The organism is Pseudoalteromonas sp. S327, from assembly GCF_005886415.1.
GTDB lineage: Bacteria > Pseudomonadota > Gammaproteobacteria > Enterobacterales > Alteromonadaceae > Pseudoalteromonas > Pseudoalteromonas atlantica.
This window is the reverse complement of the sequence record NZ_PNDP01000012.1, coordinates 1-57,671: the sequence shown is the minus strand read 5'-3', so window position 1 is coordinate 57,671 and position 57,671 is coordinate 1. Positions and strand designations below refer to the sequence as shown.

Sequence of the window (57,671 nt, the reverse complement as noted above, 5' to 3'; positions counted from 1 at the left end):
CGCCTAATATGCGAATGCAGCTAAAGCTAGCTACTTTTATTTATTTTATATCAGTTACTTAGTGTTGTTTTTGTTCCTAAAAAACAACTTTTGTTGGCGTGTAAATTGCTACTACACTTATACACAGCTGTAAAAAAATGTGCCAAAACAGTAAAAATAAAGGAGAAAATATGTGGGCTGCAACGAGTTATTTAATTTTAGCGTTAATTTTTATATTTATAGGGTGGGAGGTTAACTCGGTATATTTTGCAGTGGTATTTTACTGGAGTGCATTGTCGTTAATTCTTGTCAGTGGTGCTTACATTTTTAATTTGGCGAAAATTTTTAGAAAGCGTGAAAATGGTGTCATCCCATTTTATATTCGCTGGGCATTTGTGCCTTTTTTACTGGGTGTTCAAATTTACAATGCGTATTCTCGCAAGCACGATAAAGTCCCTCCCATTCAAAAAATTAACGACCATTTATTTTTAGCATGCCGATTGTTCCCCTCTGATATAGATACGTTAAAAGAAAACGGCATAACGGCAATATTAGATGTAACGTGTGAGTTTGATGGCTTAGAATGGAGCTCTACACAAGAAAATATTAGCTATTTAAATATTCCGGTGCTTGATCATAGTGTGCCTACCCATTCGCAATTAAACCAAGCCATTAACTGGATACATCATCATATTAAAGAAGACCGCCGCGTGGTAGTTCACTGTGCACTGGGTAGAGGGCGTTCGGTATTTGTTATGGCAGCGTATTTACTGAGCCAAGATAAAAACGCCGATGTTCACCAAGTGCTCGCGCAAATAAAAGAAACCCGCGAAACCGCAAATCTTAATAAGCATCAGCTTCGTCATTTAGCAAAGCGACATAAAAAGGGTGAGCTAGTTATTAAAAACAAAGCCGTTATTATTGCAAACCCTGTGTCGGGTACCAAAATGTGGCAAGACAAAGAGCATTTAATAGTGGCTAGGTTGTCGGCGTATTATGATTTAGAAGTATTAACCACCACCAAAGATATAGACGGTATTGAGCTTGCTAAACAAGCCATTAAAGATAAGCCAGATATAATAATTGCCTGTGGCGGCGATGGAACCGTGACAGAAGTAGCAAGTGTGTTGGTAAACACTCAGTGCAAGCTGGGTATTATCCCAATGGGCACAGCCAATGCATTAGCGCATGTGCTTATGGGGATTAGCTCTAAAATCATTCCTGTTGAGCAGGCCTGCGATCTTATTATTGATGGGCAAACCCAAACAATTGATACGGCCTATTGTAATGACGAGCTTATGCTGTTGTTAGCTGGGATTGGTTATGAGCAATCAATGGTAGAAAAAGCAGATAGAGACTCAAAAAACGAATCGGGTCAGCTTGCCTATTTAAGTGGGTTTTTTCAGGCATTTAGTGAGCAAAAAGCGCAAACCCTTTATGTCACCCTTGATGATAATCAAATGCAGGAGGTAAATACAAATAGCTTTATTGTGGCTAATGCTGCGCCATTTACTACGTTATTAGCCCAAGGAGGTGGTCAGCCCGATCACGAAGATGGCCTATTAGACATTAATTGGCTGCTACCTAGTGATGAAAACACCACTCGCGTGTTAAGCATTGCTGAACTTATGTTTAGTAGTATTACACAAACGCATTTAGCAATTAGCTCGCATCATACCAACGCTAAAAAAGTAACGATAACCGCAGACGAAGAAATTAAGTATGTACTGGATGGTGAAATTAAAACAGCGGATACGCTTACTATTACAGTTGACCCCGCCTCGTTAAAAGTAATTAGTAAGGAGCTATAAAATACAAAATGCACGTATTTAACGTGCATTTTTGTGTGTTACTTTTTAATGCTTGGCCAAACAAAACCACTGCTATCGCTTTGGCTGGCTGGCTTAGGGCGCTGAGCGCTTTTGGGTTTACGCAGCGGTTTGTTACTTAACGTATGTAAGTAGAGAGCTTCAACTTTATCGCGAGCCCAAGGGGTTTTACGTAAAAATTTTAAGCTTGATTTAATACTCGGTGAGTCGGTAAAACATTTAATGTTTACTTGCTCGCCCATGGCTTTAAACCCTAAGCGCTGCTCAAGCTCTACTAAAATTTGTTCTAACGTTACCCCATGAAGAGGATTTTTTGGTTGATTATCCATAGCCATACTACTTATTTAAACTGTGCGCATTGTAGCGTAAATCCTCTTTTAGCGCTAATTGACCGTAATGGTTTTAGGCTTTGTGGGATAAACAATATTGCCTTTTTTATCTAATTTTAGCCAAATTAGCTCACTGTTATTATGCTGCGGGTTTTTAGCAGCGCACACTAAGGTAAAAGAATGTACTTGCACCAGCGCGCCTTCACTATAACGTTTGTTGTCGTACCAACAAATATAACCATTATTAATAATCTCATTAGCGTCAATAATAGAATGGGTTTTGACTGTTTTTGCATAACTGCTAGGGGCTAAAGTGAACGCAATTAAAAAAATAAATAAAACCATAATATGGCGCATGAGCGACCTCGAATTTTGATAGTTTAAAAATAGTACACACGATTAAAAAACATGCTAGGGTAAGTAATAGCGTTAAACAACACTGACTTAAACACACAATTATAAAAAGGTGAACACATGCAATTTAATCAAACAATGATAGATGAATTTACGTTATTAGCTAAATTTCCACGTGAGAGCAAAATGCAAGGGATTAAGTTACATTCGGATGCTGAACCAAATTTATTAAGCGCGGCGCAAAGGTTGTTTGATAAAGGCGTGATAGACAGCCCAGATGGCGGCTATTTAACCGAACTGGGCCTTGATTTAATAGAGCACGTGAGTGTTATTCACTGCGCGTTAAAAAGTTAAATTGCATCGCGCTGATTTTGCGGCGCGGCGTCATTAAAAGCGGGCAATGCATTACAACGTGCATAAATGGCTGCAATTTTTGGATACGCAGCCATATCTACATTAAAACGCAATGCATTAAATACCTGTGGCACTAAGCATATATCAGCGAGAGTGGGTGTATTGCCTACGCAAAACTCATTGTTTTCACTTAGCATCAATTCAATTTTTTCAAATCCAAGCTCTACCCAATGCCTATACCAGGCGGATTTAGCTTGCTCGTCTACACCCAATTCGTTGCTTAAATACTTCAGCACTCGTAAATTATTTACTGGGTGAATATCACATGCCACTGCATAGCTAATATTACGAATTTGCGCTTTTTGCCATGCAGTGCCATAAATTAACGGCGTTTGCGGATAGCTTTCGTCTAACCACTCTAAAATAGCGAGTGATTGCGCTAATACACCTTCGTCCGTTTCAAGAGCAGGAAGTAAACCTTGCACATTTTTATCTAAGTAAGGCTGCGTTAGCTGTTCAGATTTAAGTAAATTAACGAATTGCATATCATGCTCAATGCCTTTTAAATTAAGTGCTATGCGTACACGGTATGCGGCAGATGAGCGAAAGTAGCTGTATAGTTTCATTGTTATTATTCCTCGCCTGTAAAATGTTTTGTGATACTACGCCAGCACTGAGTGTAATTAGTTTGGCGCTCTTTTCCTTCAAGGGCATATTTAGTGGGCGATATTATGTAACGAGACTCGAACATAAAGGCCAACGTGTTCTCGTATTTTTGCGGCGCAAGCTCAGCGTTAGATGCTTTTTCGAATACCTCGGCTTCAGGCCCATGTGGCGACATGCAATTATGCAAACTAGCGCCTCCTGGTACAAACCCGTGCTCTTTTGCATCGTAAACCCCTTCTATTAAGCCCATAAACTCACTCATAATATTGCGATGATAGTAAGGAGGTCTAAATGTATTCTCTGCCACCATCCAACGCGGTGGAAAAATTACAAAATCTACATTTGCCATGCCTTCAGTGGCTGAAGGGGAGGTAAGTACAGTAAATATTGAAGGATCTGGGTGGTCAAAACTCACGGTATTAATAACATTAAAACGTGCTAAGTCGTATTTGTACGGTGCGCTGTTACCGGTCCAAGCAACTACATCAAAAGGCGAGTGTGTAATAGGGCAACTAAATAAATGACCGTTAAATTTAGTGACTAATTCAAAGCTACCTTCTTTATCTTCAAATGCAGCGACAGGGTATTTAAAGTCTCTGTCGTTGGCATAGCCATTTGCCCCGACGGGGCCGCGCTCGGCAAGTTCAAATGCATGACCATAGTTTTCACAAATGTAGCCACGTGCGGTTTCATCAATTAAATCAACCGAGAATTTAATCCCGCGAGGAATGACGGCAATTTCCCCCGGCTTTACTGTGAGCTTTCCGCACTCAGTGTGTAATAACAGTTCGCCATGCTGAGGCACAAACAACAACTCACCATCGGCATTACAAAAATAACGCTCTTGCATAGAACTGTTAGCAACATAAAGATGAATACCAATACCGGTTTGCCCATTGGCACTGCCATTTGCAGCCATTGTAATTAAGCCATCAATAAAATCAGTGGGCTTTGAAGGAATATCAATAGGGCTCCAGCGCATCATTGTAGGGGGCGTAATTGCTTCAGTTATTGGCGCTGTTCTTATTAGTGCGTTATCTATAGCAGTGTATTCACCTTGTACCACCGATGGACGAAGGCGGTACAGCCACGTGCGACGATTAGCGGCTCGCGGTGCCGTAAAGGCCGTGCTGCTAAATTGCTCGGTGTATAAATTGTACTTCACCTTTTGTGGGGTAAATTGCCCAACAGGCAGTGCGCCGGGTAGCGCTTCGGTTTCAAACTCATTGCCAAAACCGCTCATGTAGTTTATTTCGCTGGCCATATTTAGATCCTGTGAGAGTGACATTGTTTTATCTTTCTAGGGCCTGTTTATCTTTCGAGGTTGAATTTGCAGCAGTCTGTTTGGGAATTAGGCAAGGCAGAGCCTATGCAGTATGGTTTCCCCATAAATAGGCGATAACGTAGCATAAATGCCAAACAGGCGCTGCCCGAAGGGTTCTGCCTAGGGGCCATTTACTCTTTGTTGCTCGGTTTTTACTTAGCCCACTAGGTTACAAACCTCGCGCCGCGATTATATGGCCCCTAGATTGAACAAATTTCAATCCTGAAAGGTCAACAGGCCCTAATTAGTTTAAAGTACTCTCAAGTGAGAGTAATTTCAAATGGGCGTATGTTTTAGCCTGTAAATAAAAATGCACAGTTTTCACAGTGTGTAAATGCGATGAGAAAGTAATAATGGAAATAGATCTAGAGCAGTTTTTGCCTTATCAGTTGAACCAAATGGCAAATCTCATAAGCGATGATTTTGCGCGTGTTTATCAGCAAAAATACAACTTAACCATCCCTCAATGGCGGGTGTTGGCAAACTTAGCACAATATGGCAAAAGCAATGCAAAAGATTTATGTACACAGGCCAATATGGACAAGTCAACGGTTTCACGAGTTATAAAATCATTGCTGCAAAGAGGGTATGTTGAAGCACAACTAAATCAGCAAGATAAGCGAGTAACGCAGGTTATGTTAAATGAGCAGGGCAATGCAATTTACAAGCTCATAGCACGTGATGCACAAAATTGGGAAGGGCAATTAGCAGAAAAATTTAGTAAGCAGCAACAAGTCCAATTGCTAAATTTACTAAAAGAGCTTAAAGGTGCCTTATAAAACCAATCCGCAATAATACTTAATCATTTTGAGGGGCTAAATGTGTCGCTATCTGCGTTATAAAATTTTCATTTAGAAAGCTAAATAGCAATTTTTTTACCTAGCTCATAACACATTTATCTATCATTAAAATAGATCATTTAATTAAGCTGGTTGGTAAAAAAAAGCCCATCAAAAGATGGGCTTTAATTAGTCGTTTTTTACGCTAATGCGATTAGAAAGTGTAACGTACACCTACACGCATTTGCCATAATGACGCATCAGATTGTACTGATGTATTTGCGTTGTTTTCATTAAAGCCAGAGTAAACGTAACGGCCTTGCTCATCAATTGATGTTGAAATCATGCTAGCGCCAACGAAAGGACCTTTTTTAAGTACGCCCCAATCATCGTTTAATAGGTTAGTTAAGTTATCAATTACGAAGAACGCTTCACCTTTATGGCCATCCATAAAGCCTGGTAATTCTTGAGTAACTTTAAAGTTAAATTTAACAAACCAATCTGAGTTTTCAGCATTACGGCCAGTGATTTCACCACGCTCTAAACCGTTAGACGCGATAAAATCGTTAAACGCGTTAATTTCATCAGCGCTCATGTCGTAAACAACGTTAGGATCGTTTTCAAGTGGTACGTAAAGTAACTGACGGTCACCATTCCAGTTAGCATCGCCCCATACATTTTCGTCGCTACCATCAAATGTGTAGCTGTATGGTAAGCCTTTGTATGCTTCACCGTATAGGTTAAAGCGAGTAGCAAAACCATCAACAAACTCATGCGTGTAGCCAAGCGTCATAGTAAAACGATGTGGGATTTCGTAATCTGATGATGCAACACCAGGGTTACCAGGATCCGTTAGCGCAATATTACCGTAGTTTGAGCCCGCAACAGAGCTTGTCATTGGGTTAACATCGTCTGAATCTGTGTATGCGTAACCAAAGTTAACGCTTACGCCATTGTCAAACATTTTGCTTACAGCTAATGAAATAACCGATGAATCACCGCTATCACCACTTACATTTGTAAGAAGGTATTCACCATCACGGCCTTCGATTGACTCGTAAATAGGACGACCATCAAATGTAGTTTCGCCCGAATCCTGAAGTGCGATGTCGCGCATTAAGGCAGCATCTTTCTTCTTAGAGTATAAGTAATCAAGTGAAATAACATACTCGTTTTCAGTTGTGTATGTTGCACCGATTGAGTATTTCCACTCTGAAGGAATTTCAAAGTCTGGGTCAACTGCATTTACTGTAGCATCACCTGAGCCAATTACAGTGTTAGCAACTTCATCAAACATCTCTTGCGGTACTTCAAAACCAGGCGCGCCGCCATTTACGTTTGGCGTGTTGAATAAATCAACCGAGCTGCGGAATGTACCGATGTTTGTAATACCATCGTTAGAGTAAGAGTTAGATAACCAAACATTTGGGTTACCACCAGAGAATAAGCCAACACCAGCACGAACTTCTAACTCGTCTGTTGCATACCACTGGAAGCCAACACGTGGTTGAAGTAAATCAATACCATCAAACGTGCTTTGGTTACTAAAACCATAGCGGTCAGTATAGTTTTGGTTAAAGTTTGGTACGTCATCACTTGTGTATTTATCGTAGCGTAAACCAAATGTGATGTTTGCATCTAAGTCTGTAAATGCATATTCGTCTTGAACATAAAACGTATGCTGAGCGTATGAGAAACTTGCAGCCGCATCGTTAGGATCATTAGTACCGGCAGCATTGTTGTAGTAAACAGCGTTTGCGATACCTTGCTCAAATAAATCAATACCCGTTACGTCTGAATCTCTTTCGTTATAAAAACGGTACTCGCCTTCAGTCTGCTGTACGAATAAGTTAAATACGTCTAACTCTTCAAACTCATAGCCAGCTGTAATGGTATGTTGGTCAAGGTAGTAAGTACCCGCTACTTTAAATGTAGTGGTATCGTAATCTAAATCATTTGATTGACGAGAATCATCTGGACCAATGTAAACTGTACCACCGTTACCTGTGCTTATTTGCATTTCACCAAAGCTGCTTGCAGCATCAAGCGATTGTACCGTTGCGTCTAATTCTGATTTACCAATACGAACTTCAGTTGAAAAATCATCTGACCAATCTGAATACACAGACGCGATAATTGAAGTAAATTCTGCACTTTGGTCGTAAAAGTGGTTTGATAGTGAAACACGGCTAGAACCAGTGTCTGACTGTGAAACCGTATTACCGTCGTTGTAGTTGTAGATTAAGTTTGCACGGTGATCTTCGTTGATGTTCCAATCTAATTTAACTAAGATTTTTTCATCTTCAACCGGCATACTTGAAGGAGTACCGCCTACGTCATAGCCATATACAGTTTGAGCAATGTTTGTAATACGAGCAATATCATCTGCAGTTACACTGCCGCTGCTTAAACCGTCGTAGTTAAACTGTTGCACACCTTCAAGCTTTTCGTATGAAGTGAATAAAAACAGTTTATCTTCGATTAACGGTAAGCCAACGTTAAAGCCGTAACGTTTTTCGGTGTAGTTACCGTTATCAACGTCTTCGCCTTCGATTTTATCGCCTTTTAATGAATCGCTTGTGTAATCATAGAAGATGCCACCGTGAACTTCATTTCCACCAGATTTTGTTACCGCATTAATGTTACATGAGGTAAAGCCACCGTACTGTACGTCAAATGGTGCTAGCTCAGCTGAAACTTGCTCAATTGAATCAAACGAGAAAGGGGCACGAATAGTAGGGTAACCGTTAGAGCTTAAACCAAAGTTATCGTTCATACGAACGCCATCTAGCGTTAAGCTGTTGTAACGAGGGTTACCACCACCACAGTTGATTGAACCGCGGCTATCATCAATTGTGATACGCGGGTCAATACGAATAATATCTTTTAAATCACGGTTAATAGCAGGCGTGTTTTCAAGATCAGTTAAAGTAAATGTAGACGCTGGGCCAGTACCACCAGACATAGAGCTGATAGGTGCACCTGTTACTACAATTTGCTCCATGCTTGATTGTGGCTCAAGTGCAGCATTTACTGGGTAATCGTTACCAATGTTTAGGATAATGTTATTAAATTCTTGATCAGCATAAACATCAGAATCAACGATTACCTTGTAAGGACCACCAACACGAAGGCCTTTAGCAGTAAAGTAACCTGCATCGTTTGCTTCCGTTGTTTTAACTGAGCCAGACGGTACGTGTAAAATTGTTATTTTGGTACCTGGAGCTGGGTTACCGTTTGGACCGGTAATTTGACCCTTAATCGCAGAGGTTGTTTCGTTGGCGAATGCAGCGCCACTTACACTTACACACGCAGCGATAGCAAGTGAGAGTGCTGTTTTTTGAAGTTTAGTCTTCATTTTCATTTCCCGTGAAAGTTATAATTAAATTGTTATTTTAAGTAGTATAAAGCCAGTAGTGTTGTTGGATTTATACTCTTGTAATATGCAAAATTAATTTGCACAATTTATACTTGTATACTTAACTAAATTTTGATTAATTACTTATTGTTATGTTACCGCCGTTATGTGACAGTATTATGAAATGCAAACTTTATAATTCCTTTTACAATTAATTATTTACATTTTGTAATTAATACATTTTTAGCTGTATTATTTTAGCTATACTCCAGAGAGTGTATAAACATAAATTAATTCCCGTGTGTAGGTTTTTTATTTATAGGTTGATTGTTATTTTGTCGTTATTTTTAATTTTTTATTCTCATCTGACGAATCAAATAAATAGTTCAATACACCCGCAAGCCTAACGCCTGCTTTTTGCAAACGCTGCTTAACAAGCGGATTGTATTTGAAAACATAACTATAGCTCACTTCATCACTGGTTGAGGTATAAATATCTTCGGCCAGTTTGTGAGATTCCATCAGCCAAGTAGTAGGGCTGCTTTTTAAGTATGTTTTAATTAATGCTGCATCGTCGGTATCTATAAACTTAGCGTATTCAGTGTAAGCTAGGTTTTCATTTTCTATTAATCCAGTGTCCCAAAGGCTATGCAAATTGGTTTCGTTGTCAAAAAAATCAACTTTAATTAAATTGCCGCCTCTATCTTCACTTCGCCCAGCATGAAATGGTTGATGGCTGTCGCCAACCAAGTGAACTAAAAACTTTAAAGCAAACTGTTTTTCATTAAGGGAAGAGGTAGATGACTGAAGTGTATTAATAGAGAAGTAAATACCTTCTAGAATATTTGTTACATCGTCTTTGCTGTGTGTATGTGCGTGATTTAGAGAAAGTGTTTTATTTTTAGGGAGGTTTATGTAGTGCCAGCGTGAAGATTTTTTACGCCAAAATAGTTCAGGACTAGATCGCATTTCATCTGCCCAAGTAGAAATTTGAGCTAGGGATTGTCCTTCTAATAGTGGCAACAGGTTATGCACTGTTTCATCACTCAAATGTTGCTCAGCAATATGCCCAACAATTCGATGACCATTTTGACCCCACGCATACGCTTTAGAAGTTGTAAAAACAGCACCAATTATTAACGTTGTTGCTACGAGAGTAGCAATTTTAATGCGCATCAATGTTTCCTGCATTTATTTTTATTCACCTATTAGCTGGTGTAAACATTGTGATTGTTTTTGCTAAATATAGAAAGGAGTCAAGAGTATTCATTATTTCTTATTCATAATTGCATTAAATCAATAGCTTACCTTTGATGGGTAAAATTACTTGTTGTAATAAGTAAATAATATTGTTCAAATAAAGCCTTAGTGTTGTTAGGTACATCTTATTGATGGGGTTTGGAAAGGTCATGTTACATAAACTGTCGTTTGTTACACTTTTGTTTCTGGTTATGGTTGCTGCATGGTCTGTTGGAAAGGTGAGCGTTAAAAGTGATGAAATAAATTTCCCAGAACTAATAAAAACGTCAACACAATGTTATACAACAGCCAGTGAAAACAAAAATCAGCTTATTGTATTTACGCCATCGCAAAGCGTGGCAGAGAAGCTTACAGAGTCTCTATGCCTTGATACCGTGGTAACGAAACAATACGGTTCAGTTAAAGGTTACTGGGGTGACAGTACAACGGAAAGCTTCGATTTTGTCGGCAAAGGGATTGCAGACCTCGTACTTGCAAAAAATAATATAATGGATGCCTTTAATGCAGAGCTAACTTATAACTATCAATCTGTGGTGGGCTTTTCTGATTACACCGCATTTTTTATCTCCTCAAAAGAAAAGCCACGCTTAACAAAACAATACTTTTTAGATAAGCGTATAGGCTTATTAGATTACCCTACAAGCCGCTCTGGCCATATACTTCCAAAGAAAATGTTTAAAGATTTAAATATCAACTTAGCCAATCTAGATATTACTTACGCCAGTTCGCACAGCGAGCTTCGTGACTTATTAGCTAATGGGCAGGTCGATATTATTGCGTCTTTTTGGAAAGAAAGTGATGCTGCTCGTTTTTCAAAAAATTATATAACCCCTTTAAGTAATAAAATTTCAGGTTCGCGCTGGTATCTAAAAATGCAGCAAAACAATACAGACCTTTTATGTGCTGTACAGCGTCATATTCTTGATATGTCAAAGGAGCAGACACTGAGTTATTACAAAGAGGCGCAATCGTATTGGGATTGCAGTTCAGAGCAGGTAACAGCTAAAGATGAGAGCGTTAAAAATGGATAAGTATAAATATGTTTTTTTTGGCTGCGCTGTTTTTATTATTAACTGTTTAGTGTTTTATGTGTCTGTAATTAATGAGCAGAGTGACGCTATTAAACGCCAGGTTATTGAAACCGAAAAACAAGTTGCGCTGGATTTACCGTTAATTGCGCTCTCTAATGAGCTTTTAAAGCACTCGGGTAACCAACATGCAGTGCAAGACTACTTATTAAAGCTCAACGGCTATTTAGACAATAACCTTCGCTTAGTTAAAATTGTGCCAAAATCTGCTAAACCTTTAACTTTAAAGCCAAACCAGTTTATAAGAACACTCAAGTCGAGCACTACCCATGTCTCTTTAGTGTTTGAGAAAAACGCACAGTTTTGGTCAGAAAACAGGTTTTTGATTTGCTTGTTATTTTTGGTTTTGAGTATTTTATTTAGCAAATGGCTGAAGTCTATTATAGGTATGCCTGTAGATGCTAAAGGCCCATCATTAAACGCTGATACTGACTTAGGGAAACCAAAAGAGCTGGCATTGATCATTGATTTAAACACTAAAACACTCAGTAATAGTTATATGCCTGACGCTACAGTGTGTTTAGCTAACAAACCGTTATGCTTTTATTTAGCATTAATAGAGTTTTGTCGTGATAATAAAGATGTTGTGCTAAATCAAAATAAATACGTGCCAGATGAGCTTATAGAGCTTGCTAATAAGTACTTTTATAGGTTGATTGAGCTTGGGCATACTATACGCAAGCGGCCAAATTTTAATAGCAGCTTAGAAAAAACACTCAGTGAAATTCGTGCAGCCCTAGACGAGGTCTTAAACGAACACCCTGATATGAAAGACATTTATTATCCGCCTAAAGCATATGGCGAGGGCTCTCGCTCACGTTTACACAGTTATGGTTTAATAAATATTGCAAAGGGAAACATAGAAATAAAAGGAAAGTAGTCAGCTACTTTCCTTAAACATTATCTTTTAATAACGTTTTGTTATTTAGGTGCAAACTGCGCAGCTTTAAGAGGACTATTTTGCGATACAAAGGTTTTAAGTGCCTGGGCATCGGTTTCATCTGTGCTAACAAACCCTTTGAGTTTATTAATAGCAGGGTAACCGTCACCACCTGATGCGTTATAGCTATTTAAACTCATACGGTAAGTTTTATTTTCATCAAGTGGCTTACCATCAATGAGTACACTGACTAATTTGCCATTTTTACGGGTAAACGCTAATTTGTGATATTGCAAATAGGCACCTGCATCAACAGGGAAGCTGGTCACTGTTTCTAAGTAGTTCCATAAATCACGCCCTTGCCAGTCCATGTAAGTAATGCGATTTTTAAACGGGTGTACTTTTAAAATATCTTTATAGCTAATATCGCCAGCTTCAATAGAGCTTCTTATTCCGCCACCACTAATAAGGCCAAAGTCGGCGCCAACCACATTCATTTGTGCCTGTATAATCACACGCGCTAAATTAGTTTGTTGGTAACGCACCTTGTTTCTATCGCCCTCTAAACGCGCATCAACACTGCCAATTTTACCTGCAATTTGTTTTGCGCCTTTTGCTTGGTAACTTGCTAAAAAAGCTTCTAGGGTCGGATCGGGTTTAATGTATTCGTTGGCTAATACTTGTTTACTAGACCCATCGGCTTGAATTTCATCAACATATAAATTAACTGGCAACAATTTATAATCAAGTAGGGTGAGCTTTTCGTTTTCTAACTTAAACTCTGCCTTACCCACATACTTGCCCCACTCATGTGCTTGCATAATCCATGTGCCGTTTTGCTGATCGGGCTTACACGCAAGACCGGGTTTAAAGTTATCGTCATTTTTATTTTTAGCTGCCATACAAACCGGCTCTTGCGAGTGACCACCAATAATCATATCTAAGGTATTAGCGGGTAAAGAGCGGGCAAGTGTGACATCGCCCGGGGCATTAATCCCAAAGTTTGCATCTACATAATGGCCCATGTGAGTAAGTGCAATAGTGATATCGGGGTTGTATTGCTCATTAATTTTTTTAGCGAGAGCTGCCGTCACATCAACGGGGTCTTTAAATTCTAAATGGCCAATATATTGTGGGTTAGCTATTTTAGCGGTGTCTGTAGTGGTAAGTCCTATAACCGCAATTTTTAAGCCTCCCTTTTCAAAAATTTTATAGCCTTGAAATGCGCTTTCCCCAGTTGCTTTATCAAAAATATTTGCAGACAGTAAAGGAAAGGTAGCCCATTGTTGCTGCTTAGTTAAAACGCTCAGTGGATTATCAAATTCATGGTTACCAATGGCCATAGCATCGTAACCGAGTAACGACATTCCCTTAAAATCAGGCTCTGCGTGTTGTAAGTCTGATTCAGGTATACCGGTGTTAATATCACCGCCAGAAAGCAGCAATACTGCATGGCCTTGCTGTTGAGCTTTGTTACGTAAAGCGTCAATTAACGTTTTACGCGCCGCCATACCATATTCACCTTTTTCGTTATGCCAAAAGCGCCCGTGATTATCGTTAGTATGTAATACAGTAATATACTGTGGGGCAGTGGAGGTGTTTAAAGGTGAGTTTGTACAACCTATAACAGATAAAATAACTGAAAATAAAATAATTATACGCATGAAATACCCATTTATTATGGTGTGCTTAATTTATTAGGCGGTTAGTTTAAACTAATTTAGCGATAAATAACGTACTTATTTTATACTTTTTTATATTCGATTTTTAAAAGTAATATTAAATTATTAAATGCTTTTACACAAAGCGAATACAGCGAGTGTTATTTAAAAGAATATGTAATGAAGTGTAACTAAAAGGGTGTTAATTGTAGTTGTGCCTTCTAAATGCTTTTCCTTGGCGTATAGTGTGGATTGGTATTAACACTTAATTTAAATAACAATAACAAAAAGGACTCATAATGAAAAAGTGCCTGATTGGCTCACTACTTGCGTTTTCGTGCTTTACTAGCCAAGCCACTATTGTTGAAATGCAAACTTCGCACGGGGTGATAGAGCTTAACTTGTTTGATCAACAAGTCCCCAATACGGTTGCTAACTTTTTAAGTTATATTGAAGATGACGCGTATAACCAAACCGTAATACACCGCTCAGTCAGCGACTTTGTAATACAAGGCGGTGGCTTTACATTTACCGACGAATTAGTGCCAATAACCACCAAGCCTACTGTTGTTAATGAGCCTGTTTTATCTAATGTGAAGGGCACAATCGCGATGGCTAAATTAGCCAACGATGAAAACAGCGCAACGAGCCAGTGGTTTTTTAATATGGTTGATAATAGCGAAGCGCTTGATACTCAAAATGGCGGTTTTACAGTATTTGGGCAAATTACAGCGCAAAGCCAAGCTACACTCGATAATATTGCTGGATTGGTACACTGCGGCGATATCCCATTGGTTGATATAACCAGTGAACAATGCTCAAGTAGCGATGTCGCTCTGAGCAGCGCTAATTTTGTAACTATTAACAGTGTGGTGGTATTAGATGACGACCCGCTTTCATCTGCCAACTTAAACCCAACAGCCAATACATTAATAAGCCAAGACGATTCATCAGCAGAGGCTGGCTCATCAAGCAGTTCGGGTGGGAGTATGGGTGTTGGTTTTTGCTTAATTGCACTGCTTGGTGTGGGTAAACGCTTAAAACGCGCTAAATACTAATTATGTGTTAAACAGTAAATAAAAAAGCGGCTAATTAAGCCGCTTTTACTAAAATGCTAAAATTCGCCAAACAATCGCAAGCCATAAAGCAAACACACTGGCGCAGCCTAGTAAAAAAACATTAAAGCGCATTCTTACATTATTACTGCCAATATGAACAACCGTATGCACAATACGCGAAATAACAAATAAGCACGCAAGCGCAGTAATTAAGTAGCTAGCGCTGTTAAGTTGCAATGCAACAATACAACCGATATAAAAAAGCACTGGTATTTCAAACTGATTGGTAAAGTTTCTATCAGCTACGCGTACGGTATCGCCTGCGTTATCAAGGCGCATGGTTTTAAAATCGCTCAACTGTAATTGTTTGTTTTTTGCAGCAGCAAAGCGTCGCTTGCCCATAATTAACATTACAACGAGCGATAATGTTACTTGTGCAAACATGGCGAGTATTAATATTTTTTCCATCCTATTTCCTTCGTTATTATTTTACTGACTTTAAGTATGCAGGTGTTTTTCACAATGTGTTACATAAATTAGTATTATTTTGTGGTAAACCCTTAATTGTTAGTGTTAATTTAGCTCTATTACGTTGTTTTGAGCGCATCCTAAGCGCAATTTTAATGGAAAAACAAAATGAAAAAAATTCTTGGTTTTAGCGTCATCGCTTTAGCAGTTTTAAGTGGCTGTACTAATACATCATCTACCTCATCGGTTACTAGTTCTTCGCAAAGCTCCTTACTCTCAGACACATTAGTTGTAAGCCCAAATGATTCGCGCGAATATAAAACCCTTACCCTCGAAAACGAAATAGAAGTCATTTTAGTCTCTGATCCAAGCGCTGAAAAATCAGCAGCATCGCTAAGTGTAGGCGTAGGCTTACTACACGACCCTATGATGCAGCAAGGTATGGCACATTACTTAGAGCATATGCTTTTTTTAGGCACAGAGCGCTACCCCGATACAAAAGGCTACTCTGACTTTATGACCAAAAATGGCGGGGTAAATAATGCGTATACGTGGCTCGATATTACCAACTACATGTTTAAAATTAATAACGATGCCTTTGATGAAGCGCTAGACCGTTTTGCTGATTTTTTTAAAGCCCCTAAGCTGTACCCTGAATATGCAGATAAAGAAAAAAACGCTGTAAATGCCGAGTGGTCAATGCGCCGCGAAATGGACTTTTTTGGCCAGTTTAAACTTGCCCGTAAAATGATGGGTGATCACCCGGCAAATCGCTTTTTAATTGGTAACCTAGAAACGCTAGGAGACAAAGAAGGCAGCCAATTACACAAAGAAACGGTCGACTTTTACAATAAATACTATTCATCTAATATCATGAAAGTGGCGCTTATTTCAAACTTGCCAATTGAGCAAATGGAGCAAAAAGCAAAAACTTATTTTGCCGATATCGAAAATAAACACATTGAAAAGCCAACCGTTACTGCAGAGCTTGATTTTGATAAAGCCGGTGGCAAAAAAGTATATTACTCACCTAATGAAGACGTAAAACAGCTGCAACTTGAGTTTACTATTAATAACAACAGCAGCGACTTTGCGGTTAAACCTAACCGTTATGTCAGTTATTTATTAAGTAATGAAATGCCAGGTAGCCCAGCACAATTACTACGCGACAAAGGCTGGGTATCGCAATTAACAGCGTCTCCATCTCCTAGTCAGTACGGCAATTACGGCGCGCTTACTATTTCGCTAGAATTAACCGATGAAGGCATGAAAAACCGCGAAACAATTGTCGCAACTATTATGCAATACATTGAACTGATTAAAAAAGAAGGTGTAGATGCTAAGTACTTCAATGAAATTCGTACATCACTTAGCAATCAATTTAAATTTTTAGAAAAAGGCGATGAGTTTAGCTATGTCAGCGCGCTTACTGGCAGCATGCAAGATTACCCATTAAATCATGCCATTGATGCGCCTTACTATTATGCCAAATTTGACGCAGAGGCGATAAACGAAGTACTTAAACAATTAAATGCGGATACGCTGCGCGTTTGGTATATTTCGCAACAAGAAGAAACCGACTCGCAACTGCATTTTTATGATGGTAAATACCGCATAGAAGATATTAGCGATGCCGAAATTGCCAGTTGGAAAACATCAAGCGAGTTTAAGCTTGCTTTACCAAGTGTAAATAACTTACTACCTGAAAGCTTTGCTATTAAAACAGCTGAGTTTAAAGAGCAGAAACACCCTGAACTGGCTTACGATAAAAACGGCGTAAAAGTATGGCGCCAAGCAAGCCAAAAATTTGCTGCCCAGCCAAAGGGGTTGGTTGAGGTATATATTAATACCCAACCAGGCTTAAATGATATTAATGCTGAAGTACTTTACTCAGTATGGGCCGACTTATATAACATTCAACAAAGCCAACTAAGCACTGAAGCCGCCATTGCCGGCATGAGTGTAAACCTTGCGCCAAGTAATGGTTTAGTTTTATCAATGAGTGGCTTTACCGATAAGCAAAATGTACTTTTAAAACAAGCGCTAAGCGGGTTAAAAGCCGACGTAACAGCACAAGCATTTACCCAAGCAATTGATCGCTACAAACGTGGCCTGTTAAATCAGCAAAAGCAATTTCCGTATGCACAAGCATTTGGCGCCTACTCAAAACTTATCCGCACAGGCAGCTTTGATACAGAGGCACTGATAAAAGCGGCAGAATCGTTAAGCGTTGCCGATTTAAACAAGCTAAAAACAGCCACATTTGCCACCAACGATTTACGTGTATTTAGCTACGGTAATTACAACCAACAAGATATAGAATCGATAGCCACTGAGTTAAGTGCCACTTTACCAAGCAATCATACATCGAGTGAGTTTGCGCGTAGTAAAGCATGGTTACCACAGCCAGGCGAAACGCGAGTCTTGCAAAAAGATATTGATGTGGCCGATGTGGCAGTAGTTGATATGACCGTTCACCCAGTGCCAGGATATAAACAAAAAGCGCAAGCTGCGGTGTTACAAAGCCACTTTAGAACCATTGCATTTGATAAAATGCGTACCGAAGAGCAGCTTGCATACGCTGTAGGCGCGCTGGCTCGCCCAATAGAGGATTACTCGGCAATTGGCTTGTTTATTCAAACACCTGTTAAAGGGCCAAAAGAAATACAGGCACGTTTTGATCAATTCAAAAAAGAGTACGCGGTAGAGCTTGATAATATGAGCTTAGATACTTTTGCTCAGCTTAAAAATGCCACGCTTGTATCACTAAAAGAGCAGCCTAAAAACCTAAGCGATGAAATGGGGCCACTTATTACCGATTGGTATCGTGAAAACTTTAACTTTGACTCTAAGCAAAAGCTAATTGATGAAGTTGAAAAAGTAACGCTTGAAGATATTAAGCAGTACTACAAACAAACTATGTTAAACCCACAAGCCGCACGTTTAAATGTGCAGTTACGTGGTACTAAGTTTGTAGAAAGCGACTTTGCTGATTTACCAAATCAAACCAAAATTCAATCGCTTGAAACCTATTACAATGGTATTAAATTACAAAAATAAGCTATATATATTTATACAGCTAAATAATACCAATCCGCTTAATTAAGTATTATTGTGGATTGGTAAAACACCCCAATGTAGACTACATTGGGGTGTTTTATTTGTATTAACTTAATTTATGCCATAACAATAAAGCCGACAACGGCAAGTGCCGCGGCAATTAATGTATAAGGCAGTTGTGTTACTGCATGGCTCATTAAATTACAGCCAGAGCCTTGTGCTGCAAGTACGGTAGAGTCTGAGTAAAAACAGGCTTGGCTTCCAAATGATGAGGCCGATAACAACGCGCCAATAACCAGTGGAATATTAGCGTCAACGGCAGTTGCCAGTGGCATAACTATTGGGATCGACACAGCAAAAATACCCCAACTAGAGCCTGTAGCAAACGCTAACACCGCCATAGCAATAAATACCACCGCCGGTAAGTATTGTGCAGTCATGTACGGGCTCAAACTTCCGATCACAAACTGCGCTAAGCCAATTAAGTCGCACACATCTTTAAATATAAATGCCGCTATTACAGTGCCAATAGCCGGTATCATGCTTTTAAAGCCATCAAGCATGCGCTCTATCATTTCGCTAAAGCTCATTAATTTTTGTAGTGCATAAAAAGGAAGCGTTACCGTCATAGTTGCCAATAAGCCTTTATATACATCTATTTCAAAGTAAACTGTAAAGGCTACTAGTAAAATTATAGGCAGTAAAAAGTTGTGCAATTTTCCTTTAGGGTCGGCATCTTCAAAGCTTTCTTCTACTGCTTTTACAGCGTATTCGTCGGCTGTTTGAATATCACTAAATTGCGCAGGGTCTACAGTGGCCTGCTCAACTTGTGCTAACCTTTCGGCTTTTTTCATAGGCCCAATAGCAGGTATTACACCCAGTACCACTAACAAAACCACCAATACTGCAAACCAGGCGTAAAACATATAAGGAATGGCTTGAATATAAACCGCAATGCCTTTGCCTTCCTCGGCAATGCCGTTATCGACTAACAAGCCGCCAAAAAATACCGCCCAAGTCGATAAAGGGACAAGTACGCAAATAGGTGCCGCTGTTGAATCTACAACGTAGGCAAGCATTTCTCGGCTAACTTTAAATTTATCGGTAATGCGTTTCATCGTTTCACCAACGGTAAGCGCATTTAAATAGTCATCAATAAAAATAACCACACCTAAACAAAAGGTCATAAATAAAGAAGAGCGTTTACCTTTAGTGTATTTTAGCGCTAATTTGCCAAACGCCGATGCACCGCCAGTGCGCACTAATAAAGCGATTAAAGCGCCGAAGCCTCCGCACACGAGTATTAACCAACCTATGGTTTCGTCGGTCATTACTTTAAGTGACGTGCTGGCAAAGTTAGCAAGCACCTGAGCTGGGTCGGCTATTACTAGGCCGACTAAAGCGCCAATAAGTAAAGATAAAATAGGGCGGCGTAAAACAACAGCCAATACCACAACCACCGCTGGTGGCAGTAAACTTAATGCAGAAGGTTCAAGCATTTAAAGATTCACAAAATTAAAAGCATATTTAAATAATAAATTGCTTAACAAAAACAAAGCAGGTAATAGTTATTACGTGCCAAGTCACTGCTTTTGCCGCGTAGGGTGCTTTGCTGTTATGTTAAATTAATAGCGAAAGGGAAACGCGTTGGCTTTGGCGCCAGACGGTGCAAGAGAAGCATGCCGCTATTGTTGTGCCTGTAAAAACATCGGCGCAAAATAATCCGGTTTTGTATTTCAGTCAATAAAAATTTACGTACAAAATAACTTTTTATAGGAGATAACGTGGAGGCCGTATTTAAAACCCAACGTTTATTATTGCGCTATGCAAATGAGCACGATGCAGCCATGTTACTTACTTTGGTGAATCAGCCAAATTTTATAAAATATATTGGTGATAAAGCCATTTATACGCACAGCGATGCCAAGCGTTACATTGAGCAATCGTTTAGGGCATCCCATAAACACCAGGGGTTTGGCCCTTATATTATTACTTTACACAATGGTGAAGTAGTAGGAGTTGTGGGTTTTTATAAACGCGATGTACTGCAACTGCCAGATTTAGGTTTTGCCTTGTTAACCCGTTATGAGAAAAACGGTTATATTTTTGAAGCGGCCAAAGCGCTATTACATAATAGGCACACTCTTGGGATAAAGCAGGTCAGTGCTATCTGCGCAGCTAATAACACCGCTTCTCAGTGTGTATTATTAAAGTTAGGTTTTAATAGGGTAGGCAAGGCGGTTATTAATAATGATAAAACCGCCGTAATTATATATGGTTATTAAAGACGCGCTTGCTCTATGGCTTTTGCTACGCTTAGGTTTATGTTTTGCCAAGTTTGCTCAAGGGTAGCCACTAAGCCATCGTAACCGTCATCTTCTATTGGAACTACATGCGAAAAATTATGCACACTAATTAGGCGGCGGCCGGTTTCTGGGTGGGTGTAATATAAGCGCCACAGGCCAGAAATATCAGCGTTGCCTTGCATATCACCATTAAAGTGGTGCACTTCATATTCAAGCTCGTAAAACGTTTGCTGATCAAGCTCGGTAATTACCGGTAAGCCCTTAATGACCATCCAATTAGGCATTGCATTAAAAAGGGTTTGTTGCGCTGTAGCGGTTAGCATCACATCGGGCGATTCACCCCATAGGTTGTAATTTGCCGCATGAATTTGGTTGCTATCAATTTTCATTGCTATGCCCAAATTATTTAAAGCGCCTCTAAGGGCAACGGTTTGCACTCTTAATTGGGCATCAGTTTCTTTTACATGGCGTGATGATGAAGCAATGGGTTGTTCAAACTGATAATACTGCGTTGCGGTTTGAATTGACGCACTGCACCCTGCAAGGGTAATTAACACGGTTATGGCTAAAAATAAGTGTTTCATTATTGCTTCCTTGGTTGTGGATCAGCAGGGAGTGCTTTGTCAAAAATAAACATATTAGGTTGTTCGTTTAAACCCCGTGTAAGGGGCTGAATTTCTTCACTTAAGCGTTTAAATTCAAGCAAGGTTTGCTGTAATTGATGATGAAACTCAGAGCCGGCCTGATAACTTGCCATGGTTTTATCAAATTGACGCATGGTCACTTCAAACTGCTCCATACTTTTGGTCATTTTATCAAAGTTACGGTTAAAGTCGCCGGGTAAGTTTTGGGTATCTTTTTGGCTTAATAAAGCACGCATTTCGTTAGCAAGCGCTTGGTAGTCACTAAATGTAGCCTGCATTTGCGCTAGGCTGTCTTCAATTTTTAAATCGTTTACCTTGTTAAGCACATCCGAGACCTGATCGGCAAGCACCGTAATGCCGCTAGAAATACTCGGAAATACATCATACTGGGCAAGCTTTGCTAAATGCGCTTTTGGTGCGTCGGGGTATATATCAAAATCTACATACACTGCGCCAGTTAAAAGGTTGCCAGGTTTTAAAGAAGCGCGCATACCATTTTTTATCCAGCCGGTTAGGCTACTTTGCCAAAACTCTTTGGCCGCTGCGCTATCGTGATATAAACGGCCATACTCTATTTTAATCAGTACCGGCACCGCCGTATTATGGTTTTTAAAATGTGCAGGTTTGCCATTAACAATAACGTTAGCGGGGGCTTCTACCACGGTACCAATTCGGGTGCCGCGATATTCCACAGGCGCGCCGGGTCTTAGGCCACGTATAGATTGTTCAAAATCAATAATGTAGTAATCAAAGTCGTAAAAGCGCTCTTCTAGTGCTTCTTTGTAGCTTTGGCTTAGCGAAAAATTGTGGCCGTCTTGGGCTAAGTCGCCTGGGGCTTGTTGCTCTGGTAAGCCAACCGAAATACCTCCTTTGAGGAGTTTACTTAATGAGCCGGTACTTATATTAATACCATCGGCCGACAAATCTATTTCAATGCCGGCATTAACCCAAAATATAGAGTTTAATGTTATGAGGTTTTGATACGGCTCGTTAATAAAAATACCGTACTTCATTGCTTGGTTTTTCCAGTCAAAAGTAGCGGTTTCTATTTGGCCTATTTTGTAGTTTTTAAAAAATATCCCAGTGCTTACCTCTAGCACTTCAGCGTTGTAGCTGAGTAACTGAAAACGCCCACCTTTTACATCTTTACCAATAAGGGCTGGCTCGTCTTGTAATACAAAACGCTCTTTTAGTTTTTTACTCTCCCCCGGTGAAAACTCTAAATAAACACCCGACAAAAGCGTACTCATACCACTAATGCCCGTTTCGTCTATACGGGGTTTAACAACCCAAATTTTGGCATCGTCGGTGAGGAGCTCATTATAGTTTTTGTCTATTTGTGCGCGGGCAATAACGCTATCTTGCGAGTCAGAAAGGCGTATAGCATCAATTTGACCAATTTTAACACTGCGCACTTTTATTTCTGTTTTACCTGCAATAATGCCCTCTGCGTGGGGCATTTTTATATAAATAGTAGGGCCTACATTTGCTTGGTATTGATACAACATCCATATACCAACTAATAAGGCTATCAGTGGAATAATCCAAATAGCAGAAATCTTTGGTTTTGTTGTTACATTAGCCGTTTCGGTCATGCTTTATTCTCTGAATGTTTGTTTTTTGGTGTATCCCACAACAAGCGCGGATCAAACGCATGTGCAGCCATCATTTGGCATATTACCATAACAGTAAAAAATACAATGCCTAGCCCTGGGGTAATTGACATTAAGTTGCCTAGTTGCACTAAGGCAACGAGTATAGCAACAACAAATACATCGATCATTGACCATTTGCCAATAAATTCAGTAAGTTGATAAATTTTAGTATATCCTTTTGTGTGCTTGTTAGCAGGTTTTGCCACCATAATGCATAAAAAACTCAGCACAAAGGCTTTGGCCAGTGGCACCACTACGCTGGCCAAAAATATAATGGCAGCAATAGGGTAGGAACCACTTTTCCAAAGTGTCAGTACGCCGCCAATTAAGGTTGACGGTGACACATCACCCAGGCTGGTGGTGTGCATTATTGGTAATAGGTTTGCAGGTATGTAACACAGCACAGAGGTCACCAACCATGCCGTTGCTTTTTGAACACTGTTGGGGTTTCTTACATGGGTTTTAGTGTGACAACGCGGGCAAATACTACTTTTACACAGTTGATGGCATACATGGCAAGCTTTAATGTTTTGATCAATAGCGCGTTTGGCATGTGCTGCGTCTTCGAGTGTTGTTGCTGGTTTAATATGTGCCCATAAGCGCGGCTTATTTAAATGGGCAAGCGCCGCAATATACATAATAACAAAGCCAATATATGCCCAAAAGCTGGTGCCAAAACTAATGTCGGCAAGCGACATAATTTTAACCATGCTTACTAACACGCCAATTAAAAATATTTCAGACATGATCCACGGCTCAAGGGCCAAGGTAAACTTGAGCAATCGCCTAGCGATGGCCTCAGGCAAGGATTGCAAAAGCCCAAGATGCATAGGAATAAGAATGATCAGTAAGCTCATTGGCAGCGCAATAATGCTTAAATCAATAAATAAGCCAAGTAACTCACTGTCGTAATTAAATAAAATTCGGGCAGCATCGGGCAGGGTGATGGTTTGCGTTATGCCGCTGCTACTAAAAGAAATAAACGGGTAAAACATGCTGCTTAATAGCATTAATAATGAGCCAATACTTAGCGCAACTACTTTACTGTCGTTGTTTACATCGCCTTCGCACAACTTATGGTGACAATGCGGGCACACGGCCATTTGCTTATCGGCTATTGCGGGTATATCAATTATTAGGTCGCAGCACGGGCAAATTGTTTGCAAGTTATAACCATCAAAGAAGAATGTTTACGCAATTTTGCTATATTTAAGTTATTAATACAACGCGATTCATCATTAAGCGCAATAACAATATGTTAAGGATAGATGTGAGGCTGTTATTACTTTGCTTTATTAGCTGTTTTTTTATGAGCCCGCCAGTGTCTGCCGCATGGCAAAAACAGCCAATTGTGATTGCTGCCAGTGCGACTATTCCTCCCTATGTAATAGAAAAAACAGATACGGGTATACAACTTAATATAATTAAAGCGGCACTTATTGAGCAGGGCTTAGACAATATTGTGGTTATTTACATGTCTAACAAGCGCGCCGAGCAGCAACTACATAGCGGTAATGTGGATATACTGCTTAATTACGCAGGAAAGCGCGGCGCAGGTATTTACCCTAGTCAGCCAGTATTGAGTTACAAAAATGTGGCGGTATCACTTAAAAAACGCAACTTTACTATTGATACTATAAAAGAGCTAAACAATAAAAGTGTATTAGGATTTCAACATGCAACAGCTTATTTACCACCCCCATTTGCAAAAGGGTTGCTCAGTTTGCAAGTTATGAAGAAGTAGTCAATCAGCGTGCGCAAGTCGATAGGCTAATGAAAGACTGGGTGGATGTAATTATCCTCGATGAGCGCATATTTCATTACTATAACAATGACTATGCGCACTCATTACCCGTTAATATTCACCCAATTTTTCCCAAAGCCCCACGCCCTGCTTATTTTAACAACGCAGTGCTGCAAAAAACATTTGATAAAGGCCTGCTAACTATAAAAGCAAAGGGAAAATATCAACAAATAATGAGTGGTTACCACTAAGCTCATTAGAAAGCTAAGGGGTACTTAATCAAACAAAGCAACGGTTTGACGTGTCAAAGCAATTAGCTCCCCCGATTGCGACCAAATACAGCCATCTTCTAAGCCATAACCCCCTTTAGCATGATGTGTAATTGCTTCAAAGCCTAACCATTCACCGGGTGTAAGCGTTGGCTCTTGTACAAATTCTAAATACCACGACATGCTGCTTGCAGGAGCCGGCTGTTTAAACATTTGTAATAATGTAGGAGGCCAGGCATCGGTAAGGGCTATTATATGTGCTTCGGTAATTGCCTCTGGGGTATGTTTAAAGCGCATCCAGCCGCCTAAATGCGAGGTCTGTGCAGCGCTAAAAGGCATAGCGCCTTGCTGCGGACATAAATCAACATGTTGGAAAAACTCAGGCATTTGCCCTTCAATAAACGGCAATGTATGACGTGCATCCACAGGCTTTAGTCCCATTTCTTTACTAACCGGTACATTAACACCCGATTGCCTATCAATAGCAAAACACGCTTGGACAATAACGCACACTTGTTCACTCTGAATCACTTTAGCTAATACCTGAGTACTGCTTTTACCTTGGCGTAAAATTTCAACTGACAATGAAAAAGGCGTGTCGGCAAGCAGCGGCCCAACAAAATTAGTGCTTAAAGACAGTAATCGTCTACTTGGGTCAATGTGTTTTCTGATTGCTTGATAAAGTAGTGCAGCAGAAAGGCCACCAAAAGCGGTTCTACCTTGGCACCAATTAGCAGGAAACTCCATTGTATTGCTGTTATTGGCAAGCGAAGCCGAAGAAGAGCTTGAAATAGCAGAGGCTTGTTTTAATAAGTCATCAAAATGCATCGTTAATATCCTTGAAATTATCATTATCAGACATATATAGCACATAACAACTGGTCAGACTAGTTGTGTTGAATAGGTGTATTTGGCGTAAAAAACATCAAACCCTACTTTTATTAAGGTTTTTTGTTAAATAAATTACAAAAAATGAATTTTTTTTCATTTTTACAGTTGAATTAACTTTGTGGCATCCCTATTTACTAGTCATCGAACGTATTAACGAATTTGAAGTTGGAGAAGATTCATGGGTAAAATTATTGGAATCGATTTAGGTACTACAAACTCTTGTGTTGCAGTACTTGATGGTGATAAAGCACGTGTTATTGAAAATGCGGAAGGCGATCGCACAACCCCGTCTATTATTGCTTACACGCAAGACGGTGAGACTCTAGTAGGTCAACCTGCTAAGCGTCAAGCGGTTACTAACCCAACTAACACGTTATTTGCAATTAAGCGTTTAATTGGTCGTCGTTTTGAAGACGAAGAAGTACAACGCGATATCGGTATTATGCCGTTCAAAATCATCAAAGCTGATAACGGCGATGCATGGGTTGAAGCGGGCGGTGAAAAACGCGCTGCACCACAAATTTCTGCAGAAGTACTTAAAAAAATGAAGAAAACAGCAGAAGACTTCTTAGGTGAAGAAGTAACTGAAGCTGTAATCACAGTACCTGCATACTTTAACGATTCACAACGTCAAGCAACAAAAGATGCTGGTCGTATCGCGGGTCTTGAAGTTAAACGTATCATCAATGAGCCAACAGCTGCTGCCCTTGCTTACGGCATGGACAAAAACAAAGGTGAAAACGTTGTTGCAGTATACGACTTAGGTGGTGGTACTTTCGATTTATCAATCATTGAAATTGATGAAGTTGAAGGCGAGCACACATTTGAAGTACTTGCTACAAACGGTGACACTCACTTAGGTGGTGAAGATTTCGATAACCGCGTAATCAACTACTTAGTAGCTGAATTCAAGAAAGACCAAGGCATCGATTTACAAAACGATCCGCTTGCTATGCAACGTGTTAAAGAAGCGGCTGAAAAAGCGAAAATTGAACTATCATCTGCACAATCTACAGAAGTTAACCTTCCGTACGTAACTGCCGATGCATCAGGTCCTAAGCACATGAACGTTAAACTAACGCGTGCTAAACTTGAGTCATTAGTTGAAGACTTAGTAACTAAGTCAATTGAGCCACTTAAACGTGCACTAGCGGATGCTGATTTATCTGTAAATGATATTAACGATATCATTTTAGTAGGTGGTCAAACACGTATGCCACTAGTACAAAAAACAGTTGCTGAGTTCTTTGGTAAAGAGCCACGTAAAGATGTTAACCCTGATGAAGCTGTAGCAGTAGGCGCGGCAATTCAAGGTGGTGTATTAGCAGGTGACGTTAAAGACGTACTATTACTAGACGTGTCTCCATTATCGCTAGGTATTGAGACAATGGGCTCAGTAATGACCGCGCTAATTGAGAAAAATACAACGATTCCTACTAAGAAATCGCAAACTTTCTCTACAGCAGAAGATAACCAATCTGCCGTTACGATTCACGTACTACAAGGTGAGCGCAAGCGTGCTAGCGACAACAAATCTCTAGGTCAATTTAACCTAGAAGGTATTCGTCCAGCACAACGTGGTACTCCACAAATCGAAGTAACTTTCGATGTAGATGCGGATGGTATCTTACATGTATCAGCGAAAGATAAAGATACAGGTAAAGAGCAAAAAATCACGATTCAAGCGTCTTCAGGCTTAAGCGATGAAGAAGTAGAAAAAATGGTTCGTGATGCAGAAGCTAACGCGGAAGAAGATAAAAAGTTTGAAGAGCTAGTAGCAACTCGTAACCAAGCTGATGCAATGGTACACGGTACTCGCAAGCAAATTGAAGAAGCTGGCGATGCACTGCCAAGCGAAGACAAAGATGCAATTGAAGCAGCTGTTGTTGACCTTGAAGCAGCTATTAAGAGCGACGACAAAGCAGAAATTGAAGCTAAAACGCAAGCACTTGCTGAAAAGTCTCAAAAGCTAATGGAAATCGCTCAAGCTAAAGCGCAACAAGGTGGCGCAGATGCAGGCGAGCAACCACAACAGTCTGCTAAGCAAGACGACGATGTAGTTGATGCTGAGTTTGAAGAAGTAAAAGACGACAAGTAATTGTCAGCTAAGCTTCTAACTAGCCTAAACAACATGATTTGCTCAAGTTTTTAGGGTAGGATGAAATTTTGAGGCGCGCAGGCTACAGCTTGTCGCGCCTTTTGTATGTATTTAAGGTTTAAAATTTTCATGATAAATCGATGTGATTTATCGGTTTATCCCGCAGCCTAGCTGCAAATAGAAAAGAGTAGTGTGATAGATATGTCAAAACGCGATTATTACGAAGTTCTCGGCGTAAGCAAAGATGCAAGCGAGAGAGACATAAAAAAAGCGTATAAACGCTTAGCGATGAAATATCACCCAGATCGTACCGCCGGTGATAAAGATCTCGAAACTAAATTTAAAGAAGTAAAAGAAGCTTACGAGATTTTAACCGACGATCAAAAACGTCAAATGTATGACCAATACGGCCATGCTGCCTTTGAACAAGGCGGTGGCGGCGGTCACGGTGGCTTTGGCGGTGGTGGTCAAGGCGATTTTGGTGATATTTTTGGTGATGTGTTCGGTGACATTTTTGGTGGCGGTGGTGGCCGTCGTCAATCGCGTCAACAACGTGGATCAGATTTACGTTACAACATGGACCTAAGCTTAGAAGAAGCGGTCCGTGGTAAAGAAGTAGAAATAAAAGTACCTACATGGGTTAGCTGTAAGCCATGTGATGGCAGTGGTGCAAAAGCGGGCTCTAAGCCTAAAACATGTACTACGTGTCATGGTGCTGGCCAAGTACAAATGCGCCAAGGTTTCTTTGCTGTTCAACAAACGTGCCCAACGTGTCAGGGACAAGGTCAGATTATTTCAGACCCATGTGATAAGTGTCACGGACAAGGGCGCGTTGAGAAAACGAAAACGTTGTCAGTTAAAATTCCAGCAGGCGTAGACACAGGCGATCGTATTCGTTTAACCGGTGAAGGCGAAGCGGGTATGCACGGAGCGCCAGCTGGCGATTTATACGTGCAAGTATCTGTACGCGAACACCCAATTTTTGTACGCGATGCGAATAACTTGTACTGCGAAGTGCCAATTAGCTTTACTACCGCAGGTTTAGGTGGCGAAATTGAAGTGCCTACGCTTGATGGCCGTGCAAAACTTAAAATACCGTCTGAAACACAAACGGGCAAAATGTTCCGTATGCGTGGCAAAGGTGTTAAATCGGTTCGTAGTGGTGCTCAAGGTGATTTAATTTGTAAAGTAGTGATTGAAACGCCAGTTAACTTAAACGAGCGTCAACGCGAGTTACTTAAAGAGTTAGACGAGAGCATGGGCAAAGATAGCTCAAAAAACCGTCCTAAAGAGCAAGGCTTTTTTGACGGCGTTAAAAAGTTTTTTGACGATTTAACTAAGTAATTATTTATCGTAAAAACTAAAAAAACGGTGCTTGATGCACCGTTTTTTTTGGCTCAAATTCATGTGATTTAACCATTTTACTGGGCACGACTTAGCAATATTATAAATTGCGTATACTCAATCGATTAATTCACAGAGCTATTTTGTTGCCTTAGGCAATTGCCCCCACACTGCTTTACCCTTTGTCCCTATACCCTCGTCAATAAAAGGCTTTTTACGTATTTGCTATTAAGTTACTCTTCAAAATGATTAACCCTTATTGTAGATTAATAAAGCGCTTAAAATAATGTGGCTAAATTGTATGACCCCGGCAATAGAATTACTGAAAAAACAAAATGTGCCTCACGATGTACTCAGTTATCAACACGATGCTAATACAACACGTTATGGTCAAGAAGCCGTTGAAAAGTTAAACCTTAACAGTGAGCAGGTATTTAAAACCCTCGTGCTTGAAACCAATGAAGGGCAGTTAATTGTTGCCGTTACACCGGTTTCCCAGCAAGTAAATTTAAAGCAATTGGCCAAACTCAGTCACGCTAAAAAGATCGCAATGGCAAGCGCGCCAAAGGTACAAGCCGCCACAGGGTATATTTTGGGAGGGGTTAGCCCGCTTGGGCAAAAAAAGCGCCTAACCACTTTTATTCATTCAAGTGCTATGGCCTTTAAAACAGTGTATGTAAGTGCAGGTAAGCGAGGGCTTGAGGTAGCGCTTTCGCCAACCGATTTAAAGGCACAAACGAGTGCCACCTATGGCGATTTTTAAAAACCTCCACAAAAACCAACACGCCCTAAACCGTAAATTTTAAAGGCGATAATTTGCTGCTTAGGGTATTTTTAACTACAGTCAAAATACCCTTGTACACTATGCATTATGGCAGTATGTATGAATTTTACTGATGTTAATTTTTTTGCCGTGCTTGTGGCGGCGCTTTCCTCTTTTATGCTTGGCGGTATTTGGTATTCAAACGCTTTTTTTAAAAATGCCTGGTTAGAGTGTACAGGCCTTACGGAGCTTGATTTACAAACAGCAAAACCGGCGTTAATTTTTGGCGGCAGTATGGTACTTGCACTTTTGTCGGCGGTGGTGCTTTCATTATTTTTAGGTAAAGAGGCAGGAATGGGAGAGGGCGCCTTTACAGGTTTTGCCATCGGTTTGTTTTGGGTAGGTAGCTCGCTGGGGCTCAGTTACATTTATGAGCAGCGGCCAATCAAGTTATTTATAATTAATGCAGGGTATTACACATTACAATTTACATTAATGGGTTTTATTATAGGTGTATGGCCCTAAGTACGCTAAATAAGGCGCCACCTTTAAGCGCTAAAATATAATAAAGATAATTATGAAAATATTAGTCGTTGATGATATGCCACTTATGCGCCACGTGTTAATTAATATGTTAAGGCAGCTTGATTACAAAAATGTTGTGGAGGCAACTGACGGCCAACAGGCGTTAAAAATACTGCGTCAGCAAAAATTTGATTTAGTAATAACCGACCTACATATGCCTAAAGTAGACGGTGTAAACTTGCTCGATAACATACGCCACGACCAAGCCTTAGTCGATTTACCTGTTATTATGGTCACGTGTGAAGATAACGCTGATACAGTAAAACAAGTTATTAAAGCAAAAGTGTCGGGGTTTATTATTAAACCATTTAATATGAATGTGTTATCAGCGCAATTAAACCGCTTGTTTTTTAGAGATTAGCGAAACGCTTTTATGGCGTTTTATACCGTACCTATTATTTAATCCCCTGCGTTTTTCTTCACCGCTTATTAGGCAGTTTGCCTAGCTTCTGTAACGTTTTTATTTATTAACTGCTAAAATGCCTGCTTTGTATCTACGTAGATATGTTAAGGAGTGTATGGCTAAGCCAAATAAAAAAGGGCCGACTAAAACAGTCGATATTTTTTGCTCTGCTTGTAAAGCGGCGCTGTTTAAATATAGAAAAGGCGGCAAAGGCGCTTTAGTTAAATGTTTTATAGAGCGAATAACCCAAGATTACACAACTACACCGTGTATTTGCCCCCAATGCGAGCGCCCATTTGCGCGCCCAGCAATCATACGCGGTACGCCAGCTTATAAAATAATTGGCGGTAAGGTTACCTTTAAATAACCCAATACGTTTAAAAATGTAATAACTAGAAAAACTTAGATTTGCTGCTTAGTAAGGCGGACAATTGACCTTGTACCAATAAACAAGCCTGATATACTCGCTCGGTTTTGCTGTTTCAATGATTGAAAAACACCCTCCCCAAGGATAGGGCCAGTTAGTTGGGTTTTTTAAGCAAAGGATAAACGTGTGATAGCACTGTTATTTGATATTGTAGGTATGGCGGGTACTTTCTTAGTTGTTGGTGCATTCTTTTTATTACAACTTAATAAAGCATCCCCAACGGGGTTATTGTACAACATAATGAATTTAACAGGGGCAATTTTGCTGTTAATAAGTTTGTGTTACAACTTTAACCTTGCAAGCTTTGTAATTGAGATTTTCTGGATTGCAGCTTCACTGATCGGCTTATACAAGTACGTTAAAAATAAGCCTCAATTAGCCACTAACTCGTAATTTTAGTACCGCTAATGATGTTTACTGTTGCGAGTCAGTACAGACTTGCAGCAGTTTATAAATAAATTAAGATTTATTGTATTTGTTAACACAAAGTTTCTGTTGTTAGCGCCCATAACCCGTTAAACTAGCGCCCTTAAATTTTATAGCTATTTTGTTGTGAGCTAGGGCATGTTCTCCTTTTCTAAAAAACTTCTTTTATCTTTTGTTGTACTGATAGTGCTATTGTCGGTCGTGTTTTGCTATGGCCGAACTCATTATTATAATCAGGCCGAGCAAAAAGCAGCCCAGCAAGCAACTCAGTTAAAGCATTATATTGATGCTGAGCTTGCGCGTTTTTCAAAAATTCCTCAGCTTCTTACCTATAACAATGAGGTTATTGATTTTTTAGGTGCGGCGCAAAATAACGAAAAAAAGATTAATAACTACTTAGCTGATATACAACAAGCCAGTGGTGCCTCAGATATTTATATTCTTGATGAACAAGGCGCTGTGATTGCAAGCAGTAACTGGCAGGCCGATCATAACTTTTTAGGCAGCGATCTGTCGTTTAGACCGTATTTTAAGCGCGCATTTGCAGGGGAGAAAGTAGCGTATTTTGCCGTAGGTATGCGTACAAAAGAGCGTGGCATCTATTTTTCACAAGCCATTTATAACAATAATCAAGCGGTAGGGGTTGTTGTTTTAAAAGTTAATGTGAACAAATTTGAAAGTGACCGTGAGCTTTTAAATACCGCCAAGGGCAGCCACTTTTACGTGCAGCTAGAAGATAGCGTGATTGCTATTTCAGATATGGAAAATTGGCGCCTGAATACGTTTTCTACGCTTGATATTACTCATCGGCGAGACATCGCTCAGCGTCGAGCGTATTTAGATTATCAACCTAAGCTGATTGCCCATTCAAATTACACATCACAAAGGTTACTGTTTAGCACAATTGATGAGCATAACTATTTATCGGTAGAGCAAAAATTACGTTTTTTGAACGCATCGGTTACCGTATTAGTAAATGTATCTAATGCAAATATTGCCCAATTACCGGCGTTATTTGGCTTTGTGGTAATTTATGCGCTTATTATTGCCCTAGGGTATGTTGTTTTAAGGCGCTTTGTTGGCGTTAAAAAGCTGGTTTATTCCCATCACAGTGTCAGTCAGGAAATTAGTGCACGTACCAATGCTTTTAAAGCACAGCAAGATGCGCTTGTACAATCAACTAAGCTTGCAACAATTGGCCAGCTTAGCATGGGCTTTAACCACGAAATTAATCACCCGCTTAATACCATTAATACTTACTTAGCCAGTGCTAAACGCTTGCTAGCTAAAGGAAAGTTTGAAGCCCTAAACGAAAATTTACAGTTTATTGAATCCTTAGTAGCAAGAGTGCATAAGATAGTTGCACAGCTAAATTATTTTTCTGATTCTGCAAAAGCGATTATTAGCGAAGTGCCATTAAGTGAATCAGTAGCCAAGGCACTTGAGATTAATAAAAACCAGCTAAAGCAGGACAATATAAGTGTTTTACCGCCTAAAATTGACAGCCAATTAAACGTGTTAGCAGATAAAGCGGCCCTTGAAGAAGTGTTAGTTAACTTAATATCGAATGCCAGCCAAGCAATGCAAGGGTGTATTACTCGCGAGCTGAGTATCAGTGCCAATTATCTAAATAATAGTGTGCAACTGTGTATTGAAGATACCGGTCCAGGCATAGAAGTGCACGATATAGAGACTATTTTTGAGCCTTTTTACAGTACTAAATCGGTTGATGGGCTAGGGCTTGGGTTGTGTATTTCTAAGCAAATTATTAGCGCGCTTAATGGCACGCTAAGCGCACAGAACCGCGAGCAAGGCGGCGCTAAATTTATTATTACGCTTCCTTGTGAGCCGCTAACGAGCTAAATAAAAGTAATTTAAGGGCTAAATTATTGAGCGAGTAGTGGTTAATTGTGGCTATTTGTTCCTACAAAAACGGTAATTTTTAGATAGTTAGTGTTATTGCTCGAAAATCAGAACGGCGTTATAGTCGTAGCAAAATGATACACGAGTAGCACCTTTTGGATACTGATAGCACACACACACCGTCACTCAGCGATACGTTTAATGAGCTGCAAAATAGCTTTTTAGCCCAGTCGTACCTCCCGATAGATAAGCGTATCGTATTATTAAAAACGCTGCACAAACGAATTGTTAGCAATGAACAAGCGCTTATCGATGCAGCATCAAAAGACTTTGGCTACAGAACCGCGTTCGATACGTTACTTGGCGATATTCTGCCAACGGTTCAGGGTTTAGCGCACATAATTAAAAAACTGCCAAAATGGGCAAAACCCAGTAAGCGCTCAACTAGCTTGAGTTTGTGGCCATCAAAAGTGAGTGTGACTTACCAGCCACTTGGTGTAGTTGGTGTGATTGCACCATGGAATTACCCCATACAATTGGCATTAGTGCCTGTTATTACCGCCATTGCTGCAGGTAATAGAGTTATGCTTAAGCTCAGCGAATTTACCCCGCATACTAATGCAGTCATCGAAAAAATATTTGCAGACGAGCTACAAGCGCACTGTAAAGTGGTGTTAGGGGCAAGCAATGTAGCGAGTGAGTTTTCTGCACTGCCATTTGCACATCTGCTGTTTACTGGCTCAACGTCAGTGGGCAAGCTGGTTATGAAAGCGGCCAGCGAAAATTTAACTCCTGTTACCTTGGAGCTTGGTGGTAAGTCGCCGGTGATCATTACTGAGCAAGCTAATATTAAAAAAGCAGCGCAAACATTATTGTTTGGTAAAATGGCTAATGCGGGGCAAATTTGTGTAGCCCCAGATTATGTATTTGTGCCTAAGGCCCTTGAGCATCAGCTGGTGCAGCAATTGTGCGAGCTTTATAAAAAGCACTTTAAAGACGGGGTTGAAGGCAAAAACTTAACGTCAATTATTAGCGATGCGCATTACACTCGTTTAGAAGGGTATTTAACACAAGCACAGCAGTTAGGTGCGCAAGTAATTAAGCCGCTAGATCAAAACCAGCAAGACAAACAAAAGCATAGAATGGGTTTGCATATTGTTACCGCGCCTAGCGATGATATGACGCTAATGCAAGATGAGTTATTTGGCCCCATTTTGCCTATTAAAACCTACGAAAAGCTCGATGAGGCAATTAGCTACATAAAAGCGCATAATCACCCTTTAGCGCTATATATTTTAGGCCAAGATAAGCACGCTCAAGATTACATCATGGAGCAAACATTAAGTGGTACAGTTGCTGTAAACGATGCCTTAGTGCAGGTGACAGCAGACGATGTGCCATTTGGTGGCGTTGGGCATTCAGGAATGGGGCATTATCATGGTAAAGAGGGGTTTTTAACCTTTAGTCATGCAAAAAACACCTTGGTGTCTAGCTCGTTTAACCCGCGTACCGCGCTTTTACTCAAACAGAGCAACCTTATTATTAAGCTGCTTAAATTTTTATATATTAAGTAAATTGGTATAAAAAAGGGCAAATGCGAGATGCATTTGCCCTTGTTAAACACTTAGGTTTTGCTAGGCGCAAATTAAAATAAGCGACCTTCACCGGCGTACGTGCCTGCGAGTATTTTTTCGTAGATTTTGTCGGCTTTTTCTTTTGCTTCTTCTATTTCTTTAGGTAGCATTTTACGCTCATCTAGCTTGCGGCTATGGCTTGCTTGCATGTTGCCGTTGTATTCTGCAATGGTGTTCCACACATACGACTTCTCTAAGTCTTTTGGCATGCCTAGGCCTTCAAAATACATGAGCGCAAGATTAAATTGCGCCAGTGAGTAGTTATTAGCAGCGGCTTTTTCGTACCACGTTCTGGCTTGTTTATAATCGCGCGTTACGCCCTCGCCATTTGCATACATAACACCTAAATTAAATTGTGCGGCGGGGAGGTTTTTTTTCGCTGCTTTTTCAAATAACGTAACCGCCATTTGCTTATCAAGCTTTACGCCTTTGCCTTCATCGTATAAAACCGCTAGCGCAAACATTGAGTCAGCGTGATTTTTTTTAACGCCTTCTTTATAAAGCTCTGCCGCTTTAAAGTAGTCGCGTGTAACACCATAGCCGCCCTCGTAAAGCTTACCTAGTTCGTAAATACCAGGGGCAAAGCCTTTATCAGCTAAATATTCAAATTCTTTTAGTGCCGTCGCAAACTCGCCTTCGTTGGCAGCTCTTATACCGTCTTCAAGAGTTGCATGTGCAAATGGGCTTGAAAGCAAAACGCCAGTGAGTATTAATGCTTTTAAATTAAACTGTGACATAGCCATGTCTCCAATAGGTAATAGTTGCAATGTGTATGTATAAAAACCTGTTTTATTGCAACACTTTGTACTTACTATTTAATAGCCACGTATAAAATGGTGCAAGTGCTTGGGGTTAAGTGAAATACTAACGCTTTGGTGATTATATGCTCGTTTAACACTTAGCCAAGCTGTTGTGGTAATTATAGCTTAAATAAGCAATTATATTGCTAATAATGCGCTGTTTATAAGCGTAAGATACAGATATTACAGAAAATTTAAAGCAGTAAAAAAGCGCAAGCCAAAGCCTGCGCTTTTAATGTCATATTAACCGTCACTAATATGAGCAATGTAGCAAGTAGAGATGAACTTTTATGCTATTACTTGGGTCGAGTAAATAATAGCCATTAAGCAGTCACGCGCTTAAAACAAAATGTCAGCATCCATGCTGTATTTCTTCCTTGGGCACTGAGGTCGTTACACTTTATTTATGCGATTAATTATTATTTAGATTTGACGGAGTGTCAACAGTAAATAATAATTATTATCAATTAAAGTAAATTAACATCTTTGCGTATTTATGTGAAAGTTTGAGAGAAAGCGTTAGTTGAGGATTTCATGTTTAAAATAAAAAATATAAAAGTTTCGCGCGTAGCCATTGCGCTCAGTCTGCTATTTTTGTGTAGTTGTTCGGCTTCGTTTACTTATAATAACTTAACGTGGCTTTCATCGTTTTGGGTAGATGACTACATTGACCTAAATAAGCAGCAAAACAAGCAACTCAAAAGTATTATTAACACAACCCAGCAGTGGCACCGCACCACGCAATTACCCGCCTACAAGCAAGATATACTAAATCTAAAAGGGTTATTTAATCAGCAGTTAGACTATCAGCAATTAAAGTCGCAAGTGGTATTGGCCAGAGCTCATTTTCAAAACATTCTTGAACATGCGCATATACCGCTCGCGCAGTTAGGGCTTACGCTTTCTTATGCGCAGCGCGAAGAGCTTATTGCTAATATCCAAACGCAAATTAACGAAGAATACGAAGAGTTTACTGAATTAACAGCGCAGGAGCGCAAAAGCGAACGCCTAGAAAGGCAGCTCGATTACTACAAACAATGGCTAGGAAAGTTAACCCCTGTGCAAACGCAGCTTATTACCCAAGCTAACAATGCTCATTATGACTCTTCATTACTTTGGCATCAGTACAAGCAAACGCGTTTAAATGCAGCGCAGCAAGTACTTTTAAATAAAGCGCTCAGTGAGGCTGAATTTGTAAAACAATTAAGCTATGTAATTACACAGCGAGAAGCGTATATGAGCGAAGAGTTATTAGCCAGTAATGATGCAAACTTAGCGCTCTATGTAAACCTACTTATTGAACTAAATACCACATTGAGTGAGCAGCAACGCGAGAGTGTAAATGATGAGTTTGATGAGCTAATTAATACGCTCACCGATTTAATTGAAGATTAATGCTTATTTAAGCCAAGGCTCGCATTAGCCAAAAAGCTAACGTATTGTTTGCTAATTAAGCATGTGTAACATTTTATAAATTATACGCTTATTAAGGAAGTTAGGGCGTGGCGTACTGCGGTGGATGAATTTACAACAGGGCGTTTGGTTTTTAGTCAGGGCAAAGCCTTTGAAGGCGATTTAATTGCACCTAGAGTGAAAAATTTCAATCCACACAGGTCACCTCGCCCTCGATAAATGCTAAGATAATATTTCATATTTAATAACGTCCTATCTGATCGATTTTAAAATATATCACGTACGCTTCTCACTTATTTGTTGTTTGATTATCCTCGTTATATCTAACAAATGAAGCAAAGCGACACCATGGTGATAATTAAAACGCGCGCATATTAAGGTTTGTAATGGCTGCAGTTTATGGTTACTGATTTAAAAGGAATGCTCAATACGTGGTATCCGCTTCGTGATGAACAACAATGGGTGCTCGCAACCTTGTACCAAATTGAAGGGTCTAGCTATCGAAAATTGGGCGCGATGATGCTTATTTCGAGCCTTGGCCAGCGCTTAGGCATGCTTTCGGGTGGCTGTTTAGAGGCTGATATTCAGCGCCACGCCAAACAGGTTATGACCTCATTACACTCTAAAACTATTACCTACGATGCAACCGATGAAGACGACTTAACATTTCAGCTAGGAATTGGCTGTGGTGGTGTGGTGCATATTATTTTGCAAAGCGTTAATAGTGAAAACGAATACTTACAATTAGATAGCATGTTTAATGCGCTTAAAAATAAGCAATCGGGGCACTACACACAGCAAATTAAACCTTTGGTGGCAAAGGGGTCTGGCGTTTTTAAAACTGTGGCGCAGCAGCACAACTTATCTTTAAACCGCAAAGCAGCGCTTTTAGAGCAAGATAAAGTCCAACGTTTAGAAGTGGCTATTTACCCCAGCGCACATTTATTAATTGTTGGCGGTGGCGCTGATGCGATACCAGTATACGCGTTTGCTAAACAACTCGGGTGGATGGTAAGTGTATGGGATAGCCGAGCTGCAAATGCTAAAAGAGACTACTTTAAGCAGGCCGATAATATTTTGCGTTGCCCAGCTGCGCAGCTTAAACAATTTTGCGAACAGCACAAAGTGGATGCCGCTGTTTTAATGGCCCACAGTGTAGAGCTTGACTCACAGGCGTTAGCCGCACTTGAGCAAAGCCAACTAAAGTACATGGGATTACTGGGGCCTGCACATCGCCGAGCGCAAGTGTTTGAACATGCAAATACAACGGTAAATAAGGTAGTAGCGCCTGTATTTGGTCCTGTTGGGCTTAATTTGGGAGGCGACTCGCCAGAGAGCATAGCTTTATCGCTCATTAGCGAAATTCATGCGGTATTTGCTAATAAAGATGCTACATCGTTAAGTAATTGGGGCAACTAAGGTGCGCATAGCAAAGGTTATTTTAGCCGCTGGGCAATCGTCGCGCTTTAACGGCTGTAAGCTTATAGCCGATGTAGGTAATAAACCAATGATTTGCCGCGCCGTAGATACCTTACAAGGTGATGACACATTACCCATATACGTTATTAGCGGTGCTTGGCATGCGCAAATTGAACACGCGTTACGTGGCTATAAAAATGTTGAAATACTGCATAACCCACACTGGCAAATAGGCTTAGGAAAATCCATTGCGCTGGCAACACACACTATAAGTAAGGCGCACTCATTAGAGGGGATTTTATTTATGCTGGCGGATCAGGTTGAGCTTAGTGCTACACACATAAATACTTTAATTACTCATTTTAACAACAACCCGTCGCGCTGGTGCGCTGATTATGGCGAGCGCCTTGGCGTACCTGCTGTATTTCCTGCCTGTGATTTTAAAACACTCGCAGCGCTAAATTGCGATAAAGGCGCTCAACATTTACTGCGCGATACACAGGTTGACGTTAATACCATTTTACTTAAGCAGGCAAGCACAGATATCGACACTCAACAGCAATTAAAGCAGTTTATTAATAATAACAACAACCTAACTGTAAGCGAATAAACTAAAAAATATAGCCTAAACTTTAGGTTAAACGTTTAAAACGAGATTAGATTTTTAACAGTTATGCCTGCGCGCATTTTAAATGTGCGCTGCAATGCAAAGCGTAATAGTTTCAACGTACGGTGGTATAAAAAGTAACGTGTATGGGTCATGCGTTACTTTAATTTTATTTAGGCTTAATGAAGGGGCAAGCTATGGTGACGTTTACAGTTAATGGCAAAGAGGTTAAATCGCAAGCAAGTGCAGATACACCTTTGCTGTGGGTTATTCGCGATGAAATAGGGTTAAAAGGAACTAAGTTTGGTTGTGGTATTGCTATGTGCGGTGCATGTACAGTGCATTTAGATGGGCAAGCAACGCGCTCGTGTGTATTACCCGTGGGCGCAGTGGCAGGAAAAAACATTACGACCATTGAAGGGCTTAACAACGCGCACCCGCTGCAAAAAGCGTGGGTAGATGAGCAAGTACCTCAGTGCGGTTACTGTCAGTCTGGACAAATTATGCAAGCTGCTACGTTATTAGCTGACAATCCAAATCCAACAGATCAAGAAATAGTAAATCATATGAATGGCAACTACTGCCGCTGTATGGCGTACAAGCGTATTAAATCGGCTATACAACGTGCAGCTGATGAATCGCAAAGTGCAGTACAAATGTTTAACCCCAAAGAGCTAGACGTGTAACTGGAGCCGACAATGAAAAAACTATTTCAAAAAAATACCGAAACCGTAGACTTAAACCGTCGCTCTTTTATGATTAGTACAGCAACTGCTGGCCTGGTTATGGCATTTGCTCCGGCAATATTTTCAGGTGAACTTAGCGCCAAAGAGTCGATTGCACAACAATCGTTTTCACCCACAATTTGGTGGACTATGAACCAGCAAGGTGAAGTAGTCGTTAGTATTGCCAAAGCTGAAATGGGCCAACACGTAGGCACCGCCTTAGCGCGTATTGTGGCAGATGAGCTTGAGTGCGACTGGGATAAAGTATCAATCACGTATGTAGATACGCACGAAAAGTGGGGCTACATGGTTACAGGTGGCTCGTGGTCGGTGTTTCAAAGCTTTAAGCCGCTTTCACAAGCTGGCGCTGCGGGGCGTATAGCCCTTATAGATGCAGGGGCTAATATGCTTGGGGTTAAACCTGAGCAGTGCCACGCGAGCAAAGGGCGTATAATTGCAGGCGATAAATCGCTCAGTTATGCCGATATTGTTAAAAATGGTGAGTTTAACCGTACCTTTAGCAGTGAAGAAGTTGCAAAACTGCCGTTAAAGCCTGCCAATAAACGCCACTTAACGGGTTTAAAACAAGACTTTAAAGCGCTTGATATTCCGGCAAAAACAAATGGTACTGCCGTATACGGTATAGATGTAGAGCTTGAAGGCATGGTGTATGCGCGCCCTGTGATCCCACCAACACGCTATGGTAGCGAAGTGACACAGGTGGACGATAGCGCTGCAAAAACAATAAAAGGCTATAAAGGGTTTGAGATTTTAAACGACCCGAGTAATACCGTACAAGGCTGGGTGGTGGTTTTAGCTGACAATTACCCCAGTGCTATTAAAGCGGTAGATGCGCTAAAAGTAACCTATAAAAAAGGGCAAACAGCTAATGTTACAGAGGCCGATATTCAATCCCTAGGCGAAAAATTATGTAACGATAGCAGCGCTGGCACCTTATTTGTTAATGAAGGTGATACCGCTAAAATGCAGGCTGAGGCAACGCAGTCTCTTGAGTCACTGTACACCACAGCAACAGCAAGCCATTATCAATTAGAGCCGCTTAACGCAGTGGCAGAGTTTAAACAAGACAAGTGGATTATCCATACCGGTAATCAGTGGCAGTCTTTAACACTACCTGCATTGGCCAAGGCGTTAGAGGTTGAACAAAATAACGTTATTATTCGCCCTTATTATTTAGGCGGTGGATTTGGGCGTCGTTTATTTGGTGATTGGACTGTGCCTGCAGCATTAACAGCGAAAGCGATTGGCAAACCCGTAAAACTGGTATTTACGCGCGCCGACGATAGCTTATTTGATCAATCACGCTCTGCCTCTACAGCTAAATTAACTGCTTCGTTTAATGAAAATGGCGAGCTTAGTGCAATGGAACATGCTTTTGCAGCAGGCTGGCCAACAAAAGCAATGGCACCTGGCTTTTTATCACCAGGGGTTGATGGCAAAGGTAAGTTTGATGCATTTTCAGCCTCTGGAGCCGATCACTGGTACAGCATAGATAACCACCGTGCCCGCGCAATTAATAACGAATTAGCGCAAAGCACATTTACCCCAGGTTGGCTTCGCTCGGTAGGCCCTGGCTGGATTGCATGGAGCTTAGAGTCTTTTATCGACGAAATAGCGCACAAACAAGGGATTGATCCGGTTGAGTTTCGTTTATCAATGCTCGATGGCAAAGGTAAACAAGCAGGTAAAGCCCCTGAAAGCGTAGGCGGAGCGCTGCGCTTAAATGCGGTACTTAAAAAAGTGTCAGCGAAGGTCGCAAATGTTAAGCTGGGTGAAAATGAAGGCATTGGTTTCTCAGTAAGTTCAGGCCAAGAGCGTAATATGCCAGCGTGGATTGCCACAGCAGCCCATGTGCACGTAAATAAAAGCGATGGCAAAATTACGCTTAAGAAGCTTTACGCCGTGGTAGATGCAGGTTTAATTGTTCACCCTGATGGTGCACTAGCCCAGCTTGAAGGTTCGTTATTGTGGGGCACAAGCCTTGCGTTACATGAATCAAATAATTACCAAAACGGACAAGTAGCAGCCACTAACTTTAACACTTACTTACCACTTAGAATGCAAGATGTGCCCGATATGGACATAGAGTTTGTACAAAGTGATGAGTTTCCAATGGGCTTAGGTGAGCCTGGAGTAATTGGGGTTGCGCCAGCTATTGGAAATGCGGTATTTAATGCAGTTGGTGTGCGGTTACGTAATTTACCCATGAAACCCAATGAGCTTAAAGCAGGTCTTACGGCCTAGTTAAGTGCTAACAAAGCGCGTAAGGCACAGGCTTTACGTGCTTTGAACTTAGCGATGAATTATTAAAATGTTAAAGGCTTTTTTATGCTAGTCGACCCAGCAGGGCGAAAATTTAGTTATCTGCGTTTATCTATTACTGATGTATGTAATTTTAAGTGTGTGTATTGCTTGCCGGATGGTTATCAATGCGATCACGACCGAGACTTCCTTTCACTTAACGAAATTAGCAACACCGTAAACGCCTTTGCTCATCATGGCATATCAAAGTTACGCATTACTGGCGGTGAGCCAACCCTCAGAAAAGATTTTATAGATGTAATTCGTGCGGCAAAAGACACCCAAGGTATTACCAAAATAGCCGCCACTACAAATGGTTACTCGATGCATAAACATGTTAAAGATTGGGTACACGCTGGGCTCAATGCAATAAATGTTAGCATCGACAGCCTAGACCCACGTATGTTTAATACCATTACCGGCAATGATAAGTTTGCCACGGTTATGAAAGGAATAGACACGGCCCTAGAGAGCGGCTTAGATTCAGTAAAAATAAACAGCGTACTAATGAAACAGTACAATGGCCGTGCCCTTGAACCTTTTTTAGCGTATTTAAAGCACAGGCCCGTAACGATGCGTTTTATTGAGCTAATGCAAACAAACGACAATAAAGCATTTTTTGATGCTAACCATATATCAGGTCAATCCATAAAAGAGCAGTTGCTTCGCGCTGGTTGGCAGCCCATTATACGCGATGTAACGGCGGGGCCTGCGCAAGAGTTTTTCCATCCTGATTATTTAGGCAAAATAGGGTTAATAATGCCTTACAGTAGTGACTTTTGTGCTACCTGCAACAGGCTAAGAATTTCATCACTGGGGAAACTGCATTTATGTTTGTTTTCTGAGCAGGGTATATCACTTAGAGAATACATGAGTGATAACACTAATCAGGCATTAATTGATCAGTTAGCGCGTTATATAAAAACAAAAAAACCAACGCACTTATTGCACCAAGGTAACACCGGGGTCACTACAAACTTATCTATGTTAGGTGGGTAAAGGCGTAAATGTAGTGTAATTCGCTACTGAGTTTACTGTTTTCGCTACACAGTTTGATAAAATGACTGTTTTTACCTGTTTAGCTACTTGTTATATTTAATTTTAGCGTTACACTGAATTTTTTATTATTTTAAGTTTTTTGAATGGATATAGCAGCACTTAGTAGTACTAAATCATTAAGAAGAAACGTTCTGAAATGGATGTGCTTGTGTTTTGGTTTTGTCTCATTGTTTTTTGCTGCGTTTAATATTTTTTTAAATAACTTTGCGTTATTAGGCTATTTAGAAATAGCGCTCACTGTATTTTGTGCCTACACCTACCACCGCTTAAACACACACGCACTCGAAGTATGGCAATCTGTTGTTATGTGCATATTTGTCACCTTTGTTATTGTATTAGGTAATTATTTAGCAAAGCCAATAAATGGTTTGTATGTGTGGTCGTTTGCGTTACCTGTGTTGTATTACCTACTGTTAGGTAAGCGCTATGGCATTGTATTATCGGCTTTGTTGTTTGTACTCCAGGGAGCCATATTATTAACCAAAGCATCGCAACTTCCTCTAACAACGCTTAACTTCAGTGTAAATCTTGCCTTTGTTTATATCAGCATTTGGGCCATTTCTCATGTATTTGAAGGCAGCCGTGCTTTATCGTCTAAACGGCTGAAAAATCTGGCCTTGTTAGACCCACTTACTGGGGCTGCAAACCGTTTATCAATGAACCATTACTTTGCAGTAGAGCTTAAAGATAAGTCGCAACTTTATTTGTTTTTACTCGACCTAGATTTTTTTAAACAAGTTAACGACACCCATGGCCACGCAGTAGGGGATAAAGTGCTGATTGAAGTCGCCACTTTATTACGGGTTGTATTGGCAAAAGGGTATGTATTTAGAGTGGGCGGGGAAGAGTTTGCTTTACTTCACTCTTTTGCGTCACAAAGTGATGCATTGGCAATGGCCGAAACCATAAGAGAAAAACTCAACAATACGGCATTTGAGATTGATGGGCTAAAAATAAATGTAACTGCCAGTATCGGCGTTGTTAAGTATCGCCAAGGCGACACGCTTGAAAAGTTTGTAATTAAAGCAGATAAACAACTCTATAAAGCAAAAGAATATGGCCGCAATAAAGTTTACTTTCAAGCAAATGCCAACCTGATTGAAAAGCCTCAATTAGCCTAAGTACGAGGCTAGTACATTTGCTCAAAATTTGGGATGTTGTTTTCCCAAATTGGTTTGTCTTTACCTAGGTATTCTCTCACTGCATCAAAAAATAAACGTGTTCTTACCGGTAAGTCTCTGTGTGGGTACACCGCATACATATGGCTAAACTCTTTTAACTTAACATCCGTTAAAATGGGCACCAATTGACCTTGTGTAATTTCTTTATCGATAATAAATGCTGGCGCAACAAAGTAGGTAGTCCCTGAAATAGCTTTCATTAGCAGTACTTCAGCGTCGTTTGCTCTGTACACACTTTTTATTTTTAGCTCGCACGGCTCACCTTTACTATCGTAGTAATCTATGGTTTCTACGCGCATAGCGTTACTTGCATAACTTGCAGCGGGTAACTGCACCAGCTCTTCTATGGTTTGTGGCATACCATAGGTTTTTATAAATTCAGGGGCGGCTACAATAAGCAGCCTGTTACGGGCAATTTTACGGGCAATTAATGAGGAGTCTTTAGGCTCACCAATTCTAAATGCTAAATCAAACCCTTCAGATACAATATCAACTAGCCTATCGTCTAAACGTAGCTCTACTTCTACTTGTGGAAAACGTTTTTGAAAGTCGTTAAGCACAGGTTGTAAATAACGCCGACCAATTAATGTTGACGAGGTAACCTTTAACACACCGCGTGGCTCTAAGTGGTAGTTTTCGGCCATACGTACGGTTTCACCAAGTAGCTCTCTTAGCTCTGACGCCTTTTTAATCATTTCTGCGCCCGCCGCCGTTAACGAAAACGAACGGGTGGTGCGGTTTAATAACCTAACGCCTAGCTCGTCCTCTAACCGGCTGATTTGTTTAGATATAACAGAGCGGTCTATGTTTCTTATTTCTGCAGCTTTGGCAAAAGAGCCTTGTTCTACCACTTCAAGCAGCATTAAAAGCCGGCTTGTTGTATCCATTATGATCACCTAATAAATGCTATTGATGCCATTTTGGCATTAATGAATTTATAAATCTATGGTTTTTGTCCGCAAGTATAGTCCGTAACATGCCAGGTAAATAAATAAAGGAGCGTCTTCATGAATAAACATTTAATTGCTGCTGCATTAGCTGCGGCAACTCTATCCTTAGCGGGCTGTGCCGATGAGAGCGCACCAAATGCGCAGCAACAACAATTACAACCTATCGATGTAGCACAAGTTTTAATTAAACCAGTACAAAGCTGGCACACCTACACCACGCGTTTAGAATCGCCGCAAGAAGTTGCGTTAATGCCGCGTGTATCTGGGGTGATTGATAGCATTGAATTTAAAGAAGGTGATGTTGTTAAGCAAGGCGATGTGTTGTTTCAACTTGACGAGCGCCCTTTTGCAGCAGTTGTAGCAAGCCTAGAAGCGCAAATACACAGCGCAGAAGCTGCACTTGAACAAGCTAAAAGTGAAGACAAACGAGCAGTGCGCTTATTAGAACGTAAAGCTATTTCAACAGAACAAGCACAGGCGCGTACCTCAACGCTTCGCCAGCGCGAAGCACAACTGGCAGCGCTGCAAGCACAGCTTACCTCTGCAAAGCTCGATTTAGAATTTACATCAGTAGTTTCGCCGATTGATGGTGTTATCTCACGCGCAAATATTACCAAAGGTAATAACGTATTAGCGGGTCAAAGTGTATTAACGTCAATTGTTTCTAATAAAGCGATGTATGCCTACTTTGATGTTGATGAGCGTACTTGGAATAGCGCCTTTAACGATGTAACCGCACAAAGCCGCCAAACAGTTGTTATGCAAAAAGTAGGGCAAAAAGAGTTTGCTTACCAAGGCTATATTAATTTTATTGATAACCAAATTAATTCAGCAACGGGTACTTTACGTGTACGTGCGGTATTTGAACAAGATAACAATCAATTACGTGCAGGTTCTTTTGCTCGCGTTAAATTGGCAGCAAACGAAGTGAGCGAAAAAGTAATTATTCCTGAGCGTGCTATTGGCACCGATTTAAAAAATCGCTTTGTGTTAACCGTTGGCGAAAACAACGTGCTTGAATACAAATTAATAGAAGTAGGCGAGCGCTATGGTGCGTTACGCGCTGTTACTGCTGGCCTAAACGAAGGCGATATTATTGCGGTAAATGGCCCTGCACGTGTAGGCCCAGGTATGCCTATTTCGCCTAATACAGTCACAATTGATACCGATGGGGTTGCCTTTACACTGTCAAACGACAACGCCCAGTTAATGGCTAAGCAATAAGGTTTATCGATGAAATTTTCACACTTTTTTATTCAGCGACCAATATTTGCAGCCATGCTGTCGTTGGTTATTTTAATTGCTGGTGGTATATCACTGTTTCAACTTCCTGTAAGTGAATACCCAGAAGTTGTGCCACCCACTGTTGTGGTAACAGCAAATTACCCAGGTGCTAACCCTACCGTTATAGCGCAAACTGTGGCAACGCCGCTTGAGCAAGAAATTAACGGCACCGAAAACATGCTGTATATGTTTTCGCAAGGTACCAGCGATGGCCGCATGACATTAACGGTAACGTTTGCATTAGGCACCGACCTAGACCGTGCACAAGTACAAGTACAAAACCGTGTAAACAGTGCATTACCACGTTTGCCCGAAGAGGTGCAGCGCTTAGGTGTAGTAGCCGAAAAATCATCACCCGATTTAACCATGGTGGTGCATTTATACTCGCCTGAAAACAGCCACGACACAGCGTATTTATCTAACTATGCCGACATTCATATTAAAGATGAAATTGCCCGTTTACCGGGTGTAGGCGATATTCGTTTATTTGGTGGTGGTAAGTACTCTATGCGTGTCTGGTTAAACCCAGATGCATTAGCAGCGCGTGAGCTTACAGCCACCGATGTTGTGGCTGCTTTGCGCTCGCAAAATCAGCAAGTTGCAGCGGGTAGCTTAGGTGCACAGCCAATTTCTAACGACAGCCAATTTCAAATTTTGTTAAACGTAAAAGGGCGTTTAAACAGTGTTGAAGAGTTTGAAAAGGTCATTATTAAAGTGGGCGAACAGGGGCAATTAACGCGTTTGTCTGATGTAGCCCGTGTTGATTTAGGCCAAGATACCTATGCACTTCGTGCAGAGCTTGATAACCAGCCAGCACTTGCAATGCCAGTGTTTCAGCGCCCAGGTTCAAATGCAATTGAGCTCTCTGATCAAGTACGCGAAACCATGGCGCGTTTATCACAAGATTTTCCGGCAGGGGTTGAGTACGACATTGTTTACGACCCCACTGTGTTTGTACGTGGTTCAATAGATGCGGTTATAGCAACGCTACTTGAAGCCATTGTATTAGTTGTAATTGTGGTTATTGTATTTTTACAAACGTGGCGCGCGTCTATTATTCCATTGATTGCGGTGCCAATTTCGTTAATAGGAACGTTTGCTGTAATGCAATGGCTAGGCGTGTCTATTAATACTCTTTCGCTGTTTGGCTTGGTACTGGCAATTGGTATTGTAGTTGATGATGCGATAGTTGTTGTTGAAAACGTAGAGCGAAATATAGAACAAGGGCTTTCGCCTTTAGAGGCAACACGTGTTGCTATGAGCGAAGTAACCGGGCCAATTATTGCGATAGCGTTAGTGCTGTGTGCGGTATTTATTCCTACTGCATTTATTACCGGTTTATCGGGTCAGTTTTATAAGCAATTTGCACTAACAATTACTATTTCGACTGTTATTTCGGCGTTTAACTCCTTAACCCTGTCGCCTGCGCTATCGGCATTATTATTAAAGTCGCACGATGCAAAACCAGATGCATTCACGCGTTTACTTAATAAACTGTTTGGTGCGTGGTTATTTAAACCGTTTAACCGCGTGTTTGACCGTGGTGCTAAAGGCTACGAAAAGCTGGTACAAAAGCTTATACGTATGAGCGTTATTGTTATGGTGGCCTATGTTGCGCTGGTGGGCGGTACAATTAAATTGTTTGATACCGTACCCGGTGGCTTTATTCCACAGCAAGATAAGCAATATTTAGTTGCGATTGCGCAACTGCCAGATGCAGCCAGTTTAGACCGTACCGAAGATGTGCTCTCGCAAATGCAAAAAATAGCATTAGAAGTACCAGGCGTTGCACACACCGTGGCGTTTCCAGGCTTATCGGTAAACGGTTTTACTAATAGCCCAAATAGCGGCATTGTATTTACGCCACTTGAGAGCTTTGATAAACGTACCGACCCTAGTCAATCAGCGATGGCAATTGCCGCGCAGTTAAATCAGCGTTTTGCAGCTATTGATGCAGCGTTTGTAGCTGTATTTCCGCCACCGCCAATTCAAGGCTTAGGCACAACAGGTGGCTTTAAGCTGCAAATTGAAGATAGAGCAAATAAAGGCTTTGATGCACTATTTAATAGTTTGCAAACCATTATTGGTAAGGCGCAGCAAGATCCCGCGTTAATGGGCTTATATTCAAGCTTTCGCATTCAAGTACCACAAATGGATATTGATATAGACCGCGAGCAAGCACTTATTCAAGGTATTCCTCTTGATGAAGTATTTGACGCATTACAAATATATCTAGGCTCTGTGTATGTGAATGACTTTAATATGTTTGGTCGTACTTATCAGGTTAATGCGCAAGCTGATGCTGATTTTCGTCTTGACCCTGAGCAAATCCTTAACCTAAAAGTACGTAACAGTGCAGGAAATATGGTGCCGCTTGGCTCGGTACTTACAGTTACACCAACAATAGGACCTGACCGTGTAATGCATTACAACGGTTACCCAAGTGCAGAACTAAACGGCAGCCCAGCCCCCGGTTATAGCTCTGATCAGGCACAAACTGCTATTGAAACAATATTAGCCGACAACCTGCCAACAGGTATTGAGTACGAGTGGACAGAAGTAACGTACCAACAAGTACTTGCAGGTAACACCATGGTTTATGTATTCCCATTAGTTGTGTTGCTTGTATTTATGGTGCTTGCTGCGCAGTACGAAAGTTTACGTTTGCCACTGGCCATAATATTAATTGTACCGATGACTATTTTCTCAGCACTATTAGGTGTGTGGTTTGTAGGCTCAGACAATAATATATTTACTCAAATTGCATTAATTGTACTGGTGGCACTCGCCTCTAAAAACGCCATATTAATGGTAGAATTTGCCCGCGACCAACACGGCGGTGGGTTAACGCACTTTGAGGCAATATTAGCGGCGTGTCGTATGCGTTTACGGCCAATATTAATGACCTCAATTGCCTTTACAGCTGGGGTTGTACCTTTGGTACTTGCAACCGGTGCAGGCGCCGAAATGCGTCACGCAATGGGTAACGCGGTGTTTGCAGGCATGATAGGGGTAACGGTGTTTGGCTTATTATTTACACCTGTGTTTTACATGTTAGTTGTGAAAAAGCAGCAAAAAGAAAAGGGATTATCGCATGACTAATTTAATCGCTAAACCTATCAAAACGCGCTTAACGTTAAGTACTGTGTTAGTGGCTGCTTTTTTATCTGGTTGCGCTAGCAAAATAGATACACAAAGCGAGCAAAACGCTATTAACGATTTTGTAGCTCAAGCAAATATTGCCAGCAATATTGCCATAGCAGATGAAACAAATTGGTGGCACAAGTTAGAATCAAAGCAGCTAAATGCTTTGGTTAATAGCGCACTTGCCAATAACTACAATTTGCAAACAAGCCAATTAACGCTTAAAAGTACCCTTGCAAGATTAGGCGAGCAAAAAGCGCAATATTTACCCCAAGGCGGGGTAAATATTGGCGCAGCACGAAGCGATGCACCGAGTGTGTTTGACCGTCAATCGAGTGCTAACGTAGCGCTTGATTGGCAGTTAGATTTATTTGGCCGTATTACTGCTTTGGTTGATGCTGCAAATGCATCGGCCATGAGCCAAGCCGAGCAAGTACGTTCACTGCAAATTGAAGTGGTATCGTCTGTTGTTAAAGGGTTTGTAAGCTATCAAGGTAATGTTGAAAAACAACACATTATAGCCATGCAAATAAACGCATTAGAGCAAAGCATTGAGGTACTTCAAGCACGTGTAGATGAAGGCGTTGCCAACGAGCTTGACCTAAACCGTACGATGGCACAGCTTAGGCAGCAAGAAGCCCTAATGCCCGCTATTGAGTATGCTAAATACAGCGACTTATCCACTTTAGCTGTGCTTACAGGTAAGCTTGCGCAAGACATTGCGATAGACAATGAGCAAAACCTGCTGGAGCAAAGCTTTAGCGTTGCGCTTAAAAATGCCAATAGCGCCATTGCCCTTCGCCCTGATATAAGCCGTGCATTGTATGATTTTAGCCAAGCTAACAGCTTAAGTGTGGCGGCAAGTAAAGCCTTACTACCTGATATTAGCTTATCAGCCTTTGCAGGCGTAGTGAGCATAGACAGCACGGGCTTAAAAAATACTGATCAGCAATGGCAAGTAGCCCCCCAATTGCAATGGTCGATATTAAGTTACCCCGCACTCCTTGCCCAGCGTGACGCACAGCAGTTTTTAAGTGAAGCTGCCTACAGCGACTATCAGCAAATAGTATTAAATGCGGTGACTCAAAGTGAACTTTCATTGCAAATGTTGGTCAATCAACAACAGCAAGAGCGTTATGCTAAACAGCGCTATGGCTTTGCAAATAAAGCATTTTTACAAGCACAGGCGATGTACGAAGAAGGCCAAATACCGTACTTAGAGTTGTTAGATGCACGCCAGGATGTTTTAATGGCACAAGAAAACGCTGTTGACACAACTATTGCTACATTGCTTGCTAAAGTGAATGCTTATCAGGCATTTAACGGCCAATGGAGCTATGCACTGAGCAGTACAAAATAGGTAGAGTTAATTGAATGAGCAATACTGAATTATCACATCAAGGCAGCCCCTTACAAACCATGCGCGCTATTGTTTTATCACAACCAGATGAGCAAATACGCTTGCAAGATGTTGAGGTTGATATACCCGAGTGCGCCGACAACGAACTGTTGGTAAAGCTTGAGTATGTAGGCCTTAATCCTGCTGATGCCTATTTTGCTAAAACGGGCTTTTGTAAGTGGCAATACCCTCATATTTTAGGCCTAGACGCCGTTGGTGTGGTAGTTAAAGCTAACAAAGGTGTGTTTCCTGGGGTTGGCGAACGAGTAATGTGGCATGCCAATATAGGTAAGCAAGGGGTACTGAGTGAATACACCACCGTGTCTAACTTTGCTGTATCGGTTGTGCCCGATGGGCTGTGCCCTGCAAAGGCTGCTACGTTACCGTGCGCTGGTATGGCCGCCCTTATTAGCTTAGATAAAATTGCCATTACGGAGGGCGACCAAATCCTAATCGAAGGTGGCTCTGGTGCGGTAGGGCAGTTTGCCATTCAATATGCTAAACAACGCGGTGCCGATGTATTTACCACCGCTTCAAAGCGTAATCACAAGCTGGTAAAGCAGCTAGGTGCCGATGTGGTATTTGATTATAACGACAAAAAGTTACGCGACAAAATTCGCCGCGAGCTTGGCCCGCAAGGGTTTGATGCGGTAATTGATACTATGGGCGGTGAATCAACGCTTAGAAATATTGAATTAATGCGTTTTTGCGGGCGTATCGCGTGTTTAAACTCGCTGCCTCATTTTGATCAGGATTTAATGTACCACCGAGCGCCTAATATTAGTGTGGTGTCTATTGGTGGTGCGTGGCTTGCCAATAGTTTATGTGCACAGCAGCGCTTAAGTTTTATGGGCAATTTATTACTTGAAGGCGCGCTATCGGGCGATATTAAAACACCGGCAATCACTGCGGTTGACTTTATTGCTGACTCAGTCAGTGCTGCCTTAAATAACCAAATAGCGGGTGGCTTTACAGGCAAACATGTTGTGCAAATAAGCAGTTAACGTTGCCCACCTTATTTTAAAAACGCAGCCCAAGTGGCTGCGTTTTTTTATGTCTAAAAATTAGCTTTTATGAGTATGGGGTTTAATTGTTGCCAAATAGAGGTATTTCAGCGCACAAGTGTAAGCCTTTTAGTTTCAACAGTTTACGTCACCGTAAAGAAAATAAATTGAAAAAACTGTTAATTAATTGAATAGAGTAATTGATCTAAACTGATTTTTATGACGTAATGTAGGTATTATTTATCTGGTCGGATGAGTTCAATCATGAGTTTACGTACAAAATTAAAAAAAGTATTACCAAGTATTTCAATCACTGAACAAGAAGCGCTAGACGCGGGTGATGTGTGGCTAGAAGGGTCTATCTATCAAGGTAAGCCAGATTTTAGCGCACTACGCGATGTGCCGGCTGCTACCCTAAGTGCAGACGAGCAAGCATTCTTAGATGGCCCAGTACAAGAGCTACTAGGCATGATTGACGATTCAGTTATTCAAAACGGTATTCACTTACCAGATGACATATTAGAATTTTTGAAAAAAGAGCGTTTCTTCTCGCTTATCATTCCTAAATCGTTTGGCGGTTTAGAGTTTAGCCCTTATGCAAACTCAACTATTGTGGCAACCATTGCAACTAAAAGCTCTGCAGTAGCGGTAACTGTTATGGTTCCTAACTCTTTAGGCCCAGGTGAATTATTACTGCACTTTGGTACACAAGAGCAGCAAGCGCATTACTTACCTCGTTTAGCAAACGGCAGAGACATTCCATGTTTTGCATTAACAAGCCCAGAGGCGGGCTCTGATGCAGGTGGCATTCCAGATATTGGTACTGTAACTAAAGGCATGTACAACGGCGAAGAAGTACTTGGCCTTGAGATCACATGGGATAAGCGTTACATCACACTGGCACCAATCGCTACGGTACTTGGTTTAGCATTTAAAGTAGTTGATCCAGAAGGTTTACTAGGCGGCAAAGAAAACTTAGGTATTACCTGTGCGCTTATTCCTAAAGATCACCCAGGTGTAGAGCTTGGCAACCGCCATGACCCAATGGGTATTCGTTTTTATAACGGTACTACACGTGGAAACAAAGTATTTGTACCAATGGACTTTATTATTGGCGGCCAGAAAAACATCGGTCGTGGTTGGCAAATGCTGGTTAGCTGTTTAGGCGCAGGACGTGGTATTTCATTACCTGCACTAGGTGTAAGTACATCACAAGTGGCGTTTAAATCAGCATCTGAATACGCAGCAGTGCGTGAGCAGTTTGGTTTAGCAATTGGTCAATTTGAAGGTATTCAAGAAAAACTAGCAGACATTGCAGGTAAAACATACCTTCAAGAAGCAATGCGCGTACTGACAACTGAAGGCCTAGGCATGGGCTTAAAACCATCCGTTGTTACAGCAATAGCTAAATACCACATGACCGAGCTTGGCCGCGACGTATTAGATTCTGCAATGGATATTCAAGCGGGTAAAGCGATTCAAAATGGTCCACAAAATACCCTTGCAAGCGGTTACGTAGCACAGCCTATTGCAATTACAGTAGAAGGCGCGAACATTCTTACACGTAACCTGATGATTTTTGGTCAAGGTGTTATGCGTTGTCACCCTTATTTACAATCTATGGTTGAATCAATCCATAGTGAAGATAAAGTTGCAGATAAAGAGTTTAACGGCATTTTGCGTAAAACAATTGGTTACAGCACAGCAAATAGCTTACGTGCGTTCCGTTTAGGTGTTTTACCATTTACTGCAAGTGCAAACTCTGCATTACCAGAAGTACGTGAATACGAAAAAGCCGTGCATAAACTGTCTGCAAAATTAGCAGTGTATGCCGACTTCTCGTTACTCGTACTTGGCGGTAAGTTAAAGCAGGCTGAAATGCTATCAGCACGTTTAGGCGATGTAATGAGCTTTTTATACGCGGCAATGGCATCAATTAAGTATTACGAGCAAAAAGTAGCAAGCACCGAGCGCGAGCAAGCAGCGCCGTACTTCCACTACGCGACACGTTTTGCACTGCAAAGCGCTGAAGAAGCACTGCATAAGTTTTTAGATAACTTCCCTGCAAGTGGTACTCGTAAGTTTATTCGTTTTGTAACAATGAACTACTCAACTAAAATGCCAAAAATTAGCGACGACTTAATTCGTGAATTAGCAAAACAAGCACAGCTTGATACCGCATTTAAAGCGCAAATTACGCATTTAGTTAAGCCTGTAGAAGGCGACGGTCATCACATTAACGAGCAAGCTTATAAAGCCAAAATGGCATCACTTGTTGAGCTGGCTAAAGTTAAAAAAGCGCTGCGCGCTAAAAAGATTAAACCAGGTACACGTTTTGCCATTACGCTAGATAACGCATTAGCGGCAAATGTAATTACTGCGGATGAACATGCGCAACTAATTGATTACAACAAAAAGCGTGAAAAAGCGATTCGCGTTGATGAGTTCGACTTTGACATGAACTTATTAGATGACAACGCTCAACCAGTTAACCCACTTAAAAGTGTAGTTAATCAATAAAATTCAATGATGCAAAGCGCCCGCTGTATCGGCGCTTTTATTCTTGATTAAAAAATTAGTGTGGAGCCTCGTTTGTTTAAAACCAAGCGGGGCTTTTTTATGTGTTTTATAAAGTAGAGATAGATAGCGGTATTGATTTGTAAGCGAGTATGTATGTGCAGAGGTTTAAAAGAGACACTTATAATCTTGAAAAAGGGCTGATAACTCCGTTGGCACCTTGTTGTAATACATGAGTATAAATTTGTGTGGTTTTAACATCAGAATGGCCAAGCTGAGCTTGAACAGTTCTTATATCGGCGCCATTTTGCAGTAGATGAGTAGCAAAAGAGTGTCTTGATGTATGAGGTGTTATTATTTTTGTTAACCCTGATTTTTGGACGGCTTTTTTAACCTCTTTTCTAATACAGGAGTGATGAAAATGATGTCGTCTTATTTCACCGCTTTGAGGATCTGAACTTAATATATGAGAAGGAAATAAATACTGCCACGCAAGCGATTTTGCGGCACTTGGATATTTTTTTGTTAAAGCATATGGCATCCATACGCTAGAATATTCCGTATTATTTAAATCTAGTTTTAAATAGTCATCAACGTTCAAAATTTGATTTCTCAGCATAGGAATTAGCTCTGTGGCCAGCGTAACAATGCGGTGTTTATTACCTTTTCCATTCCATACTTGAATGCATTTATAATCAAAATCAATATCTTTCACCCTTAATTGCACCGCTTCCATTACTCTTAAGCCACTTCCATACATAAGGGCTGCAATTAAATAATAGCGCTTATTTAAATGAGCCATCAACATTCTAACTTCCTCTGGGGTCATCACTACAGGGAGCTTTGCTTGTTTTTTACTACGAGCAAAATTTAAATTTAATGAGAGTTCTTTTTTTATTATGTGCCTGTATAAAAATGACAATGAATTGAGTGCGGTAGCTTGCGTACGTGGTGCAACGTTTTGCTTTAACACTAAATGTTCTAAGTAGCGTTCGACTTCATTGTCCCCCATTGAGGCGGGATGGCGTTTATTATGAAAATGGATATAAGATGCAATCCATCTTAGGTAGGTATCGACGGTGCGCAATGAATATTGACGAACTAGCATATATTCAGCTATGCAATTTAAAAATGGGGAACGTGTTTTCATACTATTACCAACAATGGTGCTGTTTTTATATACAGTGTAGTTGTGATGCACGCATATTCAAGAAAATGAGCGGCGAGCGCATTTTGTCTTTTATTGAGAGTTTGAGTGCTAATAAAAAATTATATATAGCAATGTGTTAAGTTATTTGGTAAAAATAATTTATAAAATACATGAGCGTATCGTTGGCAGAAATATGCGCGATGAGCGCACTATAAAATTGTTATGTGACAGGTGAAAAATTAAACGTTTATGGCCTTAAGTGAATTCGAAATAAAGAAGATAGAAAAAGCTGCCAACGCGTTTTTAAATAAGCGTAGGCCACCAGTGCATATTAGAAATGAGTTAGATATTGGTTGGCGGCTGGAGAAACAATCAGTTTATATATATGAAACGCGTCCTGTTTGGGACAGCCCAAATGAATATCATGACCTGGACATGGCTAAAGCAACTTTTATCCGCGCTCAAGGTAAATGGAAAATTTTCTGGATGCGACAAGATCTAAAATGGCATGGCTATGAGCCAAATATGTATGTAAAAACTATTGAGCAAGTCTTTGCCGTTATAGATCATGATGAATACGCTTGTTTTTTTGGGTAAGTCACATAACAAAAAAATCAAGTTCGCCCGCTGCGCGGGCTGGGACGCAAACATGTGGGCTGCTCACTTCGTTCGGATTTTAGCCCACACGTCTGCGCCCCTTATTTAAAAGTTAGCTACCCTTATGAAATTATCAGAGTATCTTGAGAATTATAATTCAGTTGAAGAAATCTATGGCTATTGGCCATCTTTTCATGATGCTGAAATTAAAAGTGTTGTTTTAAATTCGTATTACAAGGAAGAAGCAGGTTATACCTGTCCTTATATGGAATTAACTGTGCACTGTTTTGAAATGACATCGAATGTGAAGTCAAACGGCTATTATGAGCTTATTAAACATAACCTGATCACGTTTAGGTTCGAAGATATACATGATTCTGAGTTAATCGGGTTTGATCATCAAAACGTCATTTTATCTTTAGAGTTTGAAATATTGCCAACAAATGAAAGAGGGTTCACTCCCGTCTTAGTTGAAATAGATCCTGCAAATGGCTTAGGTGGTGAATTTAAGGCGTTTAGTGGTAAAGTAATGGAAGTATCACCGTGTGATAGCACGGGTAAGCTAACAAGCTAATAAATGAGGACAAAAAACAGTTGGCTG

At 40.7% G+C, this 57,671-nt stretch carries 49 protein-coding genes; 33 read left to right on the top strand and 16 right to left on the bottom strand.

The features are described from left to right. The first annotated feature begins 170 nt into the window (after positions 1-170). Positions 171-1,790, top strand: coding sequence for a diacylglycerol kinase family protein (locus CWB60_RS04695; RefSeq protein ID WP_138579111.1), 1,620 nt, complete (start codon positions 171-173; stop codon positions 1,788-1,790). A gap of 38 nt (positions 1,791-1,828) precedes the next feature. Here the strand turns inward: CWB60_RS04695 and CWB60_RS04690 are convergent, their stop codons facing one another. Together CWB60_RS04690 and CWB60_RS04685 are read right to left on the bottom strand one after the other, a co-directional pair. Beyond that, positions 1,829-2,137: a VF530 family protein gene (locus CWB60_RS04690; RefSeq protein ID WP_004588743.1), complete on the bottom strand. Its 309-nt coding sequence runs from the start codon at positions 2,135-2,137 to the stop codon at positions 1,829-1,831. Between the two features lie 54 nt (positions 2,138-2,191). Beyond that, positions 2,192-2,494: a DUF1496 domain-containing protein gene (locus tag CWB60_RS04685; protein WP_121638438.1), complete on the bottom strand. Its 303-nt coding sequence runs from the start codon at positions 2,492-2,494 to the stop codon at positions 2,192-2,194. Positions 2,495-2,611: 117 nt separating this feature from the next. Here CWB60_RS04685 and CWB60_RS04680 point away from each other — a divergent pair, with 117 nt between their 5' ends. Continuing rightward, complete coding sequence (locus CWB60_RS04680; RefSeq protein ID WP_004588741.1) at positions 2,612-2,845, top strand: TIGR02647 family protein; 234 nt, start codon at positions 2,612-2,614, stop codon at positions 2,843-2,845. Here CWB60_RS04680 and maiA read toward each other — a convergent pair. Both maiA and hmgA read right to left on the bottom strand, forming a co-directional pair. Next, positions 2,842-3,471: a maleylacetoacetate isomerase gene (gene maiA, locus CWB60_RS04675; protein WP_138579109.1), complete on the bottom strand. Its 630-nt coding sequence runs from the start codon at positions 3,469-3,471 to the stop codon at positions 2,842-2,844. The genes CWB60_RS04680 and maiA overlap by 4 nt on opposite strands. A 5-nt stretch (positions 3,472-3,476) precedes the next feature. Further along, complete coding sequence (hmgA, locus tag CWB60_RS04670) at positions 3,477-4,775, bottom strand: homogentisate 1,2-dioxygenase (RefSeq protein ID WP_138579173.1); 1,299 nt, start codon at positions 4,773-4,775, stop codon at positions 3,477-3,479. A 413-nt stretch (positions 4,776-5,188) separates the two neighbouring features. Between hmgA and CWB60_RS04665 the strand changes: the two genes are divergently transcribed. Next, complete coding sequence (locus tag CWB60_RS04665; protein ID WP_055253955.1) at positions 5,189-5,614, top strand: MarR family winged helix-turn-helix transcriptional regulator; 426 nt, start codon at positions 5,189-5,191, stop codon at positions 5,612-5,614. Positions 5,615-5,828: 214 nt separating this feature from the next. Here CWB60_RS04665 and CWB60_RS04660 read toward each other — a convergent pair whose 3' ends face one another. Both CWB60_RS04660 and CWB60_RS04655 read right to left on the bottom strand, forming a co-directional pair. Then, the gene (locus CWB60_RS04660) at positions 5,829-8,972 is read right to left on the bottom strand and encodes a TonB-dependent receptor (protein ID WP_138579107.1); all 3,144 of its coding nucleotides are present in this window, start codon (positions 8,970-8,972) and stop codon (positions 5,829-5,831) included. A 330-nt stretch (positions 8,973-9,302) separates the two neighbouring features. Then, complete coding sequence (locus tag CWB60_RS04655; RefSeq protein WP_138579105.1) at positions 9,303-10,148, bottom strand: S1/P1 nuclease; 846 nt, start codon at positions 10,146-10,148, stop codon at positions 9,303-9,305. 233 nt (positions 10,149-10,381) lie between these two features. On the opposite strand from CWB60_RS04655, the gene CWB60_RS04650 reads away from it, so the two are divergent. Together CWB60_RS04650 and CWB60_RS04645 are read left to right on the top strand one after the other, a co-directional pair. Next, a complete protein-coding gene (locus CWB60_RS04650) occupies positions 10,382-11,263 on the top strand; it encodes a type 2 periplasmic-binding domain-containing protein (RefSeq protein WP_004588735.1) in 882 nt (293 codons plus the stop codon). Further along, positions 11,256-12,200, top strand: coding sequence for a hypothetical protein (locus CWB60_RS04645; RefSeq protein WP_171036115.1), 945 nt, complete (start codon positions 11,256-11,258; stop codon positions 12,198-12,200). Before CWB60_RS04650 ends, CWB60_RS04645 begins: the two co-directional genes overlap by 8 nt. A gap of 41 nt (positions 12,201-12,241) precedes the next feature. On the opposite strand, the gene ushA is transcribed toward CWB60_RS04645, so the two are convergent. Continuing rightward, a complete protein-coding gene (ushA, locus tag CWB60_RS04640) occupies positions 12,242-13,864 on the bottom strand; it encodes a bifunctional UDP-sugar hydrolase/5'-nucleotidase UshA (RefSeq protein ID WP_138579101.1) in 1,623 nt (540 codons plus the stop codon). 296 nt (positions 13,865-14,160) lie between these two features. Between ushA and CWB60_RS04635 the strand changes: the two genes are divergently transcribed. Next, the gene (locus CWB60_RS04635; protein ID WP_138579099.1) at positions 14,161-14,919 is read left to right on the top strand and encodes a peptidylprolyl isomerase; all 759 of its coding nucleotides are present in this window, start codon (positions 14,161-14,163) and stop codon (positions 14,917-14,919) included. Between the two features lie 48 nt (positions 14,920-14,967). Here CWB60_RS04635 and CWB60_RS04630 read toward each other — a convergent pair whose 3' ends face one another. Then, entirely contained in the window at positions 14,968-15,387 is a 420-nt protein-coding gene (locus tag CWB60_RS04630; protein ID WP_138579097.1) for an MAPEG family protein, read from the bottom strand. A 168-nt stretch (positions 15,388-15,555) separates the two neighbouring features. Here CWB60_RS04630 and CWB60_RS04625 point away from each other — a divergent pair, with 168 nt between their 5' ends. Next, positions 15,556-18,447, top strand: coding sequence for an insulinase family protein (locus CWB60_RS04625; RefSeq protein ID WP_138579095.1), 2,892 nt, complete (start codon positions 15,556-15,558; stop codon positions 18,445-18,447). Positions 18,448-18,563: 116 nt separating this feature from the next. Here CWB60_RS04625 and CWB60_RS04620 read toward each other — a convergent pair whose 3' ends face one another. After that, positions 18,564-19,946, bottom strand: coding sequence for a Na+/H+ antiporter NhaC family protein (locus tag CWB60_RS04620; protein WP_138579093.1), 1,383 nt, complete (start codon positions 19,944-19,946; stop codon positions 18,564-18,566). 285 nt (positions 19,947-20,231) lie between these two features. On the opposite strand from CWB60_RS04620, the gene CWB60_RS04615 reads away from it, so the two are divergent. Continuing rightward, complete coding sequence (locus CWB60_RS04615; protein WP_138579091.1) at positions 20,232-20,732, top strand: GNAT family N-acetyltransferase; 501 nt, start codon at positions 20,232-20,234, stop codon at positions 20,730-20,732. Here CWB60_RS04615 and CWB60_RS04610 read toward each other — a convergent pair. The 3 genes from CWB60_RS04610 to CWB60_RS04600 are packed head-to-tail and all read right to left on the bottom strand — an operon-like array spanning position 20,729 to position 24,155. After that, positions 20,729-21,337 carry a PqiC family protein gene (locus tag CWB60_RS04610; protein ID WP_024031907.1) on the bottom strand — a complete coding sequence of 203 codons (609 nt, stop codon included), beginning with the start codon at positions 21,335-21,337 and terminating at the stop codon, positions 20,729-20,731. The two genes, CWB60_RS04615 and CWB60_RS04610, sit on opposite strands and share 4 nt — an antisense overlap. Then, positions 21,337-22,992 (bottom strand): intermembrane transport protein PqiB, encoded by a 1,656-nt coding sequence (gene pqiB / locus CWB60_RS04605; RefSeq protein WP_029771939.1) that lies wholly within the window; start codon positions 22,990-22,992, stop codon positions 21,337-21,339. Before pqiB ends, CWB60_RS04610 begins: the two co-directional genes overlap by 1 nt. Then, positions 22,989-24,155 carry a paraquat-inducible protein A gene (locus CWB60_RS04600; RefSeq protein WP_236695089.1) on the bottom strand — a complete coding sequence of 389 codons (1,167 nt, stop codon included), beginning with the start codon at positions 24,153-24,155 and terminating at the stop codon, positions 22,989-22,991. The genes pqiB and CWB60_RS04600 overlap by 4 nt, the downstream gene beginning before the upstream one ends. Positions 24,156-24,361: 206 nt before the next feature. Here CWB60_RS04600 and CWB60_RS20920 point away from each other — a divergent pair, with 206 nt between their 5' ends. Both CWB60_RS20920 and CWB60_RS20915 read left to right on the top strand, forming a co-directional pair. Further along, entirely contained in the window at positions 24,362-24,796 is a 435-nt protein-coding gene (locus tag CWB60_RS20920) for a transporter substrate-binding domain-containing protein (protein ID WP_249318337.1), read from the top strand. Positions 24,797-24,825: 29 nt separating this feature from the next. After that, a complete protein-coding gene (locus CWB60_RS20915; protein WP_249318336.1) occupies positions 24,826-25,047 on the top strand; it encodes a transporter substrate-binding domain-containing protein in 222 nt (73 codons plus the stop codon). Positions 25,048-25,071: 24 nt separating this feature from the next. Here the strand turns inward: CWB60_RS20915 and CWB60_RS04590 are convergent, their stop codons facing one another. Next, positions 25,072-25,893 carry a thioesterase family protein gene (locus CWB60_RS04590; protein WP_138579089.1) on the bottom strand — a complete coding sequence of 274 codons (822 nt, stop codon included), beginning with the start codon at positions 25,891-25,893 and terminating at the stop codon, positions 25,072-25,074. 241 nt (positions 25,894-26,134) lie between these two features. On the opposite strand from CWB60_RS04590, the gene dnaK reads away from it, so the two are divergent. From dnaK to CWB60_RS04545, 9 genes are all read left to right on the top strand, one after another. Next, positions 26,135-28,054 carry a molecular chaperone DnaK gene (dnaK, locus tag CWB60_RS04585; RefSeq protein ID WP_024031902.1) on the top strand — a complete coding sequence of 640 codons (1,920 nt, stop codon included), beginning with the start codon at positions 26,135-26,137 and terminating at the stop codon, positions 28,052-28,054. 201 nt (positions 28,055-28,255) lie between these two features. Next, positions 28,256-29,398 (top strand): molecular chaperone DnaJ, encoded by a 1,143-nt coding sequence (dnaJ, locus tag CWB60_RS04580; protein WP_024031901.1) that lies wholly within the window; start codon positions 28,256-28,258, stop codon positions 29,396-29,398. A gap of 301 nt (positions 29,399-29,699) precedes the next feature. Continuing rightward, complete coding sequence (ybaK, locus tag CWB60_RS04575) at positions 29,700-30,161, top strand: Cys-tRNA(Pro) deacylase (RefSeq protein WP_138579087.1); 462 nt, start codon at positions 29,700-29,702, stop codon at positions 30,159-30,161. A 120-nt stretch (positions 30,162-30,281) separates the two neighbouring features. Continuing rightward, entirely contained in the window at positions 30,282-30,686 is a 405-nt protein-coding gene (locus CWB60_RS04570) for a DUF1761 domain-containing protein (protein ID WP_004588719.1), read from the top strand. 52 nt (positions 30,687-30,738) lie between these two features. Then, on the top strand, positions 30,739-31,107 hold the full coding sequence (locus tag CWB60_RS04565) for a response regulator (protein ID WP_024031358.1): 369 nt from the start codon (positions 30,739-30,741) through the stop codon (positions 31,105-31,107). A gap of 157 nt (positions 31,108-31,264) precedes the next feature. Further along, entirely contained in the window at positions 31,265-31,516 is a 252-nt protein-coding gene (locus CWB60_RS04560) for a hypothetical protein (protein ID WP_004588717.1), read from the top strand. Between the two features lie 186 nt (positions 31,517-31,702). Next, complete coding sequence (locus tag CWB60_RS04555; protein ID WP_138579085.1) at positions 31,703-31,969, top strand: CBU_0592 family membrane protein; 267 nt, start codon at positions 31,703-31,705, stop codon at positions 31,967-31,969. Between the two features lie 171 nt (positions 31,970-32,140). After that, positions 32,141-33,865: a sensor histidine kinase gene (locus CWB60_RS04550; protein ID WP_138579083.1), complete on the top strand. Its 1,725-nt coding sequence runs from the start codon at positions 32,141-32,143 to the stop codon at positions 33,863-33,865. Between the two features lie 155 nt (positions 33,866-34,020). Continuing rightward, positions 34,021-35,439: a coniferyl aldehyde dehydrogenase gene (locus CWB60_RS04545; protein WP_138579081.1), complete on the top strand. Its 1,419-nt coding sequence runs from the start codon at positions 34,021-34,023 to the stop codon at positions 35,437-35,439. A gap of 71 nt (positions 35,440-35,510) precedes the next feature. Here the strand turns inward: CWB60_RS04545 and CWB60_RS04540 are convergent, their stop codons facing one another. Next, a complete protein-coding gene (locus CWB60_RS04540; RefSeq protein WP_024032214.1) occupies positions 35,511-36,236 on the bottom strand; it encodes a tetratricopeptide repeat protein in 726 nt (241 codons plus the stop codon). A 597-nt stretch (positions 36,237-36,833) separates the two neighbouring features. On the opposite strand from CWB60_RS04540, the gene CWB60_RS04535 reads away from it, so the two are divergent. From CWB60_RS04535 to CWB60_RS04505, 7 genes are all read left to right on the top strand, one after another. Further along, entirely contained in the window at positions 36,834-37,694 is an 861-nt protein-coding gene (locus CWB60_RS04535; RefSeq protein ID WP_138579079.1) for a DUF6279 family lipoprotein, read from the top strand. Between the two features lie 417 nt (positions 37,695-38,111). Beyond that, entirely contained in the window at positions 38,112-39,131 is a 1,020-nt protein-coding gene (locus tag CWB60_RS04530; protein ID WP_138579077.1) for an XdhC family protein, read from the top strand. Between the two features lies 1 nt (position 39,132). Next, the gene (locus tag CWB60_RS04525; protein WP_138579075.1) at positions 39,133-39,741 is read left to right on the top strand and encodes a nucleotidyltransferase family protein; all 609 of its coding nucleotides are present in this window, start codon (positions 39,133-39,135) and stop codon (positions 39,739-39,741) included. A 194-nt stretch (positions 39,742-39,935) separates the two neighbouring features. Further along, entirely contained in the window at positions 39,936-40,424 is a 489-nt protein-coding gene (locus tag CWB60_RS04520; RefSeq protein WP_029771953.1) for a (2Fe-2S)-binding protein, read from the top strand. Positions 40,425-40,436: 12 nt separating this feature from the next. Continuing rightward, positions 40,437-42,728 (top strand): xanthine dehydrogenase family protein molybdopterin-binding subunit, encoded by a 2,292-nt coding sequence (locus tag CWB60_RS04515; RefSeq protein WP_138579073.1) that lies wholly within the window; start codon positions 40,437-40,439, stop codon positions 42,726-42,728. 84 nt (positions 42,729-42,812) lie between these two features. Next, the gene (gene moaA / locus CWB60_RS04510) at positions 42,813-43,784 is read left to right on the top strand and encodes a GTP 3',8-cyclase MoaA (RefSeq protein WP_138579071.1); all 972 of its coding nucleotides are present in this window, start codon (positions 42,813-42,815) and stop codon (positions 43,782-43,784) included. Between the two features lie 143 nt (positions 43,785-43,927). Further along, positions 43,928-44,965 (top strand): GGDEF domain-containing protein, encoded by a 1,038-nt coding sequence (locus CWB60_RS04505; RefSeq protein WP_171036114.1) that lies wholly within the window; start codon positions 43,928-43,930, stop codon positions 44,963-44,965. A gap of 8 nt (positions 44,966-44,973) precedes the next feature. On the opposite strand, the gene CWB60_RS04500 is transcribed toward CWB60_RS04505, so the two are convergent. After that, positions 44,974-45,912 carry a LysR family transcriptional regulator gene (locus CWB60_RS04500; protein WP_004588705.1) on the bottom strand — a complete coding sequence of 313 codons (939 nt, stop codon included), beginning with the start codon at positions 45,910-45,912 and terminating at the stop codon, positions 44,974-44,976. Positions 45,913-46,032: 120 nt separating this feature from the next. Between CWB60_RS04500 and CWB60_RS04495 the strand changes: the two genes are divergently transcribed. From CWB60_RS04495 to CWB60_RS04475, 5 genes are all read left to right on the top strand, one after another. Next, positions 46,033-47,199, top strand: a complete 1,167-nt coding sequence (locus CWB60_RS04495; RefSeq protein WP_138579069.1) for an efflux RND transporter periplasmic adaptor subunit — start codon at positions 46,033-46,035, stop codon at positions 47,197-47,199. Between the two features lie 9 nt (positions 47,200-47,208). Beyond that, complete coding sequence (locus CWB60_RS04490; protein WP_138579067.1) at positions 47,209-50,361, top strand: efflux RND transporter permease subunit; 3,153 nt, start codon at positions 47,209-47,211, stop codon at positions 50,359-50,361. Further along, positions 50,354-51,763, top strand: coding sequence for a TolC family protein (locus tag CWB60_RS04485; RefSeq protein ID WP_138579066.1), 1,410 nt, complete (start codon positions 50,354-50,356; stop codon positions 51,761-51,763). The genes CWB60_RS04490 and CWB60_RS04485 overlap by 8 nt, the downstream gene beginning before the upstream one ends. A gap of 14 nt (positions 51,764-51,777) precedes the next feature. Then, the gene (locus CWB60_RS04480; protein ID WP_138579064.1) at positions 51,778-52,806 is read left to right on the top strand and encodes a zinc-binding dehydrogenase; all 1,029 of its coding nucleotides are present in this window, start codon (positions 51,778-51,780) and stop codon (positions 52,804-52,806) included. Positions 52,807-53,070: 264 nt separating this feature from the next. Continuing rightward, positions 53,071-55,326, top strand: a complete 2,256-nt coding sequence (locus CWB60_RS04475) for an acyl-CoA dehydrogenase (protein WP_138579062.1) — start codon at positions 53,071-53,073, stop codon at positions 55,324-55,326. Positions 55,327-55,504: 178 nt separating this feature from the next. Here CWB60_RS04475 and CWB60_RS04470 read toward each other — a convergent pair whose 3' ends face one another. Then, entirely contained in the window at positions 55,505-56,473 is a 969-nt protein-coding gene (locus CWB60_RS04470; RefSeq protein WP_138579060.1) for an integron integrase, read from the bottom strand. A gap of 249 nt (positions 56,474-56,722) precedes the next feature. Here CWB60_RS04470 and CWB60_RS04465 point away from each other — a divergent pair, with 249 nt between their 5' ends. Beyond that, the gene (locus CWB60_RS04465) at positions 56,723-57,070 is read left to right on the top strand and encodes a DUF3024 domain-containing protein (protein WP_138579058.1); all 348 of its coding nucleotides are present in this window, start codon (positions 56,723-56,725) and stop codon (positions 57,068-57,070) included. 124 nt (positions 57,071-57,194) lie between these two features. Then, positions 57,195-57,644, top strand: a complete 450-nt coding sequence (locus CWB60_RS04460; protein WP_138579056.1) for an Imm50 family immunity protein — start codon at positions 57,195-57,197, stop codon at positions 57,642-57,644. Positions 57,645-57,671 lie beyond the last annotated feature (27 nt).

Bases quoted from the DNA above. Each gene is read 5' to 3' on its own strand.
- CWB60_RS04695 (WP_138579111.1), top strand. From the start codon at position 171: ATGTGGGCTGCAACGAGTTATTTAATTTTAGCGTTAATTTTTATATTT.
- CWB60_RS04690 (WP_004588743.1), bottom strand. From the start codon at position 2,137: ATGGATAATCAACCAAAAAATCCTCTTCATGGGGTAACGTTAGAACAA.
- CWB60_RS04685 (WP_121638438.1), bottom strand. From the start codon at position 2,494: ATGCGCCATATTATGGTTTTATTTATTTTTTTAATTGCGTTCACTTTA.
- CWB60_RS04680 (WP_004588741.1), top strand. From the start codon at position 2,612: ATGCAATTTAATCAAACAATGATAGATGAATTTACGTTATTAGCTAAA.
- maiA (WP_138579109.1), bottom strand. From the start codon at position 3,471: ATGAAACTATACAGCTACTTTCGCTCATCTGCCGCATACCGTGTACGC.
- hmgA (WP_138579173.1), bottom strand. From the start codon at position 4,775: ATGGCCAGCGAAATAAACTACATGAGCGGTTTTGGCAATGAGTTTGAA.
- CWB60_RS04665 (WP_055253955.1), top strand. From the start codon at position 5,189: ATGGAAATAGATCTAGAGCAGTTTTTGCCTTATCAGTTGAACCAAATG.
- CWB60_RS04660 (WP_138579107.1), bottom strand. From the start codon at position 8,972: ATGAAGACTAAACTTCAAAAAACAGCACTCTCACTTGCTATCGCTGCG.
- CWB60_RS04655 (WP_138579105.1), bottom strand. From the start codon at position 10,148: ATGCGCATTAAAATTGCTACTCTCGTAGCAACAACGTTAATAATTGGT.
- CWB60_RS04650 (WP_004588735.1), top strand. From the start codon at position 10,382: ATGTTACATAAACTGTCGTTTGTTACACTTTTGTTTCTGGTTATGGTT.
- CWB60_RS04645 (WP_171036115.1), top strand. From the start codon at position 11,256: ATGGATAAGTATAAATATGTTTTTTTTGGCTGCGCTGTTTTTATTATT.
- ushA (WP_138579101.1), bottom strand. From the start codon at position 13,864: ATGCGTATAATTATTTTATTTTCAGTTATTTTATCTGTTATAGGTTGT.
- CWB60_RS04635 (WP_138579099.1), top strand. From the start codon at position 14,161: ATGAAAAAGTGCCTGATTGGCTCACTACTTGCGTTTTCGTGCTTTACT.
- CWB60_RS04630 (WP_138579097.1), bottom strand. From the start codon at position 15,387: ATGGAAAAAATATTAATACTCGCCATGTTTGCACAAGTAACATTATCG.
- CWB60_RS04625 (WP_138579095.1), top strand. From the start codon at position 15,556: ATGAAAAAAATTCTTGGTTTTAGCGTCATCGCTTTAGCAGTTTTAAGT.
- CWB60_RS04620 (WP_138579093.1), bottom strand. From the start codon at position 19,946: ATGCTTGAACCTTCTGCATTAAGTTTACTGCCACCAGCGGTGGTTGTG.
- CWB60_RS04610 (WP_024031907.1), bottom strand. From the start codon at position 21,337: ATGAAACACTTATTTTTAGCCATAACCGTGTTAATTACCCTTGCAGGG.
- pqiB (WP_029771939.1), bottom strand. From the start codon at position 22,992: ATGACCGAAACGGCTAATGTAACAACAAAACCAAAGATTTCTGCTATT.
- CWB60_RS04600 (WP_236695089.1), bottom strand. From the start codon at position 24,155: ATGGCCGTGTGCCCGCATTGTCACCATAAGTTGTGCGAAGGCGATGTA.
- CWB60_RS20920 (WP_249318337.1), top strand. From the start codon at position 24,362: ATGAGCCCGCCAGTGTCTGCCGCATGGCAAAAACAGCCAATTGTGATT.
- CWB60_RS20915 (WP_249318336.1), top strand. From the start codon at position 24,826: ATGAAAGACTGGGTGGATGTAATTATCCTCGATGAGCGCATATTTCAT.
- CWB60_RS04590 (WP_138579089.1), bottom strand. From the start codon at position 25,893: ATGCATTTTGATGACTTATTAAAACAAGCCTCTGCTATTTCAAGCTCT.
- dnaK (WP_024031902.1), top strand. From the start codon at position 26,135: ATGGGTAAAATTATTGGAATCGATTTAGGTACTACAAACTCTTGTGTT.
- dnaJ (WP_024031901.1), top strand. From the start codon at position 28,256: ATGTCAAAACGCGATTATTACGAAGTTCTCGGCGTAAGCAAAGATGCA.
- ybaK (WP_138579087.1), top strand. From the start codon at position 29,700: ATGACCCCGGCAATAGAATTACTGAAAAAACAAAATGTGCCTCACGAT.
- CWB60_RS04570 (WP_004588719.1), top strand. From the start codon at position 30,282: ATGAATTTTACTGATGTTAATTTTTTTGCCGTGCTTGTGGCGGCGCTT.
- CWB60_RS04565 (WP_024031358.1), top strand. From the start codon at position 30,739: ATGAAAATATTAGTCGTTGATGATATGCCACTTATGCGCCACGTGTTA.
- CWB60_RS04560 (WP_004588717.1), top strand. From the start codon at position 31,265: ATGGCTAAGCCAAATAAAAAAGGGCCGACTAAAACAGTCGATATTTTT.
- CWB60_RS04550 (WP_138579083.1), top strand. From the start codon at position 32,141: ATGTTCTCCTTTTCTAAAAAACTTCTTTTATCTTTTGTTGTACTGATA.
- CWB60_RS04540 (WP_024032214.1), bottom strand. From the start codon at position 36,236: ATGTCACAGTTTAATTTAAAAGCATTAATACTCACTGGCGTTTTGCTT.
- CWB60_RS04535 (WP_138579079.1), top strand. From the start codon at position 36,834: ATGTTTAAAATAAAAAATATAAAAGTTTCGCGCGTAGCCATTGCGCTC.
- CWB60_RS04530 (WP_138579077.1), top strand. From the start codon at position 38,112: ATGGTTACTGATTTAAAAGGAATGCTCAATACGTGGTATCCGCTTCGT.
- CWB60_RS04520 (WP_029771953.1), top strand. From the start codon at position 39,936: ATGGTGACGTTTACAGTTAATGGCAAAGAGGTTAAATCGCAAGCAAGT.
- CWB60_RS04515 (WP_138579073.1), top strand. From the start codon at position 40,437: ATGAAAAAACTATTTCAAAAAAATACCGAAACCGTAGACTTAAACCGT.
- moaA (WP_138579071.1), top strand. From the start codon at position 42,813: ATGCTAGTCGACCCAGCAGGGCGAAAATTTAGTTATCTGCGTTTATCT.
- CWB60_RS04505 (WP_171036114.1), top strand. From the start codon at position 43,928: ATGGATATAGCAGCACTTAGTAGTACTAAATCATTAAGAAGAAACGTT.
- CWB60_RS04500 (WP_004588705.1), bottom strand. From the start codon at position 45,912: ATGGATACAACAAGCCGGCTTTTAATGCTGCTTGAAGTGGTAGAACAA.
- CWB60_RS04495 (WP_138579069.1), top strand. From the start codon at position 46,033: ATGAATAAACATTTAATTGCTGCTGCATTAGCTGCGGCAACTCTATCC.
- CWB60_RS04490 (WP_138579067.1), top strand. From the start codon at position 47,209: ATGAAATTTTCACACTTTTTTATTCAGCGACCAATATTTGCAGCCATG.
- CWB60_RS04485 (WP_138579066.1), top strand. From the start codon at position 50,354: ATGACTAATTTAATCGCTAAACCTATCAAAACGCGCTTAACGTTAAGT.
- CWB60_RS04480 (WP_138579064.1), top strand. From the start codon at position 51,778: ATGAGCAATACTGAATTATCACATCAAGGCAGCCCCTTACAAACCATG.
- CWB60_RS04475 (WP_138579062.1), top strand. From the start codon at position 53,071: ATGAGTTTACGTACAAAATTAAAAAAAGTATTACCAAGTATTTCAATC.
- CWB60_RS04470 (WP_138579060.1), bottom strand. From the start codon at position 56,473: ATGAAAACACGTTCCCCATTTTTAAATTGCATAGCTGAATATATGCTA.
- CWB60_RS04465 (WP_138579058.1), top strand. From the start codon at position 56,723: ATGGCCTTAAGTGAATTCGAAATAAAGAAGATAGAAAAAGCTGCCAAC.
- CWB60_RS04460 (WP_138579056.1), top strand. From the start codon at position 57,195: ATGAAATTATCAGAGTATCTTGAGAATTATAATTCAGTTGAAGAAATC.